The following is a 50,760-nucleotide window of genomic DNA, read 5'->3' on the forward strand; positions in this document are numbered from 1 at the left end:
GCCACGACCGGCGCCAGGTGACGGCCGACATCGGCGGCGCACTCAACGAGCGGGGCACCGTGCTCGGTCGCCTCACCGTGCTCAAGCGCGAGGCCGGTACCCAGTGGGACGCGCTGCGCAACGACCGCACCTACATCGCCCCGGCCATCACCCTGCAGGGCGACCGCACCACGCTCACGCTGCTGGCGCACCACCAGCAGGATGACACGGGCTACATCATTCCCTACTACCGCAATACGCCCGCCGGCCCGGCCAGCGAGACCATCAACGTCAATGGCCCGGGCTCGGGCCACCACAAGGAGGCCTGGTCGCTCGGCTACCTGCTGGAGCATTCGTTCAGCGACAGCCTGAGCCTGCGCCACAACCTGCGCTACCTTGACGGCAGCAACCACCGCCTGGAGATGCGCAACCGCGGTCTCATGGCCGACCAACGCAGCATGGCGCGCCTGGCCATGGTGCGACCCGACGCCGAGAAGACCCTGGTGATCGACACCCATGTAGAGGCGCGCCTCAAAGGCGGCGATGTTTCGCACCAGCTGTTGGCCGGCATCGACTACTACCACTCCAAGCTCGACTGGCGTATCTACTCGCTCAACCGCGCGGTGGCGCCCATCGACCTGGTCAACCCCGTCTACGTGCAGCCCGACTGGGGCAACAACTTCCTGAGCGACCGGGCCCTGGCGCGCAACACCCAGGTGGGCCTGTACCTGCAGGACCAGATCAAGCTGGGTGAGCGCTGGGTTGTGAGCCTGGGCGGCCGCTACGACACGGCCCGCATCGACACCAAGTACGATGCGCGCCTGACCGGCGACACGCCTTTTGCCACCACCCTCGTGGACCGGCGCGACAACGCCTTCACGGGCCGCGTGGGCGCCATCTACCTGGCACCCAACGGCCTGGCGCCCTACGTGAGCTTCAACACCGCCTTCCAGCCGCCGCTGACCACCGTGACGGCCGTGGACGCCAACGGTACACCGTACGAGCCCGAAACCGCCAAACAGGCCGAGGTGGGCCTGCGCTACGCACCGCAGGGCGCCGGCTACACGCTGAGCGCCGCCGTGTTCGACCTGCGCAAGCGCAATGTGCGCACGCCGTCCACCATCAATCCGCGCTTCGACGTGCAGACCGGCGAGGTGCGCAGCCGCGGGCTGGAGCTGCAGGGTACGGGCGAGGTGGGCGGGGGCTTCTCGGTCATCGGCGCCTACACCTACCTCAACGCCAAGGTCACGCGCAGCAACAATGCACTCGAAGTGGGCGAGCGCCCCGGCGCCACGCCCGAGCATGTGGCATCGCTCTGGGGCAAGTACCAGCGCGGCCCGCTGGAGCTGGGCCTGGGCATGCGCCACATCAGCGCCACGGTGGGCGAGCTGCGCGTCGGCACCGGCCCCATTCCCACCAACGACGGCTACACCCTGTTCGACGCCATGGCCGCCTACGACGTAGGCGCCTGGCGCCTGTCGCTCAACGTGACCAACCTCGGCGACAAGCGCTACCGCACGCAGTGCAACACCTTCCGCGGCGGGGCGGAGTTCTGCGCGCTGGGCTTTGGGCGCGAAGTCAAGGTCGCCGCTGCATACCGGTTCTGACGGTTGTGGTGACGGCGCAGCCTTCGCTGTGAAGTACTGCTGCATCATGGGCGTGTGCAGGTAAGCAGGCCGTGCGCAAGCTGTTGGTACTGCTGCACCGCTGGGCCGGCCTGTTCATGGCCGTGTTCCTCGCCGTGGCCGGGCTCACGGGCTCCGTGATCGCGTGGGAGCATGAGCTCGACCGCTGGCTCAACCCGGGCTTCCACTATGCGGTGCCGACGGATGCGCCGCTGCTGCCTGCCACGGAGGTCGCGCGCCGTGTGGAGGCGGCGCACCCCGCCTTGCAGGTCAGCTTCATGCCGCTGGCGGCGGCACCCGGCCAGACCCTGGTGATGATGGTTGTGCCGCGCATGGACCCTGCCACCGGCCGGCCCCATGTGCTGGGCTTCGACCAGATCGCCGTGCACCCCGCCACGGCCGAGGTGCAGGGCACGCGCACCTGGGGCCAGGCCTCGCTGGCGCGACTGGACCTCGTGCCCTTCCTATACAAGCTGCACCACACCCTGTTCCTGCCGCGCGCCTGGGGGGTGGACTGGGCCGTATGGTTCCTGGGCGCGGTGGCCATGCTTTGGGTGGTCGACTGCTTCATCGCACTGTGGCTGGCCTTTCCGCGCTGGCGTGCCTGGCGCAAATCATTGGCCTTCCGCTGGTCGCGCGGCGCGCGCACCGTCAATTTCGACCTGCACCGCTCGGGCGGCGTATGGACCTGGGTGCTCATGCTCGTGCTGGCCGTCACCTCGGTGGCCATGAACCTGCATGACGAGGTCATGGAGCCCGTGGTCAACGTCTTCTCGCGCACCAGCCCGAGCCCCTTCGATGAGCGCCCGCGCCGCTCGCCCGCCGAGCAGGTGGCGCCACCCCTGGTCGGCCGGGCCGACATCGTCGAGCGCGCCCGTGCCGAAGGCCTGCGCCGCGGCTGGCCCGATCCGCCGGGCTTTCTCACCTACCGCCCGGCCTTCGACCTCTATGGCGTGGACTTCTACGTGCCCGGCACCAGCCGCCCCGGCCTGGGCCCGCCGCGCCTGTACTTCGACGGTGCCACCGGCGCCCTGGCCGGCCAGCGTGTGCCGGGCGAGGGCACATCCGGCGATCTGTTCATGCGCCTGCAGTTCCCCCTGCACTCGGGCCGCATCGCGGGCGTGCCGGGGCGCATCCTGGTCACCGTGCTGGGCCTGGCCGTGGCCGTGCTCAGTGTGACCGGGGTGGTGATCTGGTGGGGAAGAAGGACGGCGCGAACGACCTCGACGGCCGGCGCCGTGGCGGCGCGGTGATGGAAGGGAGCAGGCCCTAACCGGCTTCCTGCCCAACTGCTTATAGGCCCAAACTTTGCCCCGGGCGGCTGCCGGGAGGTTGTTATTACAACAGTGCGGCAAAAACGTATCCGTCTGTCAAATTTCTCTTAGCTTATGCGGCATGTTGTTGTAGGCTTTTTCCTACACGGTGGCGGAAAAATGGCTTACAGGCGACTGGTCATTTACCGGTGAGCCTATAGGGCGACAGAGGGGAGAGAGCGTAACGGCGCGCCGCCATCCATGCATGGAAAGGCGCGCGCGGGCACGGCCCGGAGATACGCGCCATTTCCGCGATTCCAATAAAGAGCGGCTGACAAACTCAACCAGGCGTTTCTGCCCAGGCGCTGTGCCGAATGCACCACCGGCAGTGCGGCCAGACGCAGCAAAGAAGCGAAAAGAGTTTGGTGAGCCGCTCCAGACAAAGAGGTGCTGGCAACATGGGTTCAGGCGGGCAGGGGGACGAGAACGCTATGTCGGGGGGGCAGGCCGCCGCCGGCACAGGTGTCGCCGGCACCAGCATTGCGCACCTATTGGCCGAAAGCAGTCCCCAGCATGCGGCGGCGGCCGGCATCGTCATCGCGCGGCTGGATGCACGGGCCGGCATCTGGCAATACTCGGTGGACAACGGTGCCAACTGGCGCGATGTGCGCACCGACCTCATCAACCGGCCCGGCACCATGGGCCTGGCGCTGGACCGTGAGGCGCGTCTGCGGCTGCTGCCTCGCCTCGGCGAGCGGGTGATGCAGATCCACATGGTCGTGCATGTGGTGCACCACAGCCTGCATGCCCGCAACGGCAGCCACAGCGCCTACGTGCCGGACCCCAGCGAGGGTGATTCGAGCGCGGTCAACCTGCTGCTGGACATCAACCACATCAATGGCATGCCGCCCCAGGTGCATGTGCCCCGGCTGCGCAACAAGCGGGCCATGGCCAGTGCGGCAGCACAGGCGAAATCTCAGTCCCGGCCCGGTGAAGCGCCTGATGCAGCGCCCCCCAAGCCGGGCGGCGATGGCAACTGACGGCAGCCCACCGGCTGCCAGGCTCGTTTGCCAGTACAGATGTCCATCTCCATGGGAATGATAAGCATTCATTGTGTTATGGAATGAAATGATGGTCGTTACGGCCCGTGTCGTATTGCCAGCCAGCTTGGCTCTGGCCGTTGTGGACCCGCGCGCAAACCGCAGAGGCCCCCGCCGGTGGCAACACCACCAACCTGCCACCGGTCACCGTGCGTGCCCAGCAGGACCGCACCAGCACCGAAGGCACCGAGCGCTACAACAGCACCCAGGCCACGGTGGGCAAGGCCGCGGCCGAGCTCAAGGAGATTCCCCAGTCCATCAGCGTGGTCACCCAGCAGCGCATGGAAGACCAGAACATGCGCAACGTCGAAGAAGTGCTGGAGCAGACGGTCGGCTACGTCTCCGAGCGTTTCGACAGCGAGTCGGCGTCGTACTCGTCGCGCGGGTTTGCCATCAACAACTACATGATCGACGGTGTGCCTGCCCCCGGCACCGCCGCCGCGTGGGACTCCGTGCTGTTCGACCGCGTGGAACTGCTGCGCGGCCCCTCGGCGCTGTTCAGCGGCGTCTCCAGCTCGGGCGGCGCCGTCAACCTGGTGCGCAAGCGCCCGCAGGACACTTTCCAGGCGCGCGGGGCGGTGCAGCTGGGCTCGTGGTCCACCAAGCGGGCCGAGGTCGACGTGACCGGCCCGCTCAACCAGTCCGGCACCATCCTGGGCCGCCTGTCGGCGGCCAAGCAGGAGGGCGGCACCTACCAGAGCGGCGCCCAGCGCGACCGCCATGCGATTGCCGGCGCGCTCGACTGCAAGCTCGCGCCCACCGCCAGCCTGCAGGTCGGCGCGCATGCGCAAATGGTCGATGGCTGGCTCACCGTCGGTCTGCCTTCGTACACCACCGGCGCGCTGCGACGTGACCCGCTCCACCTGGCTGGGTGCGGACTGGAACCGCTCGGAGCAGGACGAGAAATACCTCTACGCCGAGCTGACCCACCGCTTCAACGACGACTGGCGCGCCAAGCTCCACTGGAGCGGCTACCGCAACGACCAGGCCACCAACCACCTGTACCTGCCCAATGGCCAGGTCACGCCCACCAACGGCCGCGCCAGCCTGATGCTGTGGTTCAACCAGACCCGCATCGAGCAGAACGCGCTGGACGCCAACCTCACCGGCAGCTTCAACGCCCTGGGCCGCAAGCACGACGTGGTGGTCGGTGTCGACTGGCGCCGCAACACCAGCGCCGCCACCTCGGGCCGCTATGCCAACTACTACGTGCAGGACGTGTACGCGCCCGACCACTCCGCCGTGCCGTGCCCGGATCGCCCGGCCACGGCGCGCTCGCAGTCCGAAACCTCGCAGTACGGCCTGTACGGCCAGACGCGCCTGCGCATCACCGACCCGCTCACCGTGGTGCTGGGCGCCCGCGTGAGCTGGTACGACACACAAAGCCGCAACCTGCTGCCCACCACCGGCGCCTGGACCACCAACCAGGTGGACCAGAAGCACCGCCCCTATGCGGGCCTGACCTACGCTTTCACGCCCCAGGTCTCGGGCTCTGTGAGCTACAGCGACGCCTTCACGCCGCAGACGCAGCTGGCCTTTGGCGGCGGTGTGATCGACCCCATCGTCGGCAAGCAGCTTGAAGTCTGCGTCAAGGGCGAGTTCTTCGACCGGGCGCTGACCACCAACGCCGCCGTCTACCGCATCCGCGAGGTCAACCGTGCCCAGGCCGATCCGGTCAACACCGGCTTCTCCATCGCCCAGGGCGAGGTGGAGAGCAAGGGCGTGGAGCTCGAAGTCTCGGGCCGCCTCACCAAGCAGTGGAACCTGTACGCCAGCTATGCCTACAACGAGAACCGCTACGTGCGCGACGCATCGAGCGGCGGCCTGCCGCTCAACGCGCTCACGCCGCACCACAGCGTCAAGCTGTGGTCGCAGTACCGCTTCAACAACGGCCTGCTCGATGGGCTGAGCGTCGGCGCGGGCGTCAATGCCTACAGCAGCGCCAGCTGCGGCAACGCCACCACCAACACGCACCGCCCCGGCTTCGGCATTGTCAACCTGGCCGTCAGCTACCGCATCGACCCGCACTGGACCGTGGCGCTCAACGTCAACAACCTGACCGACAAGGTCTACTGGCAGCGCGTGTACACCACGGGCCGCAGCAACTTCTTCGGTGAGCCACGCAATGCCAGCGTGACGCTGCGGGCGAGCTACTGACCGCCGCCGGTATCACACGGCAGAGCAGCTGAAGCTCTCCGCTTTGGCAGGGTCGCCCTTGCCGTCGTAGCGCGGGAACTTCGGGTACTCGCACACCGGCCGCTGCAGCACCGGGGTCTGCTTGCCGGCGCGCGGGTCGGCGGGTTCGTAGCGGGTGGCCACCAGGCGGTCGGGCGCGGTGCCGCGCTCCACCCAGGCGTCCATGGCGGCCAGCAGGTCGATGCTCACCGGGTCGGTGCCCGGGCCATCGAGGTTGTGGCCGATGGAGGGCGAGGTCAGCATGCGCGCAAAGCCTTGCACCTTGCTGGCACCCATGCGCTGGCGCACGCTGTCCAGGTACTCGGCCGTGCGGTACACCGACACGCAGGCATCGCCCATGCCGTACCAGATGAGCAGCTTGCCGCCGTTGTCGGCAAAGGCCGAGAGGTCGGGGTTGGTCGCATCGATCTGGTGGGCCAGGCGCAGGTACTGGGCCTGGTACCGCGTGGGATCGTGGGCCAGCAGGTCGGCGCTCGGGTTGCCTTCGACCAGGCGCGCGGCAGCCAGCGCGGCCATGTAGTTGAACGAGTCGCGCGCCGCGAAGCTGGGGCCGAACACATAGGCCTCCCAGTCGGACGTGGCCGCGCCGCCGCGGCCAAAGCCCGGGTAGCCGCGCGCGCCCTGCGACAGGGTCACGGGCACGTCCTTGTTCGCGTAGATCAGGCGCACCGATTCGATCTGCCCGGCGGTCAGGCAGCTGTCGTTGTCGCCCCCTTTGCACAGCAGCTCGGTCGGCACATAGTTGCAGGCGGCCACGTTGCCGATGATGCCGTCCGCCAGGCCGTCCAGTGCGTCGCAGGCCGCAGTCTCGGCCTTGGCGTACAAGGCGATCTTGGCCGGGCTCAGCCAGTTCTCGGGTTTCGAGAACACATGGCGCAGCAGCGTGGGCCCCAGGTTGGTCTGGTGCGCTTGCTGGCTGATGGCCGGCTCCATGGCCACCACGCCGTCATAGTCCTTGGGGTAGTTCTGCGTGGCGGCCAGGGCCGAGCGCCCGCCGTTGGAATGGCCGATGTGGTAGCGGCGCGTGGGCCGCTTGCCGTAGAAGTCGGCGGCAATGGCCGTGCCCACCTCCAGCACGAAGTGGTTGGCGTCGAAGGCATGGTTGCGCAGCGCCACGTCGCTGGCGCCCCAGGCAAAGCCCGGTGCCAGGTGGCCCGAGTCGGAACTCATCTTCACGTAGCTGTGGGCCGATGCGCCGATGATGTGCTGGTACCACGGGTCGTCGGTGGGGATGAAGCCGTCGAACGCGCCGCCGCCCACCGTCAGCGTCTTGCCGTTCCACACCGTGCCTGCGGGCAGCTCCACCGCCCAGTGGATGGTGGATTGGGGCGAGGAGACGATCTCGCCGCGCACGATGCACACCTCGGGCAGCAGGCCCTCGGCCGCGCGCAGCTCCGTGCGGGTGATAGTGGCGCCATGGGGCAGGGTGGCCGTGCGGTAGCCAGGGCAGGCCTGGGCCAGTGGCTGACTGGCGGCGGGCTCCTTGTCGCTGCCGCCGCAGGCGGTGAGGGCCAGTGCGGCCAGGGTGGCCACGAGCAGCGCAGGGCGGCCGCTGGCCATGCCGGCGGTCGGTGAGTTTGAAAACATGGAAAGCGTCTCCTGTTGTTGCTTGGGTCTTGCGAAGCCTTTTGGCTCCGGGCGCAACAATAGGGACGGGTCCGTGTTTTGACGCCTCTGCAAATGCAGAGGGACAGGGAAAACACCCAGCCAGAGCCGTCCAGGCTACTGCCGGCGCAGTGCGGCCACCAGCTCCACCTTGTTCCTCACCCCCAGCTGCGCATAGGCGCTGCGCAGGTAGGTGCGCACCGTGGCTGGCGTCAGACCCAGCGTGGCGGCAATGTCCTTGTACGACTGGCCGTGTGCGTACAGCGTGGCCGCGCTCAGCTCGCGCGGGGCCAGCGGCGGCTTGCTGTTGTGCGGTGCGGGGATGCTGATCGCCAGCAGTGGCCCACACGCTTCCAGCCGCAGCCGGCAGGCGCGGCCCAGCACCAGGCTGCCCGGCAGCTTGGCGGGCAGGGCGCCGATCAGCGCGGCAGGCAGGGCGGTGCCCGACCAGTCCGGGTACGCGGCCTGCAGCGCCCGCCCCACGCGCAGGCCCACGAAGAGCAGTTGGCCGGCGCCATCGGCCAGCGCATAGCTGTCCCACGGGCTGTTGCCTGCGGGCGCCGTCTGCAACTGCTCCAGCCGGTGCTGCCAGTGGCCCAGCAGGTGGGGCACGAACTCGCCGAACAGCGCCGCCTCCTGGTCCGTGAAGTTGGGCCGGCTCGGGCCCCGGTACAGGCTCACAAAGAACATCAGCCCGCTGCGCGGCATCGCCACCGTGGTCGCCATGCAGTGGTACAGGCCGTGGCGTCGGCAGAAGGCATCGATATCGGGCGGTATCGCCATGCCCGGCAGGGCAGGCAGGTCATCGGCGCTCTCGCGCACCACCACGCCCAGTTGGTCCATGGACTGCTGCGCGAAGACATCGGCCATGGCCAGGGCATTCCACTCCGCCGCAAAGTTTTTGGCCAGGCCGATGCTGCCGTGCAGCCAGTTGCGCGGCGGCGCATCGCCCTGGCTGGCCGACACCTCGCCCCACCAGGCGGTGTCGAAGTCCACCAGCGTGCTGCGCATCATTTCAAGCGCCTGCAGCAGCATGGCCTCTGGCGGTGCGGCGCGGGCCAGCGCGGCCAACTGCAGCAGGCTGGCGCTCAGCGCGCGCAGGGGCGCAAAGGCCGGCGCGGCAGCTACGGCGCTGCCCGCAACCTGGGTTGTCGTGGTGGGGTGGGCCGGCATGGTGGCGCCTGTCTCCTGGGTTGTCGTTGCGTTCGCTTGATCGGCTCTTTGGCAGGCCGCATGGTACGCAGATTCGCCCCGCAGAGGTCGAGGGGCACGGCCAGAATCCGGTTTGCGGGGTCATGCCCTGGTGGTAGGCTGGCCCAGTCATCGGACTGGTGCCTGGCCCGTCCTATTGCCAATCAGTTCGCCCATGGAACCCGACATCCACTTCCACACCCGGCTCTTCGACGTCTCGCTGGAGCCCGAGAACCCCATCAACCCCATGCGGGGCCATTCGCTGCTCGAATGGCTGCGGGAGCGCGTGCCGGCCCAGCTCGACATGACCGACCCCGACGCCGAAGACTGGGGGTGGTACGCGCACGTGAACTGGGAGGGCCGCACTTACATGGTCGGCGCCGCCGCCAACGAGAGCGAGGACGGCAACCATGAATGGGTGCTGTCGCTGACCAAGCACCGCTCGCTCAAGGAGCGGGTGCTGGGCAAGGCGAGGATGCTGGGCGATGATCCGTGCCTGGTGTTCTTCCGAAGGCTCATCGCGGGGGAGCCGGATTTTCAGCAGGTGTCTTTGCAGGGGCTCAGCTGAGGCCACGCGCCTGAAGCTGTATCCCCGCTCTGCTGGGCCCGCCGGGCTGGCTACCATCGGCCCATGTCCCGCTCCGAACGCCTTCTCGCCCTGCTGCAGGTCCTGCGCCGCCACAGCCGCCCCATGAGCGGCCAGGCGCTGGCCGCGGCCCTGGACATCAGCCTGCGCACGCTGTACCGCGACATCGCCACCCTGCAGGCTTAGTCCACTGAAGCTGAGAAATCGGCTGTGCGTGAGGGCCTGGCAGGGCCGCAATCTAGGCGGCGGGCGCAGCCGGGTAGGACACCCGGCGAGCCCGGCAACGACGAGTGCGGCCCTGCCAGGCCCTCACCCTTGGCTGCAGCCCGCGCCTTGCGCTGCATCCCGCTGCCACCCCGGCGCACAGCCGATTTCTCAGTTTCAGTGGACTATGGCGCCATGATCGAGGGCGCGCCGGGCGTGGGCTATGTGATGCAGCCCGGCTACATGCTGCCACCGCTGATGTTCACGCCCGAAGAGATCGAGGCCCTGGCCCTGGGCCTGCGCTGGGTGGCCGACCGGGGCGACGTGGGCCTGGCCGGTGGCGCCCGCGATGCCGTGGCCAAGATCGGTGCCGTGCTGCCCGCCCCCTTGCGCCGGGAGTTGGAAGCCTCTGCCGTGCTGGTGGGCGCACGCACCAAGCCTGCGCCCGCCACGGCAGTCGCGCAGGACCGCCTGCGTGCCGCCATCCGGGCCGAGCACAAGCTGCGCATCGTGTACCGCAACCCGCAGGGTGCCCAGTCAGAGCGCGTGACCTGGCCGTTCGCGCTGGTGTACTTCGAGGAGTCGCGTGTTCTGTCGGCCTGGTGCGAGCTGCGCGGCGATTTCCGCAACTTCCGCTGTGATCGGATCGCAGAGGCCGAGATGCTCGACGCACGCTATCCCCAGCGCCGCCAGGCATTGCTCAAGACCTGGCACCAGCGTATACGCGACAGCGGCCGAACGATACTGCCAGAATTTGGCAGCATGTCCCCATAACCTCGCTCCTTTCTTTTCCAACCCAGGAGCTTGTTGTCATGAAGTTTGCATCCGTCCGCCTCGTCACCCAGCAGTTCGAAGCGCTGCTCTCTTTCTATTCCCTGCTGTCTGGCACCGCCGCCACCCGCCTGGCCGATGGCTTTGCCGAGGTGCGCCTGGAAGGCGTCACGCTGGCCATCTCCGAAGAGCGGCTCGTAAAGCTGTTCAACCAGGGCGCCGCCACGGCAGCGTCGAACCGCTCTGCGATCCTGGAGTTCGAGGTGGCCGATGTGGATGGCACCCTGGCGCGCATGCGCGACGAGGGCCGCGCCGAGGTCGTCATGCCCGCCACGGTGATGCCCTGGGGCAACCGTTCGGCGCTGCTGCGCGATCCTGATGGCAGCCTGGTGAATGTGTTTTCCAGGCCTGTGGCACCCCCTGCACAGGCTGCGTGACCACCTTGCGGGCGGGTGAGCGGGCTGGTTCCGCTCAGGGAGTGTCCGGGAACCGCTCCACATGCACCTCGCCCCTGCGGCCGAAGTAGCTCACATGCCGCCCGGCGATCCACACCATGTAACCCACGCAGCCGGCTGCACGAGAGAGCTTCAGGAACTCGGGGTACATCACCTCGCCCCGCTGCGCACCGCGGATGGCTGCTTGCACCTGGGCCGCGCCAAAGTCCTGAGCGATAGGCGTGGCGGGCGGTTGCAGGGGGACCTGATGGGTTTCCCCGCTGGGCAGGTAGTAGGTGGTGGCATTGCTGCGGTAGTCAGCGAAATAGGCTTCCACGCCGGCCTCGATGAGGGCCTGCACGATGGCGCCGAAATGGGCCGTGCCGTCCTTGGAGGCCTGGGCGCAGCGTTCGATGGTGGCGATGGTGGTTTCGTTCATGGGCATGGTTTCGTGATGGGGTTTGGGATCAGCTGCGCGGCACTTCCTGCCACTGGTGCCGGCGCACCATCTCCTGCAGCAGGCGCGCCAGGCGCTGGCGTTCGGCCGCCGACAGGTGGCCGAAGAACTTCTCGTCGTTGGCATCGGCCTTGGCGGCCAGCTCTGGCACCAGGGCGCGGCCGGCGGGTGTGAGCGACAGGGTGTGGCTGCGCGCGTCCGTCGGCGCGCCCGCGCGTGCAACCAGGCCCTTGGCCTCCAGCCGGGCCACGACCTTGGAGACGGCACCCTTGGTCATCCCCAGGGCCTGTGTCAGCGTGGCATGCGTGGCGGTGCTTTCCTCGCTACCCTCTGCGTCGAACAGCGTGCGCAGCGCCACCCAGTCGGTGACGGACACGCCCGAGGCCTCCACCGCCTGCTGGAACTCGGCCGACACCTGGTTGGAGACAAAGCGCATCCAGTAGCCCAGATGGGCGTCGAGGGGGCTGGGCTGCCTGGTGTTTTTCATATGTTGTTTCTTTGGAAACTATCTGGATTGGCAGTGTAGTTTCCTTGGAAACTTATTGCAAGTCCGGGTCTCGTGTAGCCTGCCATCCCATGGATTCCCTCATCACCGCCGCCGCCCGTGCGCTTGCATCAGGCGATGCGCTGGGCGCGCTGCAGCGCGTGGCCCTGCGCGACGATCCGCCTGCGCTGGCGCTGCGCGGCATTGCCATGGCGCAACTGGGCGAGCACCCCCGGGCGCGCGAGCTGCTACGCCGCGCCGCCAAGGGGTTTGGCGCGCACGAGGAGCTGGCCCGCGCCCGCTGCGTGGTAGCCGAGGCCGAGGTCGCCCTGGCCCAGCGCGACCTGAATGGCCCGCCGCACGCGCTGGTAGCTGCCGCTGATGCATTGTCCGAGCGGGGCGACCGCGCCAACGCGCTGCAGGCCCGGCTCATCGCCGCACGCCAGTGGCTGCTGATGGGCCGGCTCGGGGAGGCCGGCGCAGTGCTCGCACCCGTCAACGTGGAGGAAGAGGGCATGCCACCCGCGCTGGCTGCCGTGGCGGGCCTCACCCTGGCCGAGTTGGCACAGCGCTCTTTGCGCGTGGATGCCGCACGACAGGCATTGCTCGGAGCGCGACGGGCCGCAGCGCGCGCCCGTGTGCCTGCGCTGGCGGCCGAGGTCGCCGAGGCCCTGGCCGCATTGCAGCGCCCTGCGGCACGGCGCCTGCTGCCGGGCGATGGCAGGCCCGCGCGAGAGCAGCTGCTGCGCCTGGACGAAGTGGCCGCGCTGCTGGCCTCGGACATGCTGGTGCTCGATGCCTGCCGGCACCGGCTGGGCTCGGGGGCGGTGGGAGAGGGGAGCGATGCGGCCCCCGCCTGGCTGTCGCTTGCGCGCCGCCCCATCCTGTTTGCGCTGGCCCGTGCCCTCGCCAAGTCCTGGCCCGGTGACGCCGAGCGCGATGCGTTGATCGCCACCACCTTTCGCACCCACCAGCCCGACGAGACCCACCGCGCCCGCCTGCGCGTGGAGCTGGGCCGTCTGCGTGCGCTGATGAAGCCGTGGGCGCGCATCGAGGCCACGGCACGCGGCTTTGTGCTGCGCCCGCTGGCCGGGCGCGCGGTGGCCGTGCTGGCCCCGCCCATCGATGGCGAGCAGGCCTCGCTGCAGGCCCTGCTGGCCGATGGCGCCGCATGGTCCACCTCGGCCCTGGCCCTGGCGCTGGGCGACAGCCAGCGCACGGTGCAGCGCGCGCTGGCCGAGCTGCAGCAGCAAGGCCGCGTGCGCTCCATCGGTCAGGGCCGCACGCAGCGCTGGCTGGCCCCGCCCCTGGCCGGATTCACGACAATCTTGTTACTCCCCGCTGCGCTGCCGATTGACTAGAGTGGACCCATGCCTTTCCACAAGGCACCCACCAAAGGAGTCCTTCATGTCCTGCAACACCGACTGCCATCCCGGCAGCACCACCCCACTGGCACCGGCCGGCGTTCCGACGCGCTTCGCCGAGATCGTGCGCGAGTACGGCCCCTTCAACGGATCGGAGCGCGTGCACGGCGTCACGCACGACGGCCAGCGCGTCTGGGCTGCCACCGATGCCGGCCTGGTCGCCTTCGACCCCGCCAACGGCGCCACCGAGCGCATGCTGAACCTGCCCTGCGATGCAGGAACGGCATTCGACGGCACGCACCTGTACCAGATCGCCGAGTCGCGCATCGACAAGATCGACCCGGCCACGGGCGCCGTGGTGGCCTCCATCCCCGCGCCCGGCAAGGGCGCCGACTCGGGCCTCACCTGGGCCGAGGGCAGTCTGTGGGTGGGCCAGTACCGCGACCGCAAGATCCACCAGATCGACCCCGCCACCGGCGCCATCCGCCGCACCATCGAATCCAACGCCTTCGTGACCGGCGTGACCTGGGTCGATGGCGAGCTGTGGCACGGCACCTGGGAGGGCGATGCCAGCGACATCCGCCGCATCGACCCGCAAAGCGGCGCCGTCATCGAGCGCCTGCAGATGCCCGCCGGCACAGGCGTGAGCGGGCTCGAATCCGATGGCGCCGACCTGTTCTATGCCGGTGGCGGCGGAGCCGGCAAGGTGCGCGCCGTGCGCCGGCCCAAGGCCAGCAGCAACTGAAAAAGCCCTTGTGGCGTCGTTGCTGCGTCTTGCCGTACTGAACGTACTGTCTGCGACGCAGCGCCTGGCCACAACCGCTTCGCTGGGCTTTTTCAGCCACTCCTGACCTTGGGCGCGAGGTGGGCATTCACCACCCGCGAACCACCACTCCCAATCCACACCATGCGCAGCAGCCGAACCACGACCGACGGAGCCGCTGCATGGGCGCCTCAGCCTCAACTACCCAAAGGAGCACCGCATGACCGCTACGCACCACCACCCCATCGTTCCACGCAGCCAATGGCTGGCCGCGCGCCAGGCCCTGCTGGCGCGCGAAAAGGAACTCTCGCGCCAGCAGGACCAACTGGCCGCCGAGCGCCGCGCGCTGCCCTGGGTGCGGGTGGACAAGCCCTACACCTTCGACACCACCGCCGGCCCGCGCACCCTGGCCCAGCTGTTCGACGGCCGGCGCCAGTTGCTGGTTCAGCACTTCATGTTCGGCCCCGGGTGGGAGCAGGGCTGCCCCAGCTGTTCCTACATGGCCGACCACATCGACGGCATGAACATCCACCTGGCGAATCGCGACATCACCCTGGTGGTGGTGTCCCGCGCGCCACTCGATCAGATCGAGCGCTTTCGCCAGCGCATGGGCTGGCGCTTCCAGTGGGTGTCGTCTCTCGGCAGCGACTTCAACCACGACTATGGCGTGAGCTTCACCACCGAGCAGGTGGCGCGTGGCGAGGTGCCCTACAACTACACGGTGCAGCGCTTTCCGGCCGAAGAGGCGCCGGGCATCAGCGTGTTCCACAAGGAGCCGGGCGAGGTGAGCGAGGTGTTCCACACCTACTCCACCTACGGCCGCGGGGTGGAGGTGATGATGGGCACCTATCCCCTGATCGACCTGACCCCCGTGGGCCGCAACGAGCCCAACCCCGAGTACACCATGGACTGGGTGCGCCACCACGACCGCTACGAAGGCGCGGCACCCTTCCAGCCCGCGCCATCGCCGCTGGTGGCACCCGCACAGGCTTCGGGAGCCACGGCGGGCGGCTGCTGCCACGCCAAGGCCTGACGGCGGCGTCGCCATGGACGCACTGTGGCCCTGGCTTGCCATGGCGGGCATGGGCGCCCTGCATGGGTGCCTCGCCGCCACGCGCGGGGTGCATGCCCATGCCTTGCAGATGCTGCTGCCCCTGGCGGCCGGGCATGCGGCCGCCGTGGCCTGGATGCTGGCAGGCGCGCTGGGCGGGCTGGCGCTGCCGCATGCCCTGGCCTGGGCGCTGTGCCTTGCCTTCATCGGGCTGGCGGCACGGCCATGGTGGCGACGGCATGCCAGCCTGGCGCTGGGCTGCTTTCTCGTCTCGCTCCTGCACGGTGCGGGGCTCGTGCTGGTACCCGCGCTGGCGCCCTTGTGCCTGAGCGGCCCGGTACCGGGGCAGGGTGCTGCGTTGTCGGCCAGCCCCGTGCTGCTGGATGTGCTGGCTGCGATGGCTGCGCACCTGGCAGCCATGCTGGCGGTGGCGACGGCGGCTGGCACCGTGGCGGGCCTGGCCCGCCGGGGCGCGAGAGTCCGTGTGCGCACGATCTGCAGCGAGACCATGCACGGGCGCTGAGGGTCAGTGACCGCGCTCTGCGGCCCACAGCGCCTCGGGCGCCCGCATCGCCTCCGCCAGGTAGCCCACCATCGAGGCGATGCGGCCCGACACGGCCGACTGCTTGTAGTACACGGCGTTCACCGGCTTGGTCTTGAGAATGGTCACCTGGGGCAGCACCTGCACCAGCCGGCCCTCGGCAATGTCTTGCGCGGTCATGAAGTCCGACAGGCAGGCGATGCCCATGCCGTTGATGGCCAGTTCTCGGATCGTCTCGCCATTGCACGCCATCAGCGTCGGATCGATGTGCAAGGGCTCGCCGTTGCCGGCCAGCACGGGCCAGACGTTCAGGGTCTCGGGCTGGGTGAAGCCGATGGTCTCGTGCCGGCGCAGGGCCTCGGCGTCCTCGGGCACCCCCTGGCGGGTGAGGTAGCGCGGGCTGGCCACCAGGCGCACACGGGTGTGCCCCAGCAGCCGGCTGTGCAGGGTGGAATCCTTGAGCTCACCGATGCGGATGGCCAGGTCCACCCGGCGCTCCAGCAGGTCGATGAAGCCCTCGTTGCTGTGCAGCACCAGTTCCACCTCGGGGTGCTGCGCGCGGTAGCCCGGCATCAGCGGCGCCAGCACATGCAGCATGAAGGGCGAGGCCGCGTCCACATGCAAGGGGCCGGACGCGCGGCCGCGCCGCTCCATGAGCCGGTCTTCGGCGATGCGCACCGATTCCAGGATGCGCCGGGCGTCCTTGGCATAACCACAGCCCTCGTCCGTGAGGTGCAGGCGGCGCGTCGTGCGCTGCAGCAGGGTGGTCTGCAGCTTGTCTTCCAGCCGGGCCAGCAGCCGGCTGGTGGTGGACACCGGCTGGCCCAGGTGCTCGGCGGCTGAGGTCAGCGACCCCGTGTCCACCACCGCGAGGAACACCTCCACCTCTTCGAGCGTTGCCTTCATATTCCTGAAATTGCGAAAAGTATTTTCTTGATTATCCACTTTACTGCAAAAGAGTGTTTTTCCACAATCGCCCCATACGGGAAAACCCGCAAACCTCAAGACACCCATGCACATCCAGCCATCCTCCGCCGCCGAGCCCACGCCAGGCACATCACCCACATCCTCCGCCTGGCCGCTGGCCGCGCTTTCCATCGGCGCCTTCGGCATCGGCACCACCGAGTTCGGCCCCATGGGCATGCTGCTCGACATCGCCAAGGGCGTGGAGGTGTCCATCCCCTCTGCCGGCCTGTTGGTGTCCGCCTACGCCATCGGCGTGACCCTGGGCGCTCCGTTCATGACGCTGCTGCTCGGCCGCTGGCCGCGGCGCCGGGCACTGGTTCTGCTCATGGCCATCTTCACGCTGGGCAATTTGCTGTCGGCCATGGCGCCCGGCTATGCCAGCCTGATGGTGGCGCGCGTGGTCACCAGCCTCACGCACGGGGCCTTCTTCGGCATCGGTGCCGTGGTGGCGGCCAGCCTGGTGCCGCGCGAGAAGCAGGCGAGTGCGGTGGCCACCATGTTCCTGGGGCTCACCCTGGCCAACATCGGCGGCGTGCCGGCGGCCACCTGGCTGTCCGACAGCCTGGGCTGGCGCGCATCGTTTGCGGTGATCGCCACGCTGGGCGTGCTGGCCATGGCCGCGGTGCGGATGGCCCTGCCGCCTGGCCAGACCCTGCAGGCGCCCATCGACATCCGCGGCGAGCTGCGCGTGCTGCGCCGGCCGGTCGTCGTCTACGGGCTGCTGACCACGGTGCTCAGCTCGGCCGCGATGTTCGCGCTGTACACCTACATCAACCCCGTGCTCAAGACTTTCGCTGGCGCCACGCCGGGCGAGATCACGGGCCTGCTCGCCCTGGTCGGCGTGGGCTTCACGGTCGGTAACACCGTGGGCGGCAAGCTGGCGGACCGCTCGGTGGACAAGACCCTGGTGGGCTTTCTGCTGCTGGTGGCCGCCAGCATGGTGGCCTTCCCGTGGCTGGCGACCAGCAAGCTGGGCGCGGCCATCGGCCTGGTGGTCTGGGGCACGGCCGCCTTCGCCCTGGTGCCCCCGGTGCAGATGAAGGTGATGCGCTCCGCGGCCGAGGCGCCGGCCCTGGCCTCGTCGATCAACATCGGCGCCTTCAACCTGGGCAATGCCATCGGGGCGGCTGCGGGCGCCATCGTGCTGAGCAGCGGCCTGGGTTACCAGAGCGTGATGCTGGCGGGGGCCGGCCTGGCCGCCCTGGCGCTGGCCCTGGTGGTGTGGTCGGCGCGCAGCCCGGCGGCCGCGCCCCGGCCGGTTGCCGAATGCGCTTGAGCTAACCCAGCCGGCGTTCTTGCCGCAGCTGCGTACCGATGCGTCGGATCTCCGCCTCGCCCTGCGCCAGCGCGGCCTGGCTGGTATGCACCGAGTAGCGGCCCATCACCAGATCGTGCGGGTGCTTCGCGGCCGAACCCAGTACGAAGTGCGTATCGCCCCGGGCCGTGAAGTCGATGGCGCCTGCCGATTCCTCGAACATGGCGAATTCTTCGGCAACCACGGCACCGCCCGGCGCATCCAGCGCGCCCGTCGCCACCGCCACCCAGGCCACGGTGTGGCCGGCGGGCGGCACATAGCGCCAACGCTCGCCATCGCGCAGTTGCACCGCCAGGTAGGCCATGGGAGAGGGCGCCTCGATGGGGCTGGTCGCGCCCCCGTGGCTGCCCAGCAGCACGCGAGCCGGGCCGGCCTGCGGCACCTCGTCTGCCGCCAGGTACTGGCTCAGCGCGGGCGCGTTCTCCAGCGCAGGGGGCAACGCCACCCACAGCTGAAAGCCCAGCGACGGTGCATTGCCCACCGGCGCGCCGGTGTGCCACACGCCATTGCCCGCGCGCATCCATTCCACGCTGCCGGCGTGCAGCTCGCCGCTTTTGCCGGTGGTGTCTTCGTACGACAAGTCGCCCGCGATCAGGTAGGTCAGCGTGGCAATGCCAGAATGCGGGTGCATGCCAAAGCCGCGGAACGCATCGGGCGAGTCCGACGCGAACAGGTCCAGAAAGATGAAGGGCTTGATCCACTCGCCCACATCGCCTGGGCTCACCAGCCGGGTGATGGGCCCGTGCATGCTGCCGCGCGTGCGGTAGGCAATGGCACGGCTTGCATTGGTGACGGGTGCTTCGGCCAGTGCGGTGTTCATGCTGCCTCCCTGGCGGTCTTGAGGGCCTTGGCCCACCAGGCCATGTCGTCCAGCAGGCCCTTGGCCGACTGGGCCAGGTGCGGGTAATTGGCAAAGGCCTTGCCCTCGCGCCACAGGCCCAGAAACTCCACCATGCCGATGTGCACCGCATTGCGCACGGGCGCCATCTGTACCTCCGTGGCCACCAGGCGCAGCTGCTCCACGGCGCGCGCCGCACCCACGCCGCCATAGCCCACAAAGCCGATGGGCTTGCGCGCGAACTCCTTGTACGCATAGTCGAACGCATTCTTGAGCACGGCCGTGGGGCCGTGGTTGTATTCGGCGGTGATCACCACCAGGCCGTCGAGCGTGGTCAGCTTGGCCGCCCAGCGCTGCGCAGCCTCGTTCTTCACCGGCGCCCAGGCGGGCGACAGCGGTTCGTCGAAGAAGGGCATGGGGTAGTCGCGCAGGTCCACCAGCTCGGCCGTGAGGTCGGTGCGCTCGCCAGCGATGCCGTGGAACCACTGCGCGGGCTTGTCGGCAAAGCGACCCTCGCGCGTGGAGCCGATCACTATGCCGATATGGGGCAATTTCGAAATTGTCATGGGTGCTTTCCTTCCTGATGGGTTCGTTACAGGCGCTCTGCGCCCCGATGCCATGAAGATTAGGGCGCACCCCATTGATTGACTAGATGGCACAATTTGATTTCACTCGTCCATATTTATGGTGAATTCATGGCATCGGACACCACCACCGCTTCAGCCGCGCTCGACCTCAACGACATCGCCCTTTTCGTGCAGGTGGTGCGCAGCGGCAGCTTTGCCGAGGCTGCGCGCCGCCTGGGCCAGCCGCCCAACACGGTGAGCCGGCGCGTGCAGCAGCTGGAGGCGCAATTGGGCACGCGGCTCTTGCAGCGCTCCACGCGCAAGCTCACCCTCACCAGCGTGGGCGAGGCCTTCCACGGGCGCTGTGCGGGCGCGGTCGACGGCCTGCAGGAGGCCGGGCAGGAGCTGCGCCTGGGCAGCGGCGAGCCCACCGGCTCCGTGCGCGTGGCGGTGCCGGCGGATTTCTTCGACTTCTTTCCCATGGAATGGATCGCCGGCTTCCTGGCCGCGCACCCGCGTGTGCGGCTCGACTTCGTGCTCAGCGACGCCCGATCGGACCTGATCGCCGAGCGCATCGACGTGGCGTTTCGCGGCGGGGATGTGGGCGACTCGGGCTACGTGGGCCGCCAGCTCTTTGCGGCCCGGGGCGACTGCCTGGTGGCCAGCCCGGCCTACCTTGCCGCACGCGGCATGCCCACCTCGCTGGCCGATCTGGCCGGACACGACGCCATCGTGGCCAGCCACGCGGGCAGCAACAGCGCGTGGCGCCTGGTGGGGCCCGATGGTGCCGTGCACGAGGTGCCGCACACCACCGGCCGCTTTGGCGCCAACACCGCCCAGGCCCTGCGCCGCGCTGCCGTGGCCGGCTTGGGCATTGCGCTGCTGCCTGCCGGCATGTCCCGGCTCGATGTACAGGCCGGCGTGCTCGTGCCTGTGCTGCCCCAGTACCAGCGCAAGGGCCAGAGGCTCACCGTGCTGTACCCCAGCCGCAGGCACCTGCCGCTGGCGGTGTCGGCCTTCATCGCGCTGGTGGTGGACAAGCTCAGTGAGTTGGAGAAGACGCCGGAAGGCCGGTGCTGAAGCGCAAGGCCTTTACCAAGCCGTTACCAAGCCGTTACCAGGCCGTTGGCACGTACCTGGTGCGCGCCGCCTTGTAGCGCTCGACTGCTTCCTGCAGCTGCGCCTGCTGCGTGCAGCCGCTGACCCCACATCCGCTGCCCAGTGTGACCAGGCGTGCCTGTGCCTTGTCGAGCTCGCCCTTCGTCAGGTACAGCTCGCCCGAGTACGCGAGCGCGTTGCGGTGGCGTGGATCAGATGTTCACGTAAGCCTCTTGCAGCACGTCGTCTGCCCAGTTCTCATTGCCCAAAGTCCGCAAGGCCACCGCAAACAGACTCCCGCAGGTGGCCTGGTACAGGGATTTGAAGGCCGCGCGGTCCTGCAGCGCGACGCGCGCCATCAGCTCGGGCAAGTTGGCGTCTGTGGCAATGGGTGGGGCGGTCGGGTGTGCTGAAGCGCAGTGGTCCGTGCGCAGAATTCCAGCGCGGCCGAAGGGAGCAAACTGGGTGGCATCGGCCTGGAAGCGGGGCGGCCCGCCATCGCCCAGGCGTAAAAAAACCCGCACTCCGCAGGGGAGTGCGGGATCAATGGCGCTGTGTCTCTGCCCTCCCACCAGTCAGGGCAGCAGCAGGTGCGATGCCATCAGAAGTTGTGGCGCACCCCCATGGCAAAGGAGCTGAAGTCGTTGCCCGCGGCCGATACGCCGTAGTTGGCGGCCCGGTTGTTGTTGATGCGGGTGTAGTAGGTGTAGATCTTGGTGCGCTTGCTCAGGTGGTAGTTGTAGCCCAGCGTGTATTGGGTGGCAGCGCTGTCGTTCACGCGGGAGTAGTCGCCCGCGCGGCCCACGTTCACGTGAAACTCGGACACGTCCACGATGTAGGCCGCCGACAGGCGCACGTTGGTGCGGTTGCCACCGTTGGCGATGTACGCGTTCTTGTCCCGTTGCACGTAGGCGCCCAGCACGAACGGGCCGGTCGAGTACGAGGCGCGCACGGCAAACTGGCTCTGGTCATCGAGCTTGGAGTAGCCGGCGCCCAGGCCCAGTGCGCCGATGGCGTAGTTGGCCGCCAGGTCGATGCTGTTCTTGCCGCCCGTGCCGTTGACCCTCTCATGCATGGCCCAGCCAGCTTCGAACGTGGCGCCGCCAAAGCTGGGGGTGCGGTAGGCGATCTTGTTCACGTCGCGGGCAGGGTAGGCGTACAGAGCGTCTGCCGACGAGCCGGTGTCGTGGTTGTGGTTGCTGATGAAGTCCGCCGTGGCGTAGTACGACTCCGACGTGAAGTTGCCCAGGCGCACCATGCCGAAGCCGCCCGAGAGGTTCACCTCGCTCTGGCGTGCGAACACACCGCGCGAATCCGTGGCGCCGGTGCTGGAGTCAAAGCCGCTTTCCAGCTGGAAGCCCGCCTTCAGCCCGCCGCCCAGGTCTTCCTGGCCCTTGAAGCCGAAGCGGGAGGAGTTGTTGAACAGGCCGGTCCGGGATGCATCGCCGTCCTTCTGGTGCTCGACCGTGGTGTTGATGCGGCCGTACAAAGTCAGGCTGCTCTGGGCCAGGGCGGCAGAAGTACCCACCAGGGCCAATGCTGCAATAGCGCAGCGGTTCATCGTTTTCATGGGCAAAGATCCCTCCATCAAATTGTGTTTGATAACAAATGGTCACAAGCCGGAGATGGGGGTACCCATTTTCCGACCGTCGCTATAAGCAAATGGTGTGCCTACAGCGTTGTGGCGTTGCACAGCGCAACGGAGGGGGATGCTATGGGGCCAGGGCGCGGGCCGCCACGCGGGTAAATACCGCTGGTCCAAAGGGTTTGTTGCTGAAAACAACAGAAAGCGGGAGTTTTTTGGCCGGATGTGCCGAAGATAGGGCTTTCTCAGGCGCGCGAAGCTGGTGCAGTCTTCGCGTCATGGTGGCGTCATCGATATGTGCGGCCGCCGAAATGGCGCTTTGGCAGGGCAGGCCGGTGGCTGCGCCGGCCGGGCAATCGGCGCAGAGGTCGGGGTGCGGCTCCCCCTGGCCGGGAGCACCTGTCGGCCGGCTGGTGGGCGAGCCTGCCCAGGCTACCAGGTCGTCGGCACGAACTTGTTGCCCGCTGCCTTGTAGCGGTCGATGGCAGCCTGCAGCTGCGCATGCTGCTGGCAGCCCGTGGCGCCACATTCGCCGGACAGGGCGGCCAGGCGCCCCTGTGCCTTGCCGAGCTGGCCCTTCATCAGGTACAGCTCGCCCGAGTACTCCAGTGTGTTGCGGTGGCGCGGGTCGATGCGCAGGGCTTCGTCGTAGTGCTTGCCGGCCGCAACCAGGTCCGGCACCTTGCCGTGGCGCAGCGTGTAGCCCATGAGGTTGTGCCAGTCGGCGCTGCCCGTGGCGTTGACGCGCTTGAGTTCGTCAAGTGCTGCAGACCATTGCAGCGACCGGGTGAGGTAACGCGCCTGGGCCAGCGGATCTGCCACCGGCGCCTGCGCTGCCGGCTGGCTTGCGGGGCGGGTGGGGGCGGGTGCTGGCGGTGGCACCGGAGGCAGGTCGGCCGCCTGGGCGGTGGTGGCGGCCAACTGGATCAACAGGGCCGCGGCGGCGGACAGGGGCATCAGGGTGCGCGTGGTCGGGGTGGTCGTCGTCATGGCGGGTCGTCCCTTGGGTTGTTGGTGCCGCTGCGGTGCAGCGGCGCGCCAGCATGCCCCGCCCCGGGGCTTTGCGCAAGGCCTGAAGCCAGGGCTGCGCGTAACGACCTGTTTGTTCACCCGGGAATGCGGGCGATCACCTTGATCTCGAAGTCAAACCCCGCCAGCCAGTTGACGCCGACCGCCGTCCAGTTGGGGTAGGGCGCGCTCGGGAAGATCTCGTTCTTCACCGCCATCATGGTCTCGAACTGGCTTTGCGGATCGGTGTGGAAGGTGGTCACGTCCACGATGTCGTCCAGAGTGCAGCCGCCGGCCTTGAGGGTGGCCTGCAGGTTGGCGAAGGCCAGGCGCACCTGGGCCTCGAAGCCGGGCTCGGGCGATCCGTCGCCGCGGCTGCCGACCTGGCCGGAGACGAACAGCAGGTCGCCGGACTGGATGGCCGCCGAGTACCTGTGGTTGGCATACAGGTCATGGCGGTCGGCGGGAAAAACGGGTTTGCGTTGGCTCATTGGGGGCTCCATGGGTTGGTTGATGGAGCGACTGTAGTCAGGGATATTGTTTGGATAAAGCGATCATCTCCTGCATCACTGTTTGTAAAATGAGGACAATCAGGAGGATTCCCAGTGGACAGGTTTGACGGCATGCGGGCCTTTGTGCGGGTGGTCGAGTCGGGCAGCTTCACCAAGGCGGCCGACAACCTGGGCTGGAGCCGCACCACAGTGACCCAGCTGGTACAGCAGCTGGAGGCACGCCTGCAAGTCAAGCTTTTGCACCGCACGACGCGCCGGGTCAACGTCACCAACGACGGCGCGGTGTACTACGAGCGCGTGGTGCGCCTGCTGGCCGAGCTCGACGACATCGAAGGCAACCTGCCCGGCGCCCCCATGGTGCCGCGCGGCCTGCTTCGGGTGGACGTGCCCAGCCCGCTGGCCAACATCCTCCTGGTGCCGGCGCTGCCAGCGTTCTACGCGCGCTACCCCGACATCCAGCTCGACATGGGGGCCAGCGACCGCAAGGTCGACCTGATCGGCGACAACGTGGACTGCGTGGTGCGCGGCGGCACCATCAGGGACCAGGGCCTCGTTGCGCGCCATGTGGGTGACCTGCAGTTGGGCGTGTACGCCGCACCCGCCTACCTGGCGCAGGCGGGCACGCCCGCGCACCCCGAGGAACTGCGCGATCCACGCCATCGCATCGTGCGCTACCGCTGGGATGGGGACCTGCCTTACGCCATGCGCAGGGGCCGCGAGACGGCCAAGGTCGGAGGGCGCTACGCGCTCGCCATCGACGACGGCAACGCCTACCTCACTGCCGGGCTGTCAGGCCTGGGCGCGCTCTGGTTGCCCCACTACATGGCCAGGCAGCATGTCGCCAGCGGCGCGCTGGTGCCGCTGTTTACCGACTGGCGCATCGATGCCATGCCGATGTACGTAGCCTACCCGCCCAACCGCTACGTGAGCAAGCAGCTGCGCGTGTTCATCGACTGGATCGTGGAGCTGATGGCGGTGCATGCGCCGCGCCAGCGGGCGCCATCGCCGCTGGCTTGACCGACTGCCGATGCAGGGAGCTTCACCCGCTGCGCGCGGTGCCTGCGGCGCGCTGTTGCTGGCAGATGTTGGTTCCAACCTGGGTCAAATTGAGATGACCCCCAAACCATTCCAGCCATGACAGGTGGACGAGGTCTTCGATGGCTGCATCGGCGATTTCGCTGGCCCGCCTCGCCCGCAAAAGATCGGCAATGAACGGCAGCTCCAGTCGAAGGGCATTTTGTCGGGCCAGTGAAAGCGGCGAATGGGGCATGGATTCTCTCGTCAGTTGCCAATGGAAGAACTGCGTCCGCATTGCGTGGCTGGATTTCCCAGCCACTGGCAGCCATCTTGGCCTACTTCCGTGAATTTGGGGCGTAACCCCAGGAATAATTTCGCTGGCGGGAGATCTTGAACAGGTTCCAAGCTCCTGCAAGGCCTTGGCAGTGGACACTTTGTCCAGCGCTGGCGGGTCCGCGAGGGCTTTCTGCGGGCTAGGGCCTTCTCTTCGGGTTGCCCTGCCTGGGGGCCGTCTGCGGCGTTGCCCGCGCTTGCGAGGCGCAAGCCTTGCTGCGCACGGGCGCCTTGCATCCAGCCCCCAGGCCGGGCAACGCGATCCCCGAAAACAGTGTTAACACGCCCTAGACTTTTGCGGATCTGCAGTAAGGAGAACCTTCTACCGTGACGAAGATGACCGACGCCCCGCCCAGCCCCGAAGAACTTGCCGCACTGGAGGCGCTGTTCAAGGGGGCCGACGCCTACTTCAGCGAGAGCGGCGAGCGCCGCCGTTTCATGCAGACGGCCATTGGACTGAACGAAAGTGACCAGCACCTGCTGCAGTCCGTGCTGGCCGGCAAGCTCGTGCATGGCGAGGCGCTGGCGGGTGCTGAGGCGGCGCACAGCCCTTTGCGCATCGCCAATGCGCTGCTCGAACTCGAAACCAAGGTCAAGAAGAGCAAGGACAAAGTCCTGCTGGACTTCATTTTTGCCCTGTTGCAATCCGGGCGCGTGGCCGAAGGTCTGAACCGGACCTGGTTCTTCGCCTGGGAGCTGTCGCTGGTGCTGAACAAGCACCTCACGCCCGAGCAGGTGCGCTTCATCTGGCTGAGCCGCAAGGACCACTACGCCAAGGAACTGGTGCCGACCTCTGCGCGCGTGCTGATCAAGCACCCCCAATGCCCGCCTGACGTGCTCGAGGCCTTGCTGCCCTTGGACGACGCCATGCTGCGCAAGGGCATCGCCATGCATGCCAACACCTCGCCAGAGATCACCCGCTTCTTTTTGAACAGCCCGCGCAAGTCGGAGCGCCTGAATTTGGCCATGTCGCGCCATGCCGGCAGCGACGTGCTTCTCAGCCTGCTGCAGGACAAGCACGACGAGGTCAGCCGCGCTGCGAAGAAGAATCTGGCCCAGCGCTTTCCGGCGCTGCAGGTCACCGACGCGGCCGTGCAGGCCGCCATCGGCACCCACATCGCCAAGCCCTATGCCAAACCGGCCGTACCCAAGCCTGCCTTCAACCCGAGGGAGGCCGCGAATGCAGGCCACGAGCGCATTCTTGCAATGGACAGCGGCCAGCGCAAACGCGTGGCGGACGCCACCACCGACCCCGAGCTGCTGCGCCTGCTGGCCGCCGACAGCAGCAAGGCCGTGCGCAGGGCGGTGGCAAAAAGGGGGATGACCGGGTTGGATGTACTCAAGACCCTGGCCCAGGACGCGGACACCGAAACCTCGAACAGCGCGCTGAGGGGGTTTTCCAAAGAGGTCCCAGGCGTTGCCGCCGAAGAGTTGCTGGGCGCCGAAATCCTGGATGCAGCCTATCGGGATATCGCCCTGCACGTGGCGCAGAACAGCCATGCCTCCTACGATGAAGAAAAATTCAGTCCGCAACAGAAACTGGAGGTTGCCCGCGCACTGCTGGTGGCCGAGCATACGCACAACCCGTTGATCCAGCGCATGCTGGTCAAGGACCTGGACGCGATTCCCCCTGCCGGCACGGTGCGCTGGGATCTGCTCGCGGCCGCCTCGGCGAACCGGCATCTGTGCGAGGCCGTCAGCCGCCGCATCGTGGTCGATCTCGGGTTCGGCGGCTTCGAGCCCATCGAGCGTTGCAACAGTGCCGCGTTGTTGAGGGAGTGGCTGGTGCCAGGGGCGTTGGAGCCGCACTACCGCTCGACGGCGCAGGCGCGGCTGGTCGAGCTGATGGCGAAGGGCGCGGGCGCGTAGGCGCCGTTCTTCTGCGGCCGAGCCTGTCGATCAGCGGACACTTTGTCCAGCGCGGCTGCAAAAAGATCTTGAACAGGTTCTTACACCGTGATCGACTTGCGTCGCGGTTCAGTGCACTGGACCTCCATGCACCGTCCACCCCTTGGCAGAACACTCCGCATCGAACTGCTTGGCCAGGTCCGCCAATGAAATGGCCGCCAGCCGCGCAATCAGCAGCGCCTCCGCTTGGCGCAGCGCGTCGTCCAGCGCCGCATTGACCACACGCTCCACCGCGCATTCGGGGTTGTCGCTGCCATTGCCGATGGCGAACAGGTGCGGCCCGCCCACGGCATTGTGGATGTCCAGCAGCGTCACCTGGGCCAGGTCGCACGCCATCGTCCAGCCGCCACCATGGCCTTTTTCCGAGCGCACATAGCCCGCCTCGCGCAGGCCCGCCATGGTGCGGCGAACCACCACGGGGTTGGTGCCCAGCATGGTGGCGATCTGCTCGGAGGTGAACGGGGCATCGTGCCGTGCCATGTGCAGCAAGACATGGAGCATGCGCGAGAGTCTGCTGTCGCTTCTCATGAAAGTCTGGTTCCGGTGTGGTCTTGAATCATTGTAAGTTGCATGAAAAGCTGTGCCACGCTATCATGAAACTTCAAAAGTATCATGAATGAAAGGGCTCACACCATGCACTACGACGCCATCGTGATCGGCGGCAGCTATGCCGGCCTGGCCGCTGCCACCCAACTGGCGCGGGCGCGCCGGCGCGTGCTGGTGGTGGATGCCGGCCAGCGCCGCAACCGCTTTGCCGAGCACTCGCACGGCTTTCTCACGCAGGACGGCACGCCCGCGGCCGACATCGCAGCCCAGGGGCGTGCGCAGCTCATGGCCTACCCGACGGCCGATTGGCGCGAGGGCAAGGTGACCGCTGCCGAGCGGGCAGGGCAGGGCTTTCGCATCGAGGTGGATGGGGCGGCATCAACACCCGAGCCGATCGAGGCCCGCCGCCTGGTGCTGGCCACCGGCGTCATCGACCATTTGCCCGAGGTGCCCGGCCTGGCCGAGCGCTGGGGGCGCCACGTCTTCCACTGCCCGTACTGCCACGGCTACGAGCTGAACCAGGGCCGCATCGGCGCCCTGGGCGTGTCGCCGTTTTCCATGCATGTCGCGCTGATGCTGCCCGACTGGGGCCAGGCCACCTTCTTCCTGAACGGCGCCTTCGAGCCCGATGCCGACCAACTGGCGCAGCTGCAGGCACGCGGCGTGGCGCTGGAGCGGGGGCTCATAGCCCGCATCGAAGGCGCCATCGACATCGTGATGCGTGACGGCCGCGTGATCCCGCAAGACGGCCTGTTCACCCTGACCCGTGTGGAGGTGGCCAGCCCCATTGCCCAGGCGCTGGGCTGCGAGTTCGAAGACGGGCCTCTGGGCCGCACCATCAAGACCGACGCCATGAAGGCCACCACCGTGCCTGGCGTGTACGCCTGCGGCGACGCGGCGCGCCAAGGCGGCTCGCTGCCGCTGGTGGTGGGCGACGGCACGCTGGCGGGCGCGGCCACGCACCAGTCGCTGATCTTTGGCGGGCACTGAAAAACGCGCTCATGTATCTGAAAGAAACCAATTGGTCTTAATAAAACTAATTGGTAGAAATAATTACCAAACGGTCATACAATCCGGTCGCGCCCATCTTGGCGTGTGAGTGCATCCCCAAATCGAGGAATGAAATCATGAAGAAGACCCTTGTTGCTCTGGCCCTGACCGCAGGCGCCACCTTCGGCGCAATGGCGCAAGACATCGTCGACACCGCCGTGAAGGCCGGTAACTTCAAGACCCTGGTGGCTGCAGTGCAGGCCGCCGGCCTGGTGGACACGCTCAAGGGCCCCGGCCCGTTCACCGTGTTCGCGCCCACCGATGAAGCCTTTGCCAAGATCCCCAAGGCCACGCTCGACGGCCTGCTCAAGGACAAGGCGGCGCTCACCAAGGTGCTCACCTACCACGTGGTGCCGGGCAAGGTCATGGCCAAGGACGTCAAAGCCGGCAAGGTCAAGACCGTGCAGGGCCAGGAGATCACCGTGTCCACCAACATGGGCGTGATGGTCGACCAGTCCAAGGTCATCGCAACCGACGTCGCCGCCAGCAACGGCGTCATCCATGCCATCGACACGGTGATGATGCCCAAATAAGCATCCAGTTGCGTGCGCGCCTGCCCGTGCATAGCCTGTGCAAAGGCACCGGGCGGCGCAGATTCAAGGGGGCCCGTTCGGAAGGTCCCCTGTCTTTTCATCCACTGTCTGACAGCGAGGAGAGATTCCCATGAATACTGCATTCAACCGCCGTACCGTCCTTCTGGCCGCCGCCCTGGGGGCCAGCACCACCGTGCTCCAGGCCTGCGGGGGCAGCGACGACGAACCCCAGCGCAACATCGTCGAGCTGGCGCAGAACACCCCGGAGCTGAGCATCCTGGTCGAGGCCGTGGTGGCCGCGGGGTTGGCGCCCACGCTGAGCACGGGCAGCCTCACCGTCTTTGCCCCCACCAACGCCGCCTTTGCCGCACTGCTGTCCGAGCTGGGCTTGAGCAAGGAGGCGCTGCTGGCCAACAAGCCCCTGCTCACCGCCGTGCTCACCTACCATGTGCTCGGCAGCCGGGTGGTACGTGCCGATGTGCCTCTGGGCAAGGCCATCACGCCGGTGTCGGGCGGCTTCTTCAAGATCGAGTCTGCCAACGGCCTCAAGATCACCGATGGCCGCAACCGCGTCACCAGCATCACCAGCACCGACATACAGGCCAGCAACGGCGTGGTGCACCTGGTGGACCGCGTGCTGCTGCCGGCGGACAAGGACATCGTTGCCACCGCCATGGCCGTGCCTGACTTCAGCATCCTGGTCGAGGCCGTGGCTGCGGCCGGCCTGGTGGCCACGCTGAAAGGCCCAGGCCCGTTCACCGTGTTCGCGCCCACCAATGCCGCCTTTGCGGCGCTGCTGGCCGAGCTCGGCATGACCAAAGAGGCGCTGCTGGCCAACACCGCCTTGCTGACCCGCGTGCTCACCTACCACGTGGTGCCGGCGCGGGTGCTGAAAGCAGAGGTGCCCGTCAACACGGCCATCGCCACCGTGCAGGGCCAGAGCTTCACGGTCAACCCCAGCCTTGTGATCACCGACCAGAGCCTGCGCACCAGCCGCATCACCGCCACCGATGTGTTTGCCAGCAATGGCGTGGTGCATACGGTGGACCGGGTGCTTTTGCCCAAGTAACCGGCGGCTGGGCAGGTGGGCGCTCGGCACGGCCCACCTGCGCCGCAGGGTGTGGGCATCGCGGTTGGCGTTGGCAGGGCATCGGCACAGGTGATGCAGCTGGTCTGCTGCGGCCCCGCATGTCATGGCTGCATGTTCACCAGATGGCTTGCCATTTCCCACAGGCGATGCGCGTTGGCCGGGTCGACGGCGTAGGGCGCCACCCCGGTGAAGTCCGCAGTGCGCTGGTCCATGACCAGGGCCTCGTTGCAATCCTCGAAGTAGCGGCCACCGATGCCTTGCAGCAACGGTGATGCCGCCAGCAGCACCGACGTAGCGGCTCCTTGCTGCGCTGTCTTGCGGCGCTCGACCGGCGTCTTGAGCCCGCCGGTGTGCTTTTGCAGATTGGTGGCAATGGCACCCGGGTGCAGCGCATTCGCCAGGATGCCCTGGTGCCGCCAGCGGCGCGTCGCTTCCACGGCCATCAGCACGCATGCGGTCTTGGCCTGGGCATAGGCCGCGAGGGGCTCGTACGCGCGAAACCTGAAGTGCAGATCATCGAACACCACAGGCCCCAGCAGTTGCGCGCTGGAGCTGAGCGACACGATGCGCGCCCCCTGGGCTGCCTTGAGCGCTTCATGCAAACCGTTGGCCAGCACGAAATGCCCCAGAAAGTTGGTCGCAAGCTGCAGCTCCCAACCCTGTGCAGTGACTTCCAGGTCAGGGATGGCCATGACGCCCGCGTTGTTCACCAGCATGTGAAGCGGGCCGCTCCACTGCGCAGCGAACCGGTGCACCGAACCCAGCTCGCTCAGGTCCAGTGCCGCGACATGCACGCTGCCCCGGCCGCCCGCGCGCAGGCCGTGCGCAATCTCCTGCACGGCGTCGGGCCGCCTGACGGCCAGCGTCACCTCTGCGCCGGCATTGACCAGCGCCCGGGAGGTCTCCAGTCCAATGCCCGATGCGCCGCCCGTGACGATGGCTCGTTTTCCTGAAAGATCCACGCCCGCGAGTACCTCGCTTGCGGTGGACTGAAAGCTGAAGGGTGTCGTGGTGCGTGCCATGAATGAGCGCCTTGGTGAAAACATGGCGCGAGCTTAGGTGCAGCGCATTGATTTGATAAGTAGCACAATGCTGCATGCTGAAGTGAAATGAATTCATCAATTGCCCGGACTCGTACGGACGTGCGCTGGCTCACATTGGCATCAAGGCACACCAACCTCCATGACACGTACCGAGCTATCCGGCCTGCCGGCCGTAGTCGCCGTGGCCAGGCACCACAACTTCCGGGCTGCCGCAGCCGACCTGGGGCTGTCCGCATCCGCCGTCAGCCACGCCGTTTCTGCGCTGGAGGAGCGCATGGGCGTGCGCCTTTTCAATCGGACCACGCGCAGCGTCGCGCTGTCTGAGGCGGGGCGCGAGTTCCTGGGCCGCATAGCGCCTGCGCTGCGCGAGATCGAGGGGGCCATCGATGCCACCAGTGCCCAGAGCCCACGGCCCACCGGCACGCTGCGCATCAACAGTTCCGAGGCGGCCGCACACCAATTGTTCACCTCCTACCTGCCCGCTTACCTCAAGCGCTACCCCGAGATGCAGGTGGATCTGGTCACGGAAGGGCGGCTCGTCGACATCGTGGCCGACGGGTTCGATGCAGGGGTGCGCTTGGCCGACTCTGTGCCCCAGGACATGGTGGCCGCGCAGTTCGGTCCCGAGCAGGGCTTTGCCGTGGTCGGTGCGCCAGCGTATTTCAAGGGCAGGGCCATTCCCGCCACCCCGCACGAGCTCAGCGCCCATCGCTGTGTCCGCAATCGCCTGGCCAGCGGCGCCATCTGGCGTTGGGACTTCAGCAGGCAAGGCCAGGCCATGTCGCTGGACGTGCAGGGGCCCGTGGCACTCGACAGCAACAGCCTGCGGCTGGAGGCAGCGCTCTCAGGCGTGGGCTTGGTCTACATGAACGAGTGGTCCGCCCGCAGGCAGATCAATGCCGGGCGCCTGCTGCGGGTGCTGCACGACTGGACCCCGTCCATCGGGCGGCTGAGCCTCTACTACCCCGGCCACCGGCATGTGCCGGCTGGACTGAGGGCATTGGTCGATCTGATGCGCGAGCTGGATGCAAAGGCGGTCAAGACCCCGCAGCTGTGAAGCCCCCGGTAGAGAGCTGCCTGACCGCTGGCCATCGGTATTTGATATACCATTCAGTATGTTTTGTGACTGATTGGTTTTATGGCCTCCCAATTCCCCTGGCTACGCCGCGCCGCACTCGCTCTGCTTGCCTCCATGGCATTGGCTCTGGCCGCCTGCTCATCCACCGCCCCGCCGCCGGGCATCACCCCTGTCACGCCGTTTGACCTGGCGCGCTACGAGGGCCGCTGGTACGAGGTGGCGCGGCTCGACCACTCCTTCGAGCGCGGCATGACGGACGTGAGCGCCACGTACCAGCGCCAGGCGGACGGCAGCGTGCGTGTGCTCAACCGGGGCTTTGACACCACCAAGGGCAGCCAGCGCGGCGAATGGCGCCAGGCCGTGGGCAAGGCGCTGTTCACGGGCGATGCGCAGACCGCCTCGCTCAAGGTGTCTTTCTTCGGGCCGTTCTACGGCGGCTACCACGTCGCTGCGCTCGATGCCGACTACGGCTGGGCCCTGGTGGTGGGACCCGACCGCAGCTACTGCTGGATCCTGTCGCGCAGCAAGCAGCTGGAGCCGGGCGTGCGCGAGCAGCTCATCGCCCGCGCCAGCGCGCTGGGCATCGACACCCAGGCGCTGATCTGGGTAAGCCAGCAACGCACCGACCCGCAGCCATGACTGCAGCAACCCGCACCCGCCTGCAGATTGCCGTGGTCGGTGCCGGCCTGGCCGGCCTGTCGTGCGCGCAGGCACTGCTGCAGGTCGGCCACGCCGTGCATCTGCTGGACAAGAGCCGGGGCCCCTCGGGCCGCATGGCCACCCGGCGGGCCCAAGACGATGCCACCGCTGCCTGGCAATGCGACCATGGCGCCCAGTATTTCACCGCGCGCGACCCTGCCTTTCGCGCCGAGGTGGCACGCTGGCAGGCAGCCGGCGTGGCTGCGCCATGGCCTGCACGCCTGGCCAGCTTTGACGGCATGGCCTGGACCACGCCGCACACCCCGCTGGAGCGCTTTGTGGGCACGCCGCGCATGACCGCGCCGGCCGCCTGGCTGGTGCAGGGCTTTGGTCACCACGCGGCCACGCAGTGGCAGACCACCGTGCAGCGGCTGCAGCGCACCGGCGATGGCTGGGCCATCGCCTCGGCAGAGCAGGGCCTGCGCGCGGCGCGCTATGACCGCGTGGTGCTGGCCATGCCGGCGCCGCAAGCTGCGGCCTTGCTCGCACCGGTGGCGCCCGATGGCGCTGCCCTGGCCGCCAGCGCCCGCATGCGCGGCAGTTGGGCGGTGATGCTGCGCTATGCCGCGCCCGTGGCCATGCCCTGGGATGGCGCCTTCGTCAACGCCGGCCCGCTGCGCTGGGTGGCCCGCGACAGCAGCAAGCCCGGTCGCACCGGGCCCGAGACCTGGCTGCTGCACGCCAGCCCCGAGTGGAGCGAGGCGCACATCGAAGACAGCGCCGAGTCGGTCACCGCAGCCCTGCTGGCTGCATTCACCGCACTGGGCGGGACGCCGCCCGTGGCCGCCACGGCCCACCGCTGGCGCTATGCCGACACCGAGCCCGCACTGCAGCAAGGCTGCTGGTGGAGCAGCACCCTGGGCCTGGGTGTTTGCGGCGACTGGCTGCACGGCGGCAAGGTCGAAGGCGCCTGGCTCAGCGGCCGCGCGCTGGCGCACCAGATGCTGCAGCCCGCCTGAACCATAGACCCCCTCCATCGAGCCCGCCATGCGCATGCGCAAGAAGCACGACCTGCCGCAGAAAACCTGCCTGCACTGCGGCCTGCCCTTCACCTGGCGCAAGAAGTGGGAGAAGGTGTGGGACGAGGTCAAATACTGCTCCGACCGCTGCCGCAACGAGCGCAAGCGCGCCGGGGGCACGCCATGACCACCCCCTGCACCGCGATCTTCTGGTTTCGCAGCGACCTGCGCCTGCACGACCAGCGCGCACTGGCCGCTGCCCTGGGCAGCGGCGCCACCCACCTGGTGCCCGTGCACTGCCAGCCCCCGGCCGACGAGGCCACGCCCTGGGGCTTTGCCCGCAAGGGCCCGCACCGCCTTGCCTTCAAGGGCGCTGCGCTGCGCGACCTTGCGGTCGGCATGGCCCGGCTGGGCAACCCCTTGCTGCAGTGCCAGGGCCAGCCCGCTGCCGTGCTGCCCGCGCTGGCCCGCGCCGTGGGCGCCACCACCGTGGTGTGTGAAGAGATTGCCGCCCCCCATGAGCAGGCCGAGGTGGCCGCCCTGCGCGCAGCCGGCCTGCAGGTGCAGACCGTGTGGCACAGCAGCCTGCTGCAGCCCTGCGATCTGCCCTGGCCCGTGGGCGACCTGCCTGGCGTGTTCACCACCTTTCGGCAGGCGGTGGAGCAGGCCGGCATCCAGCCACCGCAGCCGCTGCCGGCGCCTGCGGCCTTGCTGCCGCCGCCCGCCGCGCTGACCGATGCGGTGTGGCAAGAGGTCGTGCACACGGCCGGTGCCGTGGGTGCGGCGCAAGGGCAGGGCGGGCCCGGTGGCGGAGTCGGGGTGGGCGAGGGCGCAGGCTGCGACATGCGCTCTTCCTTCCCCTATGGCACGCCCGCCTGCGATGGGGGTGAAACCGCCGCGCTGGCCCATGTGCAGCAGTACCTTGCCAGCGGGCAAGCCCACACCTACAAGGCCACCCGCAACGGGCTCACGGGCTTGGGCTACTCCAGCAAGTTCTCGCCCTGGCTGGCCACGGGCGCGCTCTCGGCCCGGCATGCCATGGCCGCGCTGCGCCGGTTCGAGGCCGCGCACGGCGCCAACGAGGGCACCTACTGGCTCTGGTTCGAGCTGCTGTGGCGCGACTATTTTCGGCTGCTGCACCTGCAGCACGGGCGCACCCTGTACCGTGCGCGCGGCCTCTCGGCCCAGCCGCTGGCGCCCCACAACGCAGCCGGGTTCGCGCGCTGGTGCGCTGGCGATACGGGCGAGCCGCTGGTGGACGCAGCCCTGCGCGAGCTGGCCGCCACCGGATACCTGAGCAACCGCCTGCGCCAGGTGGCCGCCAGCTACCTAATCCACGAGCTGCAGGGCGACTGGCGCGCGGGCGCCGCCTGGTTCGAATCGCAACTGGTGGACTACGACCCCTACAGCAACCAAGGCAACTGGCTGTACATCGCCGGGCGCGGCACCGACCCGCGTGGTGGCCGCCGCTTCAACCCCGCCAGGCAGGCGCAAGAGCACGATGCCGACGGCAGCTACCGCCGCATGTGGGGCACGGCGTGAGCATTGCACAAGCCCACACCCTGCGCCTGGTGCTGGGCGACCAGCTCAACCCGCAGCACAGCTGGTTTGCCACGCGCGATGCCGGCGTGGTCTATGTGCTGATGGAGGTGCGGCAAGAGACCGATTACGTGCTGCACCATGCGCAAAAGATCCTCGCCATCTTTGCCGCCATGCGCGATCTGGCGCGCCACCTGCGCAGCGACGGGCACCGTGTGCGCTACGTGGCCATCGACGACGCCAGCAACCGCCAGTCCGTGCCCGGCAACCTGGCCGCCCTCATGGCGCACTATGGCGCCCAGCGGCTGGAGTACCAGCACCCCGATGAGTGGCGGCTCGATGCGCAACTGCACCAGTGGTGCGCAGAGCAGCCCTTTGCCACGCAGGCGGTTGGCAGCGAGCACTTCTACACCAGCCGCAGCGAGGTGGCCGAGGTGTTTGCGGGCCGCAAGCAGTGGCTCATGGAGCACTTCTACCGCCGCATGCGCCAACAGCATGGCGTGCTGATCGACGAGGCCGGCGAGCCCGAGGGCGGCCAGTGGAACTACGACCACGACAACCGCAAGCCCTGGCCCGGTACCCCGGCCACGCCGCCCGATGCGCGGCCCGTGCACGACCACAGCGCCCTGTGGGCCACCATCGTGGCCGCCGGCGTGCAGAGCTTTGGTAACCCGCAGGCCGCGCAGCTGCGCTGGCCGCTGAACCGGGCCGAGGCCCTGGCCGCGCTCGACCACTTCATTGCCACCACCTTGCCGCACTTTGGCGAGTACGAAGACGCCATGAGCACGCGCAGCCCGCACCTGTTCCACTCGCTGCTGTCGTTCGCCCTCAACACCAAGATGCTGCACCCGCGCGAGGTGGTGCAGCGCGCCCAGGCCGCATGGCAGGCAGGCACCGCGCCACTGGCGGCGGTGGAAGGCTTCATCCGCCAGATCCTGGGTTGGCGCGAGTACGTGCGCGGCATCTACTGGGCCCACATGCCCGGCTACGACGGGCGCAACGCCCTGGGCCACAGCACCCCACTGCCACAGTGGTTCTGGAGCGGCGACACCCGCATGCGCTGCCTGCAGCATGCCGTGGGGCAATCGCTCGATGGTGCCTACGCCCACCATATCCAGCGCCTCATGGTCATCGGCAACTTTGCCCTGCTGGCCGGGCTGGACCCTGCAGCCGTGCACCGCTGGTACCTCGGGGTCTACATCGACGCCTTCGAGTGGGTGGAGCTACCGAACACGGTAGGCATGAGCCAGTTTGCCGACGGCGGCCTGCTGGCCACCAAGCCCTATGTCAGCAGCGCCGCCTACATCGACCGCATGGGCGACTACTGCAAGGGCTGCCACTACGACAAGAAGCTGAAGGTGGGCGAGCGCGCCTGCCCCTACAACGCCTTGTACTGGGACTTCTTTGCCCGCCACGAAGCCAACTTGGGCAGCAACTTTCGCCTGGGCATGGTGTACCGCCAGTTGCAGAAGATGCAGGGCCCGCAGTTGCAGGCCCTGCGTGCGCATGCCAGCCAATTGCGCGCGGATCTGGACGCGCTGTGAACGTGCAGTGTGGTGCGACCGGCCAGTGCTATGTCCCGTAAACAGATGCCATCCATAAAACCGATGGATTTCGCGCCAGGGAGAGGCGCAAACCGCAGCGATCGCCATAGACGGCCTTGAGCAAGCACTCGGCGCACATGGATTTCCAGTCAGCGACGACCCTGGGCCGTCACCAGACGAAGCTCCAGCTCACGCTCCACATAGTCCCACTCATGCGTGGACCGAAGGCGACGGAGCAATTCGTCGAAAGCACTTTCTTGATCCGGTGCAAACTCAAACCAAGTCAGAAAATCGAAAGGCTGCTCGCCAGGGAGGTCGCGGCAGTGATGAAGTCGGCGCGCAACCGCTGGAAGGTACTCCATGCCGATCGCGATGTGCCGCGAGTCTTCTTCGATGATGGCCCGGCGCTGGTCTTGCGCCAAGGACCACCACTTCGCAGACTTGCGAATGGGGATGAGCACGGCATGGGATGCGCCGGCACGACCGAGTGGCGCCTGCCGTGCAGCAAGCCCGACCCGCTCCTCTTCGGTCACATATCGCTCGTTGCTGACCACACCACGAAGCTGCCAGGAGGTCTGCGCTGCGACAACGGTGTCATCCACCCTGACATCCAGGTAATTGGCCTTTGCAAGCTGCTCGCCACGCACTGGCACCATCCGTTCAATCCGCCAGTTGCCTTGCGCGCCCCCATTGAAGATGTAATGCCGGTTCAAGGATTCCTCTTGCCTGAAGTTGCTCCATAGCCAAGCAAAATTCGAGCCATTGCCCCTGCAGGGAGGCTGTCGGACTTGGAAATCGTCGGCTGCAAATCGGCCGCAGCGGTCCATTTTTCACCGTCTTTTTGCCCCATAGCCTGGCTATGGGGCTGCAAATCCGGCAAAAACTGTCCTCGCTGGGGCCGATTTTCGCTTTCGACGCTCCAAGTCCGACAGCCTCCTAGAGGGCAACTCCTCCTCATCTGCGATCACTTCGCGCAGAGGGTCGACCACAGCGACGACCTTGCTTGGGTTCTGCGGCTAGACCGCATGAGGGTTCCCCAAGAGGCAAAGCGGGCTCAATGGTCCGCCGCGTCAGCCCCCTCGCGACCCGGCCACGCCTGCATCGCCGTGGCGGCCACGCGCAGCAGTTTCTCGCGCGGCGCGCCGTCGCGTGCCAGCGTCGATATGCCCTGTATCACCGCCATCACATGCCCGGCCAGGGCATTGGCGTCGGCGCTGCGCGGGAGTTCGCCGCTGGCGATGGCCTTGGCGATGCGCTGCTCCAGCATGGCCTCGATGCCACGGCGCATGCCGGCGAGGGTTTCCTTGACCTCGCTGGCCGCATCGGAGCAACTGATGGCCGAGCTGGCCAGCAGGCAGCCGGCCGGCGTGTCCGCCCCCCTGGAGCCGATGGCCGCCGCCTGCAGCCGGCCCCAGGCGGCATCGCGCGCCGTGGCCGCGCCGTCGATGATGCCCTGCGAGGTGACCGGGCCGCCGGACACATAGCGCTCCACGGCCGCCAGAAACAGCCCCTTTTTGTCGCCAAACACCGTGTAGATGCTGGACGGCGTGACCCCCAGCGCAGTGGTCAGGTCGTTGAGCGAGGTGGCATAGTAGACATGCTGCCAGACCAGCTGCATGGCTTGGTTCAGCGCCACGTCCCGGTCGAACGACAGGGGGCGGCCTTTGCGGCGCCGGGCCGTGGGTTCCTTTATTTTCATAGTGAGCACTATGAAATCGATTGCCCGGTTTGGCAAGGGCTGTTATATTTTCCTATCAACCACTAGGAAATTCATCCATGTCCCTCACCGACTACCGAACGCTGGGCCGTTCGGGCCTGGCCGTCAGCCCCCTGGCGCTGGGCACCATGACCTTTGGCGCGCCGCGCTGGGGTTCGGGCGAGGACGCCTCGCGCAGGGTGTTCGACGCCTATGTGGAGGCCGGCGGCAACTTTGTGGACACGGCCGACGTGTACTCCAGCGGTGCCAGCGAGGAGATGCTGGGCGGCTTCATCGCCGGGCGCGGCCTGCGCGAGCGCATCGTCATCGCCACCAAGGCGGGCTTTTCGGCAGGGCAGGGGCCGCATGCCGGAGGCAACGGCGCCAAGCACGTGCATGCCGCGCTGCACGGCTCGCTGCGCCGCCTGCAGACCGACCATGTGGACCTGTACTGGGTGCATGTGTGGGACTCGGCCACGCCGGCCGAGGAACTGCTGGAGACCATGGCCGCCCTGGTGCGCAGCGGCAAGGTGCGTTATTGGGGCGTCTCCAACGCACCTGCCTGGTACGCCGCCCAGTTGGCCACGCTGGCTGCCGTGCGGGGCCTGCCCCGGCCCATCGGCCTGCAGTATTTCTACTCGCTGGCCAACCGCGACATCGAAGCCGAGCACGTGCCCCTGGCCGGCGAATTCGGCATGGGCATCGTGCCCTGGAGCCCGCTGGCCTTCGGCTTTCTGGCGGGCAAGTACGACCGGGCCACGGTGGAGGCCGGCACACCCCGCGCAGGCGGCCTGCCGCGCGAAGTGGCTGCGGCCAGTGAAGAGCGCCCGGCCGGCGACAAGCGGTTGGACGGCGCCAACCCGTTCGGCGATTCCCTCTTCACCGAGCGCAACTGGGCCATTGTCGATGTGCTGCGCCGCGTGGCCGCCGAAGCCGGGCAAACCCCCGCGCGCGTGGCCCTGGCCTGGGTCACCGGGCGGCCTGGAATCACCTCCACCCTCACGGGCGTGAGCCGGGTGGAGCAGGTGGCCGACAACATGGCCGCGCTGGATGTGGTGCTGTCGCCAGAGCACCGCGCGGCGCTCGACGAGGTGAGCGCATCGCCGCCGCGCATGCTCTACCACCTGTTCACCCCGGCGGCGCGCCAGCAACTGGTGTCGGGCGGCAATATGGTCGCGCCCTGGCGCCCTTGAGCCGCAGCGCGCCGGCTCGCTACGCTGCGCAGACCTCCTGCACCAGCCCCCGCAACCACTGGTGCACCGGGTCCGCATGCAGGCGCGGGTGCCACAGCAGCGACACGGTGATGGGCGGCACCGCCACCGGCAGGGCAAAGGTGTGCAGGCCCGCGCGCAGGCCGGCGGTGTGCCGCTCGGGCACGGTGGCGATCAAATCCGTGGCGCGGGCCAGCGCCAGTGCGGTGGCAAATCCGCTCACGATGGTGGCGATGTCGCGCTCCAGGCCCAGCGGGCCCATCACCTGCTCGATGGGCCCTTGCTCCAGCCCGCGGCGTGATACGGCGATGTGCCGGCCGGCCGCGTAGCGCTTCGTGGTCACCTTGCCCTTGCCCAGCGGGTGCCCTGCGCGCACCACGCCCACGAAGCGGTCACGCAGCAGCGCCTGCACCCGCACCTCGGGCCCCATGGCGGGGCCGAGCACGCCGGTCTCCAGGTCCACCTCGCCATCGCGCAGCGGGGTGCTGTCCTTGTCGGGCTTTTGCACGAAGCGCAGGCGCACACCGGGGGCCTCGGCCGCCACGCGCGCGAGCAGCGCAGGGCCGAAGGTTTCCACAAAGCCATCGCTGGCGCGCAGGGTGAAGGTGCGCGCGATCTGCGCCAGGTCTGGCGCCTCGATGGGGCGCAGCACGGCCTCGGCGTCGTGCACCAGTTGGGCGACACGCTCGCGCAGTTCCAGCGCCCGGGGCGTGGGCACCAGGCCGCGGCCGGCGCGCACCAGCAGCGGATCGCCGACCGTTTCGCGCAGGCGCGCCAGCGCCCGGCTCATTGCCGATGGGCTCAGGTGCAGGCGCCTGGCGGCGCGTGCCACATTGCCTTCGGCCAGCAGCACATCCAGGGTGACGAGCAGGTTCAGGTCGGGGCGGGTCATGCACCCATTGTCTGATTTTGGCATGGCGTCTGGTGCACTGATGCAATGCAAATGCTGCGCCTTCCGCCATGGCTGGCAAATGCCTACGCTCGGTGTACCGATCCGATGTCTGCCACCGCACCATGACCACCGCCACAGCCAAGCCCCTTGCTTCTCCCGCTGTACCGCGCGGCGTACTGGCCGCCCTGGGCCTGGCCACGCTGCTGGCCTCGCTGGGCACCAGCATCGCCAATGTGGGGCTGCCCACGCTGGCGCAGGCCTTTGGCGCCAGCTTCCAGCAGGTGCAGTGGGTGGTGCTGGCCTACCTGCTCGCGACCACCACGGCCGTGGTCGGCGTGGGGCGGCTGGGCGATGTGCTGGGGCGCCGGCGCCTGCTGCTGGCGGGGCTGGCGTTGTTCACCGGCGCATCGCTGCTGTGCGCGCTGGCGCCATCGCTGCCCTGGCTGGTGGCTGCGCGCGCCCTGCAGGGCCTGGGCGCCGCGGCGATGATGGCACTCAGCATGGCCCTGGTGGCCGATGCCGTTCCGCCAGAGCGCACGGGCCGCGCCATGGGCCTCTTGGGCACCTTGTCGGCCGTGGGCACGGCGCTGGGGCCCACGCTGGGCGGGGCGCTGATTGCGGGCTGGGGCTGGCCAGGGCTGTTTGCCGTGAACCTGCCGCTGGGGGCCGCGGCCTGGTGGCTGGCGCGCCGCACACTGCCTGCAGACCGCATCGGCGCAGGCACACAGCGCCCTCGCTTCGACATCGCGGGCATGATGCTGCTGGCGGCCACGCTGGCCGCCTATGCCCTGGCCATGACGCTGGGGCACGGCCGCTTCGGCATGCTCAATGGCGCATTGCTGGCGGGGGCCTTGCTGGGCCTGGTGCTGTTCATCCATCTGCAGCGCGGGGCAGGGCGGCGCGGTGTGGCAGCCATGGTTCCGCTGGCCCTGTTCCAGGGGCCGGCAGTGGGCGCGGGCTTTGCCATGAGCGCGCTGATCACCACCGTGGTCATGGCCACGCTGGTGGTGGGCCCGTTCTACCTGGCAGGGGCTCTGGGGCTGGCCCCGGCCCAGGTGGGGCTGGCCATGTCGTGCGGGCCCCTGGTCTCGGCCCTGGCGGGTGTCCCGGCGGGCCGGCTGGTGGATCGGTTGGGTACGCAGAGTACCGTGGTGGCGGGGATCCTGGCAATGGCCGCGGGGGCGGTGCTGATGGTGCTGCTGCCCGGAGTGTGGCCGGCACTCGGTGTCTCGGGCTATGTGGCGCCGCTGGTGGTCCTTACCGCCGGGTATGCGCTGTTCCAGGCGGCCAACAACACAGCGGTCATGGCCGGTGTCGGTGCACCGCGCGGCGTGGCGTCCGGCCTGCTCAACCTCTCGCGCAACCTGGGGCTGGTCACTGGCGCCTCGGCCATGGGGGCCGTGTTCGCCTGGGGGGCTGGTGTGCAGGCCGGGCAGGGCGCTGCCATGGCGCAGCCCGGTGCGGTACTGGCCGGGCTGCAAGCCACCTTCGGCATGGCCGCGGTGCTGGTGATGGGGGCGCTGGCGATTGCGCTGGTGGCGGCCCGTTCGCAGCGGGAGCCTCGCGCCGTGCGATGAGTCTGTGCATGCACTGGCTCTTCAAAATCCTTTCGTGACATCCATACAGCGCCTTCCTGTGATCGCCTTCATGGCCCTGGCCTGCGATTACGCCATGGCGGCCGACAAGCTCTCAGGCTGCCTGGCCGTGGGGCCCGGCCGGTTCGACCTGCGCACCGCGCCGGACCAGATCTACTTCGTCGAAGTCGACCGCGCGGTGATGGACCAGATCAAGGCCTTGCAGGGCGAGGTGCCGCTGTGGGTGACGCCCGTGCAGGTCAAGGCATCCCCGCGCAAGCACCCCCAGGCCGGCCCCGCCGGCAAGTACGGTGCCATCGCCAAGGTCACGGAACTGGCGGTATTGAGCGACCAAAGCTTGTGCCGATAAGGGGGTATTGACCGCTTGGTCCATGGCCCGGGTGTGCGGTATGCTTTTGCGCATGACCGCAATGCTCACGCTCTGCTCCCTGGCCGCCGCTGCGGCGCTGCTGTGCTGCCTGCCGGTGGCCGCCCTGGCCCAGACGACGGCCGCCGCAGCAACAGCGGACCCCGCCACCGTTTACACCCATGGCGAGTTCCGCGCCGTCTCACAGGAGTCGGGCAGCCGCGACACCTTTGCCCACATCAAGGTAGCGCCGGGCGTCAAGATCCCGTTTTCCACCATCACCTACCGCGTGCGCGACGCGGCGCTGCTCAAGGGTTTGCGGCCCGGCACACGCGTGGAGTTCCGCGCCGAGCGGGTGGAGGGCGAGAACGTGCTGGTGGCTATCCGGCCGCGCCAACCGTAGGCGGTCTTTCTGTCGCCCGATAGCAATGGTCCGTAAACGGCGCAGAGAAGCAGGCAGTCAGGAGAGAACGGCTTCGTCCCTGCAGAGGCTCGTTGCACGCATTCCACCGGGTTGGCTGGTGGCGATGGTCTTCTGTGGCTTGATCGGTTCCTTCGTGCTGGTCATGGGTTTGCTCAGGGGGCTTGCCCCAGGGCCATTCAGCCAGGTCGAGGAATGCCGCCAGCGCTGCCAGCCCTGGGCCGGCATCCTCCGGGACGACAAGGACTATCCCATGTCCACCAGAGGCCAGTACCGCCAGATCTGCCAATGCAGCTGATGCCGGCATACGGTTTCCCGGCCTCGTCATGGGTCCGAGGAAGGAGGGTATGTCCGACGTGACGGCGACCGGCGCTCGCCAATAATCCGGTATCTCCACCGCCAGCCCTCCCCACGCCATGGACCTTGCGCTTGCTCCCCCGCCGGACGATGTCAGCATCCACACCGCGCTGGCCGACCCGCGGCGCCTGGCTGCCGTGCAGCGCACGGGCCTGCTCGACAGCGCGCCCGAGGAGACCTTTGACCGACTCACCCGCCTGGCCTCGCGGCTCACCGGCGCGCCGGTGGTGTTCGTCTCGCTGCTCGACCGGGGGCGCGACTTCCACATGAGCACAGCCCTGGGCCCCGGCGTGGCCGCGCCCGGCGGCAGCCGCGACCAGATGGGGCGCACCTTTTGCCACTATGTGGCGGTCTCCAAGGTACCGCTGGTGATCGAAGACGCCACCTTGCTGCCCGTGTTCCGCGACCTGCCCGGCGTGAAGGCAGGGCGCGTGCGCGCCTACGCCGGCATACCGCTGCTCACGGAAGACGGCGATGCCCTGGGCACCTTTTGCGCGCTCGACTTCGCGCCCCGGCACTGGACCGAGCAGGACCTGGACGTGCTCACCGAACTGGGCCAGTCCGCCCTGCGCGAGATCCGCCTGCGCATCGCCCTGCAGCAGGCTGCCAGCATCAACCTGCAACTGGTCGAACAGATTCAGCGCGTGGACGAGCTGAACATGCGGCTCGAAGACCTGGCCACCACCGACCCCCTCACGGGCCTGCGCAACCGCCGCGCGTTCGACGCCCTCATGGCCCAGGAACTGGCCGTGGTGCAGCGCCGCGGCACACCGCTGAGCCTGCTCATGCTCGACGTGGACCACTTCAAGCGCGTCAACGACACCATCGGCCACGATGGCGGCGACCGCGTGCTGCAGGCCATTGCCGGCCACATGAAGGCCTGCGCCCGCACGGTGGACGTGGTAGCCCGCGTTGGCGGCGAAGAGTTCGCCGTCATCCTGCCCAGCACCGGCGAGGCTGGCGCGCTGGAGGTGGGCGAGCGCATCCGCAAGATGGTGGAGGCCGGCCCCTGGCCCGAGATGCCTGTGACCATCAGCGTGGGCGCCGCCACCCTGGTGGAAGGCGAGAACGCCGAGCGCATTTACGGGCGTGCCGACGCGGCCTTGTACGCAGCCAAGCAGGCGGGACGCAACCGGGTGCAGCAGGGCTGATGGCGGGGGGCGCAGCGCCGCCGCTGCCCGCACAGGGCACGGATTTCCCGTTCTACGACGGCCGTCCCTTGGCACTGGGCGCCCGCCAGTGGCTCGCCGTGCTCCTGGTCGCCATGGCAGCCTATGGTGCGCTGCACATCCCCTCCGTGGCGGCCATGCGCGTCTTGGGCGGCTGGCCGGCGCTGATTCCGGCGCTGGCCTTCCCGGCGCTGCCGCTGCTGGCCCTGCGCGCGGTGGCGGGACCGCAGTGGCAGCAGCTGTTTCGGCCCGTGGGTTGGCGCGATGTGCGGCTGGCGGTGGGCCTGGTGCTGCTCAACATCGTGGTGACGGTGGCCGTGGCGCTGCTGGTTTCTCAATTGTTCGGCGCCGTGCCCAACCCCGTGGTCAAGGCGCTGGCCGCCATGGGCACGGCCGAGAAAATTGTGTTCCTGGCATGCACCATCCCGCATCTCATCGGCGAGGAAATCCTCACGGTGCTGCCCTTCCTGGCCCGGCTCACCTGGCTGGCGGGCCCGCTGGCCTGGCCCCGGCGCCGGGCCATCGTGGGGGCGTGGGTGGTGTCGGCGGTGCTGTTCGGGGCCTTGCACTTGCCGACCTACGGCTGGAATGTGGCGCAGAGCCTGGTCATCATCAGCGTATCGCGCATGGTGCTCTGGCTGGCCTACCTGCGCACCAAAAACCTGTCGGTGGCATCGCTGGCGCACATCCTCAACGATGGATTGTTGTTGGGGCTGGCCTTTCTGCTGGGCGCCCTTATCAACTGAGCACGGTGCTCAGCGTGGCCGGGCCGTTCGTGCCACGCACCACGTAGCCAGCCACGACGACAGCGCAGACGCCACGCCCACGCCCACCAGCAGGCTGGCAGGTCGCAGGTGGTGCGAGCCACCCAGCAGGTACAGCAGCGCCAGGGCGCAGATGGCCATGGCGGCGATGCACGCCGCTGCCTTCCTGTCCGCGGGCGGTGCCACGGCGGCGCACAACAGTACGGGCAGGGCGGCCGTGACGGCGGCACCACCCATGTCCTTGGCCAGGTAGACCGGCAGTGGCCAGCTGCATTTCTTGTCGCCACTTGCCAGGCCGTACCAGACCAGGTCTGCAGGGCAGTGGGCGAGCGAAATGTCGCCGATGCTCAGCCACAGCCGGACACCCAGATAGACGGCGGCGATGAAGGCAAAGGGCAGGGCGGCTTGGCGGATCTGGCTGTGAAAGGCTGTCATCTGTTCTTGGGGGCATGCCCAGGGCAACGTGCGCAGCAGTGTCGCCCGCCAGCGTGAGGCCTGTGTGAAGAGCCCGCAGTCCCTGGTGGCCGCATTCGTTGCACCAGCGGGGTGGACAACTTGTCCAGCAGACCGCGCTCCAGCCTCGCCACAATCGGGCAATGGCCGCTGTGGCCGATTCAGCCCTGTTGTATTCCATGTCAGAAAACCGTTTGCGCTACACCCTGTACTTCCAGTCGCGCGCCGAGGCCCGCCGCTGGGTCGACGAAGCCGAGGCCACGGAGCGCCTGCCGCTGGATGCCCAGGCCCAGGCGCTGGAGGCGTTGCTTGGCCTGCCCGAAGGCTCGGGAGCCAGCTTCGAGTTTGCCAACTGCGTGGGCCTGCTGGCCGAACTGGCCGTGCTCGGCCCCTGGTCCCTGCTGCCGGGCGATGGCTGGCCTGCCGGCCTTGCGGAGCGAGGCGGCAAGCTCTTTGGCTGCGAGTGGGACGATGGCGCAGGCGACGGCCAACTCCAGGGCCTGTGGTTCAACGGCCCGGGCAGGGAGGTGAGCAAGAAGCAGTTCGAGGCCGCCGCGCGCAAGATGGACCCGATGGAAGAGGTGCGCCAGTTGCTCGCCGGCAATGACCACGAGGCCCTGCTCGACCTGGTGCGCCACCATGGGCTGGACTCCAACAGCCTGGTGGGCCACTGGCCGCTGATGGTGCACCTGTTCACCGTCAAGGATGGACGCAACGACACGCTCTTGCCCACCGACGCCATCATCGCGCTGCTGCAAGCCGGCGCGCGCCCCGACCCGGTGGCCCTGGTCACGCGCATGCCCGAGTACTCCACGATGCCGGTGTTCCCCTTGCTGCGCGCAGCCCATGCCTTCGACAGCCGGCTGATGCAGGCCTTGCTCGACGCCGGTGCCGAGGTCAACGGCATCGATGACGAGGGCGCTACCGCCCTGCATGCGCTGGTCAGCTCATCCGAGCACCTGAGCGAGCCGCCCGAGCGCTGCCTGCAGGCCGCGCAGCTGCTGCTGGATGCGGGTGCCGATGTCAATGCCTACAGCCCGATCCACGGCTCGCCTCTGGCCCATGGATGCCACCAGCGTGTGCGCGAACTCCTCATGGCGCGTGGCGCCCGCATCGCCTGGCCCGAGTCCACCCTGCAGGGCGAGATGAAGTTGCGCCAGACCCATGCCGTGTGGGCGCATGACCATGCCTGGCTCGATACCCTGCTGGAGCAGGCGCCACCCGACGAGGAGACGCGCCGCAGCCTGCTGGTACATGCCCTCAAGGACGGCAACCACCATGCACTGGACCGGCTGTGGCGCGAGGGTGTCGACCATGCCCTGGTGCTGGTGCCCGGGGTTTTTCCGAACCTGCTGGTGGAGTCGGTCACCGACCAGCCGGAGATGGATGCCGCGATGCTGAACGACCTGGTGGCCCGCAGTGCCGGCAAGCCCGTGCCCGGGCAGGACGATCCGCAGTGGGCCGATGCCGCAGCCTCCACGCTGCGCCACTGGGTGCGCCGCGACAAGCTGCGGCCGCCCCTGGCGTTGCTGCAGCAACTGCTGGACCTGGGCCTGCCCGCGACTGCGCCGCCCGGCCGTTCCTGCGCACTGGCTGCGGCCATCGCCGCCAAACGGACCGATGCCGTGGCCCTGCTGCTGGCCCATGGTGCCGACCCCAACCACACCATGCACGACGGCGGCAACGCCCTGCATGAAGCCCTGTACTGGAAGGCCACCGACTGCATCCCCCTGCTGCTGCAGGCCGGTGTGGACCGCGACCGGCGTGACCAGCAGGGAAGAACGGCCATGGAGCGTGCAGTCACCAAGCGCAACAAGGCTGCGCAGAAGTACCTGGCGGGGTAAGTTCAGTGCCGCCTGCAGCGAAAGCCTGGCCGGATTAACATCCGGGCGCCGCAGTGATGGCGCAGACACTGGAGATGCGCGCTGCGGCTGACAAGGAAAACCAGGCGATGAGCGGCTATGACTATGATTTGTTCGTGATCGGTGGCGGGTCGGGCGGGGTACGCGCGGGGCGCGTCGCGGCCTCGCTGGGCAAGCGCGTGGCGGTGGCCGAGGAACACCGCTTTGGTGGCACCTGCGTGATCCGCGGCTGCGTGCCCAAGAAGCTGTTCGTCTATGCCTCGCAGTTCCATGAACACTTCGAAGACGCCGCGGGCTATGGCTGGACGGTGGGTACGCCCACGTTCGACTGGAAGGCGCTGATCGCAGCCAAGGACAAGGAGATCGCCCGCCTGGAGGGCCTGTACCGCCGCGGCCTGGAGACCAACCAGGCCGAAGTGATCGACAGCCGCGCCGAGCTGGTCGACGCGCACACCGTGCGCATCATGGCCACCGGCAAGACGGTGACGGCCGAGCGCATCGTCATCGCCACGGGCGGCGCGCCCAACCCGCATGCTGCGCTGCCGGGGCACGAGCTGTGCATCAGCTCCAACGAGGCCTTCGACCTGCCTGAGCTGCCGCGCTCCATCCTGATCGCCGGCGGCGGCTACATCGCGGTCGAATTCGCCAATGTGTTCCACGGCCTGGGCGTCCAGGTCACACTGATCTACCGCGGCAAGGAAATCCTCTCGCGCTTCGACCACGACATGCGCCAGGGCCTGCACAAGGCCATGGTGGACAAGGGCATCCGCATCCTGCTCACGGACGTGATCGAGAACGTAGCCCAGGTGGAAGGTGAGGGCGGCGGGCTCATTGCCTCCACCAAGAACGGCGAGACCATCGCCGTCGACACCATCATGCTGGCACTGGGCCGCGACCCCAACACCAGGGGCCTGGGTCTGGAGGCAGCCGGTGTGGCCCTGGACGAACGCGGCGCCATCGTCGTGGACGCGTACTCGCGCACCAGCGTGCCCAGCATCTGGGCACTGGGCGACGTGACCAACCGCGTGCAGCTCACGCCCGTGGCCATCCACGAGGCCATGTGCTTCATCGACACCGAGTACCGGGGCCAACCCACCGTGCCCGACCACGACCTGATCGCCACCGCCGTGTTCTCGCAGCCCGAGATCGGCACCGTGGGCCTGTCGGAGGAGGACGCCGCAAAGCGCTATGCCGAGCTGGAGGTCTACCGCGCCGAGTTCCGCCCCATGAAGGCCACGCTGTCGGGCCGTGCGGAAAAGATGGTCCTGAAGCTCATCGTCGATGCCGCCAGCCGCAAGGTGCTGGGCGCCCACGTGCTGGGCCACGATGCGGGCGAGATGGTGCAATTGCTGGGCATCTCCCTCAAGGCCGGTGCCACCAAGGACGATTTCGACCGCACCATGGCCGTGCACCCCACCGCGGCGGAAGAGTTCGTGACCATGTACCAGCCGAGCTACCGCATCAGGGATGGGCAGCGCGTGTGATCGATTGGCAACCGCTTTCCCGGTATTACACCGTGTCTCCGACAATCCGTGCCAGTTCGTCCAGCAGGTCTGCGTCATCAAGCGGTTCAGCTTCACTGAGCAGTCCTACTGCAGTCTGACCCTGGCGCATCAGTTCAACAATCTCGTCCGTGGAGTGCATGTCGATGGCATTCGGGTTCATGAACATGGTGGGGCTCATCTCGTTTTGAATGAGCAGCTTGTTCATGAGCAGGAACGCCACCGTTCTGATGTTCCCGTCCGAGAAGAGGTGGTGTTGATCCAGGTCCTTGCAGCACTTGGCGATGGCGCGAAGTATGGCGGTCTCGCGCTGGGGGTTGTCTTGCGGGGCGGCTTCAACCTCGCGGTGGTACTGCGCGATGATCTGGCCTGCCTTCGCCTTGCATTGCTCTGGCGTATGGACAGCGGTGCGCAATCCGGGAACAGGCCCCGATGGTCCCGTTTTGAATTCTTTCCTGTAAATGCACCATTGTTCCTGGCGCTGAGGCGAGCGCGCAAACTCCAGCAGGCCCGCTCGACTCATGTTGGAGCCTTCGACCAAACCAAATCCTACGGAGCCGTCTCGAAAACCCTGCTTCATCAGACCAGCGGGACCCACGTGGTTTCGTTCGTGGACGCCACCGACCGCGATGTCGTGCAGCTCGCCATAGCTTTCCGCTGTCACCGGGTCTTGTACGTGTGCCAGCATGTGATTCAAGGCCTTCAGCATGCCGTGCATGTAACCGCATTCGTTCTCAAAATGGACGATGCCTGTCAATTCTCCGTGGGCACTTCCATCCATCACCAGCTTCCAGCACTCATCCGGGAGCGCCATGTTCCGCAGTTCTGGACTTGGCGAGTTCGCGATGTCTCGTTCGAAAATGGCCTGCTCACGCGCCATTCCCGTGTAGGCGATAAAGCGATCCTTGACCGCTTCTCCCACCACGGGGGCTGTCCTGATTTCATCCAACATCGCATCCAGCACCACCAGCCTGTCGGCAGGTGTCACTGCATCGGCAGCCAGCAAGCGGTCGCCCAAATGCGTTTGAAAGTCAAAATAGGCCTCCAGGCCCTCCACTTCGCGTGGCGAAAGATTGATGGAGTTGGCCGCAACGTCCCACTTGTCGCACAGTTGGGCTGCGGACTGTTCAACCATGTGCATCGCCATCTGCACCAGCCGGCCCGTCAGGGGCAGACCAGCGTCGAGATGGCTTTCCAACAGCTCGCGAACCGCAGGTGCGGCTTCGGGAGAGCTTCCGTGGATCGAAGTGAACAGGTTGTCAAACGCAGCCTGGTTCTCTTCGGTGGAGTTCCCGCCCAGCGGAAGCAGGCTCGCGTTCTGCGCCTGGCTCTGTTCGTTCAGGGTGATGCGGGTTGCGTCGCCCGCCATTTCACGCCATGCGGCAAGGCCGGCAGGATTGGGGGCGGTCGTACTCAGCGGCGGCATGGTTACCAGGGCGTGTCATCCATCATTTCGCACCCGCGAAAGCCTGCAGCGCGGTGCAGTGCAAGGCGCCCTGAGTGCCGCGTAGCACGGCTACGCAAGCGAAGGGCAACGCCGCAATGCGCCGCGCTGCAGGCTTTCCCTTCGGGCTGGCCGCGGCATGCGGCGTCTGCTTTGTCGCACGGTTTGCCAATAGCTGTGCTATTGGCTGCGCCGTGCTTCGCGCATCCATCCGAAT

52 protein-coding genes and 2 pseudogenes are annotated in these 50,760 nt (G+C 67.9%); 34 read left to right on the top strand and 20 right to left on the bottom strand.

Going from position 1 to position 50,760, the window contains the following annotated elements:
• The 5 genes and pseudogenes from ACK59X_RS14070 to ACK59X_RS14090 all read left to right on the top strand — a co-directional run.
• A partial coding sequence (locus ACK59X_RS14070) for a TonB-dependent receptor (protein ID WP_409957977.1) occupies nucleotides 1-1,586 on the top strand: 1,586 nt, incomplete at its 5' end.
• Nucleotides 1,587-1,657: 71 nt separating this feature from the next.
• Nucleotides 1,658-2,857: a PepSY-associated TM helix domain-containing protein gene (locus tag ACK59X_RS14075; protein WP_409957979.1), complete on the top strand. Its 1,200-nt coding sequence runs from the start codon at nucleotides 1,658-1,660 to the stop codon at nucleotides 2,855-2,857.
• A 491-nt stretch (nucleotides 2,858-3,348) separates the two neighbouring features.
• Complete coding sequence (locus tag ACK59X_RS14080) at nucleotides 3,349-3,897, top strand: hypothetical protein (RefSeq protein ID WP_409957981.1); 549 nt, start codon at nucleotides 3,349-3,351, stop codon at nucleotides 3,895-3,897.
• A gap of 356 nt (nucleotides 3,898-4,253) precedes the next feature.
• Nucleotides 4,254-4,424, top strand: a pseudogene (locus ACK59X_RS14085) (TonB-dependent receptor plug domain-containing protein); the annotation flags it as partial.
• 382 nt (nucleotides 4,425-4,806) lie between these two features.
• Nucleotides 4,807-6,114 (top strand): TonB-dependent siderophore receptor, encoded by a 1,308-nt coding sequence (locus ACK59X_RS14090; RefSeq protein WP_409957983.1) that lies wholly within the window; start codon nucleotides 4,807-4,809, stop codon nucleotides 6,112-6,114.
• A gap of 12 nt (nucleotides 6,115-6,126) precedes the next feature.
• Here ACK59X_RS14090 and ACK59X_RS14095 read toward each other — a convergent pair whose 3' ends face one another.
• Nucleotides 6,127-7,740: a tannase/feruloyl esterase family alpha/beta hydrolase gene (locus tag ACK59X_RS14095; protein WP_409957985.1), complete on the bottom strand. Its 1,614-nt coding sequence runs from the start codon at nucleotides 7,738-7,740 to the stop codon at nucleotides 6,127-6,129.
• A 135-nt stretch (nucleotides 7,741-7,875) separates the two neighbouring features.
• Nucleotides 7,876-8,931, bottom strand: a complete 1,056-nt coding sequence (locus tag ACK59X_RS14100; RefSeq protein WP_409957987.1) for a response regulator transcription factor — start codon at nucleotides 8,929-8,931, stop codon at nucleotides 7,876-7,878.
• Between the two features lie 193 nt (nucleotides 8,932-9,124).
• On the opposite strand from ACK59X_RS14100, the gene ACK59X_RS14105 reads away from it, so the two are divergent.
• The 4 genes and pseudogenes from ACK59X_RS14105 to ACK59X_RS14120 all read left to right on the top strand — a co-directional run bounded on the left by ACK59X_RS14105 (nucleotide 9,125) and on the right by ACK59X_RS14120 (nucleotide 10,947).
• On the top strand, nucleotides 9,125-9,517 hold the full coding sequence (locus tag ACK59X_RS14105; protein ID WP_409957989.1) for a hypothetical protein: 393 nt from the start codon (nucleotides 9,125-9,127) through the stop codon (nucleotides 9,515-9,517).
• 63 nt (nucleotides 9,518-9,580) lie between these two features.
• Nucleotides 9,581-9,718 (top strand): annotated as a pseudogene (locus tag ACK59X_RS14110) (HTH domain-containing protein); the annotation flags it as partial.
• Nucleotides 9,719-9,850: 132 nt separating this feature from the next.
• Nucleotides 9,851-10,513, top strand: coding sequence for a helix-turn-helix transcriptional regulator (locus ACK59X_RS14115; RefSeq protein ID WP_409957991.1), 663 nt, complete (start codon nucleotides 9,851-9,853; stop codon nucleotides 10,511-10,513).
• Between the two features lie 38 nt (nucleotides 10,514-10,551).
• Nucleotides 10,552-10,947 carry a VOC family protein gene (locus ACK59X_RS14120; RefSeq protein WP_409957993.1) on the top strand — a complete coding sequence of 132 codons (396 nt, stop codon included), beginning with the start codon at nucleotides 10,552-10,554 and terminating at the stop codon, nucleotides 10,945-10,947.
• A gap of 34 nt (nucleotides 10,948-10,981) precedes the next feature.
• Here the strand turns inward: ACK59X_RS14120 and ACK59X_RS14125 are convergent, their stop codons facing one another.
• Both ACK59X_RS14125 and ACK59X_RS14130 read right to left on the bottom strand, forming a co-directional pair.
• Entirely contained in the window at nucleotides 10,982-11,383 is a 402-nt protein-coding gene (locus ACK59X_RS14125) for a DUF1398 domain-containing protein (RefSeq protein ID WP_409957995.1), read from the bottom strand.
• A 28-nt stretch (nucleotides 11,384-11,411) separates the two neighbouring features.
• Nucleotides 11,412-11,888 (bottom strand): MarR family winged helix-turn-helix transcriptional regulator, encoded by a 477-nt coding sequence (locus ACK59X_RS14130; RefSeq protein WP_409957997.1) that lies wholly within the window; start codon nucleotides 11,886-11,888, stop codon nucleotides 11,412-11,414.
• 89 nt (nucleotides 11,889-11,977) lie between these two features.
• On the opposite strand from ACK59X_RS14130, the gene ACK59X_RS14135 reads away from it, so the two are divergent.
• From ACK59X_RS14135 to ACK59X_RS14150, 4 genes are all read left to right on the top strand, one after another.
• Nucleotides 11,978-13,246, top strand: coding sequence for a helix-turn-helix domain-containing protein (locus ACK59X_RS14135; protein WP_409957999.1), 1,269 nt, complete (start codon nucleotides 11,978-11,980; stop codon nucleotides 13,244-13,246).
• Between the two features lie 46 nt (nucleotides 13,247-13,292).
• Entirely contained in the window at nucleotides 13,293-13,994 is a 702-nt protein-coding gene (locus ACK59X_RS14140; RefSeq protein WP_409958001.1) for a hypothetical protein, read from the top strand.
• A 238-nt stretch (nucleotides 13,995-14,232) separates the two neighbouring features.
• On the top strand, nucleotides 14,233-15,045 hold the full coding sequence (locus ACK59X_RS14145; RefSeq protein ID WP_409958003.1) for a DUF899 domain-containing protein: 813 nt from the start codon (nucleotides 14,233-14,235) through the stop codon (nucleotides 15,043-15,045).
• 13 nt (nucleotides 15,046-15,058) lie between these two features.
• Nucleotides 15,059-15,586 (top strand): hypothetical protein, encoded by a 528-nt coding sequence (locus ACK59X_RS14150; protein ID WP_409958005.1) that lies wholly within the window; start codon nucleotides 15,059-15,061, stop codon nucleotides 15,584-15,586.
• Between the two features lie 3 nt (nucleotides 15,587-15,589).
• Here ACK59X_RS14150 and ACK59X_RS14155 read toward each other — a convergent pair whose 3' ends face one another.
• Entirely contained in the window at nucleotides 15,590-16,510 is a 921-nt protein-coding gene (locus ACK59X_RS14155; protein WP_409958007.1) for a LysR substrate-binding domain-containing protein, read from the bottom strand.
• A 106-nt stretch (nucleotides 16,511-16,616) separates the two neighbouring features.
• Between ACK59X_RS14155 and ACK59X_RS14160 the strand changes: the two genes are divergently transcribed.
• The gene (locus tag ACK59X_RS14160; RefSeq protein WP_409958009.1) at nucleotides 16,617-17,846 is read left to right on the top strand and encodes an MFS transporter; all 1,230 of its coding nucleotides are present in this window, start codon (nucleotides 16,617-16,619) and stop codon (nucleotides 17,844-17,846) included.
• Between the two features lies 1 nt (nucleotide 17,847).
• Here the strand turns inward: ACK59X_RS14160 and ACK59X_RS14165 are convergent, their stop codons facing one another.
• On the bottom strand, nucleotides 17,848-18,705 hold the full coding sequence (locus ACK59X_RS14165) for a pirin family protein (RefSeq protein ID WP_409958011.1): 858 nt from the start codon (nucleotides 18,703-18,705) through the stop codon (nucleotides 17,848-17,850).
• Nucleotides 18,702-19,289, bottom strand: coding sequence for an NADPH-dependent FMN reductase (locus ACK59X_RS14170; protein ID WP_409958013.1), 588 nt, complete (start codon nucleotides 19,287-19,289; stop codon nucleotides 18,702-18,704). The genes ACK59X_RS14165 and ACK59X_RS14170 overlap by 4 nt, the downstream gene beginning before the upstream one ends.
• A 129-nt stretch (nucleotides 19,290-19,418) precedes the next feature.
• Between ACK59X_RS14170 and ACK59X_RS14175 the strand changes: the two genes are divergently transcribed.
• A complete protein-coding gene (locus ACK59X_RS14175) occupies nucleotides 19,419-20,369 on the top strand; it encodes a LysR substrate-binding domain-containing protein (protein ID WP_409958015.1) in 951 nt (316 codons plus the stop codon).
• 230 nt (nucleotides 20,370-20,599) lie between these two features.
• Here ACK59X_RS14175 and ACK59X_RS14180 read toward each other — a convergent pair whose 3' ends face one another.
• The 4 genes from ACK59X_RS14180 to ACK59X_RS14195 form a co-directional block, all read right to left on the bottom strand.
• The gene (locus ACK59X_RS14180) at nucleotides 20,600-20,758 is read right to left on the bottom strand and encodes a hypothetical protein (RefSeq protein WP_409958017.1); all 159 of its coding nucleotides are present in this window, start codon (nucleotides 20,756-20,758) and stop codon (nucleotides 20,600-20,602) included.
• Nucleotides 20,759-20,988: 230 nt separating this feature from the next.
• Nucleotides 20,989-21,957, bottom strand: a complete 969-nt coding sequence (locus ACK59X_RS14185) for a porin (protein ID WP_409958019.1) — start codon at nucleotides 21,955-21,957, stop codon at nucleotides 20,989-20,991.
• 447 nt (nucleotides 21,958-22,404) lie between these two features.
• The gene (locus ACK59X_RS14190; RefSeq protein WP_409958021.1) at nucleotides 22,405-22,962 is read right to left on the bottom strand and encodes a tetratricopeptide repeat protein; all 558 of its coding nucleotides are present in this window, start codon (nucleotides 22,960-22,962) and stop codon (nucleotides 22,405-22,407) included.
• A gap of 116 nt (nucleotides 22,963-23,078) precedes the next feature.
• Nucleotides 23,079-23,471 (bottom strand): RidA family protein, encoded by a 393-nt coding sequence (locus ACK59X_RS14195; protein ID WP_409958023.1) that lies wholly within the window; start codon nucleotides 23,469-23,471, stop codon nucleotides 23,079-23,081.
• Nucleotides 23,472-23,585: 114 nt separating this feature from the next.
• Here ACK59X_RS14195 and ACK59X_RS14200 point away from each other — a divergent pair, with 114 nt between their 5' ends.
• Complete coding sequence (locus ACK59X_RS14200) at nucleotides 23,586-24,509, top strand: LysR substrate-binding domain-containing protein (protein ID WP_409958025.1); 924 nt, start codon at nucleotides 23,586-23,588, stop codon at nucleotides 24,507-24,509.
• A 22-nt stretch (nucleotides 24,510-24,531) separates the two neighbouring features.
• On the opposite strand, the gene ACK59X_RS14205 is transcribed toward ACK59X_RS14200, so the two are convergent.
• Entirely contained in the window at nucleotides 24,532-24,762 is a 231-nt protein-coding gene (locus tag ACK59X_RS14205; protein WP_409958027.1) for a hypothetical protein, read from the bottom strand.
• 407 nt (nucleotides 24,763-25,169) lie between these two features.
• Between ACK59X_RS14205 and ACK59X_RS14210 the strand changes: the two genes are divergently transcribed.
• On the top strand, nucleotides 25,170-26,711 hold the full coding sequence (locus ACK59X_RS14210) for a hypothetical protein (protein WP_409958029.1): 1,542 nt from the start codon (nucleotides 25,170-25,172) through the stop codon (nucleotides 26,709-26,711).
• Between the two features lie 108 nt (nucleotides 26,712-26,819).
• On the opposite strand, the gene ACK59X_RS14215 is transcribed toward ACK59X_RS14210, so the two are convergent.
• Nucleotides 26,820-27,278, bottom strand: a complete 459-nt coding sequence (locus tag ACK59X_RS14215; protein ID WP_409958031.1) for an Rrf2 family transcriptional regulator — start codon at nucleotides 27,276-27,278, stop codon at nucleotides 26,820-26,822.
• Nucleotides 27,279-27,383: 105 nt separating this feature from the next.
• On the opposite strand from ACK59X_RS14215, the gene ACK59X_RS14220 reads away from it, so the two are divergent.
• The 3 genes from ACK59X_RS14220 (at nucleotide 27,384) to ACK59X_RS14230 (ending at nucleotide 29,948) form a co-directional block, all read left to right on the top strand.
• A complete protein-coding gene (locus ACK59X_RS14220) occupies nucleotides 27,384-28,286 on the top strand; it encodes an NAD(P)/FAD-dependent oxidoreductase (RefSeq protein WP_409958033.1) in 903 nt (300 codons plus the stop codon).
• Between the two features lie 137 nt (nucleotides 28,287-28,423).
• Nucleotides 28,424-28,879 (top strand): fasciclin domain-containing protein, encoded by a 456-nt coding sequence (locus ACK59X_RS14225; protein ID WP_409958035.1) that lies wholly within the window; start codon nucleotides 28,424-28,426, stop codon nucleotides 28,877-28,879.
• Between the two features lie 130 nt (nucleotides 28,880-29,009).
• Nucleotides 29,010-29,948, top strand: coding sequence for a fasciclin domain-containing protein (locus tag ACK59X_RS14230; RefSeq protein WP_409958037.1), 939 nt, complete (start codon nucleotides 29,010-29,012; stop codon nucleotides 29,946-29,948).
• Between the two features lie 122 nt (nucleotides 29,949-30,070).
• On the opposite strand, the gene ACK59X_RS14235 is transcribed toward ACK59X_RS14230, so the two are convergent.
• A complete protein-coding gene (locus ACK59X_RS14235; protein ID WP_409958039.1) occupies nucleotides 30,071-30,991 on the bottom strand; it encodes an SDR family NAD(P)-dependent oxidoreductase in 921 nt (306 codons plus the stop codon).
• A 160-nt stretch (nucleotides 30,992-31,151) separates the two neighbouring features.
• Between ACK59X_RS14235 and ACK59X_RS14240 the strand changes: the two genes are divergently transcribed.
• From ACK59X_RS14240 to ACK59X_RS14265, 6 genes are all read left to right on the top strand, one after another.
• A complete protein-coding gene (locus ACK59X_RS14240; RefSeq protein WP_409958041.1) occupies nucleotides 31,152-32,069 on the top strand; it encodes a LysR family transcriptional regulator in 918 nt (305 codons plus the stop codon).
• Nucleotides 32,070-32,150: 81 nt separating this feature from the next.
• Nucleotides 32,151-32,729 carry a lipocalin family protein gene (locus ACK59X_RS14245; RefSeq protein WP_409958043.1) on the top strand — a complete coding sequence of 193 codons (579 nt, stop codon included), beginning with the start codon at nucleotides 32,151-32,153 and terminating at the stop codon, nucleotides 32,727-32,729.
• Nucleotides 32,726-33,748: an NAD(P)/FAD-dependent oxidoreductase gene (locus ACK59X_RS14250; protein WP_409958045.1), complete on the top strand. Its 1,023-nt coding sequence runs from the start codon at nucleotides 32,726-32,728 to the stop codon at nucleotides 33,746-33,748. The genes ACK59X_RS14245 and ACK59X_RS14250 overlap by 4 nt, the downstream gene beginning before the upstream one ends.
• Before the next feature lie 28 nt (nucleotides 33,749-33,776).
• Entirely contained in the window at nucleotides 33,777-33,935 is a 159-nt protein-coding gene (locus ACK59X_RS14255; RefSeq protein WP_305743180.1) for a DUF2256 domain-containing protein, read from the top strand.
• Nucleotides 33,932-35,290, top strand: a complete 1,359-nt coding sequence (locus tag ACK59X_RS14260; RefSeq protein ID WP_409958047.1) for a DASH family cryptochrome — start codon at nucleotides 33,932-33,934, stop codon at nucleotides 35,288-35,290. Before ACK59X_RS14255 ends, ACK59X_RS14260 begins: the two co-directional genes overlap by 4 nt.
• A gap of 2 nt (nucleotides 35,291-35,292) precedes the next feature.
• Nucleotides 35,293-36,831 carry a cryptochrome/photolyase family protein gene (locus ACK59X_RS14265; protein WP_409958075.1) on the top strand — a complete coding sequence of 513 codons (1,539 nt, stop codon included), beginning with the start codon at nucleotides 35,293-35,295 and terminating at the stop codon, nucleotides 36,829-36,831.
• A 149-nt stretch (nucleotides 36,832-36,980) separates the two neighbouring features.
• Here ACK59X_RS14265 and ACK59X_RS14270 read toward each other — a convergent pair whose 3' ends face one another.
• Entirely contained in the window at nucleotides 36,981-37,544 is a 564-nt protein-coding gene (locus ACK59X_RS14270; RefSeq protein ID WP_409958049.1) for a chlorite dismutase family protein, read from the bottom strand.
• Nucleotides 37,545-37,885: 341 nt separating this feature from the next.
• Complete coding sequence (locus ACK59X_RS14275; protein ID WP_409958051.1) at nucleotides 37,886-38,530, bottom strand: TetR/AcrR family transcriptional regulator; 645 nt, start codon at nucleotides 38,528-38,530, stop codon at nucleotides 37,886-37,888.
• A 77-nt stretch (nucleotides 38,531-38,607) separates the two neighbouring features.
• Here ACK59X_RS14275 and ACK59X_RS14280 point away from each other — a divergent pair, with 77 nt between their 5' ends.
• The gene (locus ACK59X_RS14280; RefSeq protein WP_409958053.1) at nucleotides 38,608-39,720 is read left to right on the top strand and encodes an aldo/keto reductase; all 1,113 of its coding nucleotides are present in this window, start codon (nucleotides 38,608-38,610) and stop codon (nucleotides 39,718-39,720) included.
• Nucleotides 39,721-39,739: 19 nt separating this feature from the next.
• Here the strand turns inward: ACK59X_RS14280 and ACK59X_RS14285 are convergent, their stop codons facing one another.
• Complete coding sequence (locus ACK59X_RS14285) at nucleotides 39,740-40,630, bottom strand: LysR family transcriptional regulator (RefSeq protein WP_409958055.1); 891 nt, start codon at nucleotides 40,628-40,630, stop codon at nucleotides 39,740-39,742.
• Between the two features lie 122 nt (nucleotides 40,631-40,752).
• On the opposite strand from ACK59X_RS14285, the gene ACK59X_RS14290 reads away from it, so the two are divergent.
• From ACK59X_RS14290 to ACK59X_RS14310, 5 genes are all read left to right on the top strand, one after another.
• Nucleotides 40,753-42,207, top strand: a complete 1,455-nt coding sequence (locus tag ACK59X_RS14290) for an MFS transporter (RefSeq protein WP_409958057.1) — start codon at nucleotides 40,753-40,755, stop codon at nucleotides 42,205-42,207.
• Between the two features lie 34 nt (nucleotides 42,208-42,241).
• Nucleotides 42,242-42,574 (top strand): hypothetical protein, encoded by a 333-nt coding sequence (locus ACK59X_RS14295; protein WP_409958059.1) that lies wholly within the window; start codon nucleotides 42,242-42,244, stop codon nucleotides 42,572-42,574.
• A gap of 52 nt (nucleotides 42,575-42,626) precedes the next feature.
• The gene (locus tag ACK59X_RS14300; protein WP_409958062.1) at nucleotides 42,627-42,974 is read left to right on the top strand and encodes a copper-binding protein; all 348 of its coding nucleotides are present in this window, start codon (nucleotides 42,627-42,629) and stop codon (nucleotides 42,972-42,974) included.
• Between the two features lie 434 nt (nucleotides 42,975-43,408).
• Nucleotides 43,409-44,500 (top strand): diguanylate cyclase, encoded by a 1,092-nt coding sequence (locus ACK59X_RS14305; RefSeq protein ID WP_409958064.1) that lies wholly within the window; start codon nucleotides 43,409-43,411, stop codon nucleotides 44,498-44,500.
• Nucleotides 44,500-45,264, top strand: a complete 765-nt coding sequence (locus ACK59X_RS14310) for a CPBP family intramembrane glutamic endopeptidase (RefSeq protein WP_409958066.1) — start codon at nucleotides 44,500-44,502, stop codon at nucleotides 45,262-45,264. Before ACK59X_RS14305 ends, ACK59X_RS14310 begins: the two co-directional genes overlap by 1 nt.
• Before the next feature lie 9 nt (nucleotides 45,265-45,273).
• On the opposite strand, the gene ACK59X_RS14315 is transcribed toward ACK59X_RS14310, so the two are convergent.
• Complete coding sequence (locus ACK59X_RS14315) at nucleotides 45,274-45,717, bottom strand: hypothetical protein (RefSeq protein ID WP_409958068.1); 444 nt, start codon at nucleotides 45,715-45,717, stop codon at nucleotides 45,274-45,276.
• A gap of 197 nt (nucleotides 45,718-45,914) precedes the next feature.
• On the opposite strand from ACK59X_RS14315, the gene ACK59X_RS14320 reads away from it, so the two are divergent.
• A complete protein-coding gene (locus ACK59X_RS14320; RefSeq protein ID WP_409958069.1) occupies nucleotides 45,915-47,579 on the top strand; it encodes an ankyrin repeat domain-containing protein in 1,665 nt (554 codons plus the stop codon).
• A gap of 107 nt (nucleotides 47,580-47,686) precedes the next feature.
• On the top strand, nucleotides 47,687-49,081 hold the full coding sequence (gene gor, locus ACK59X_RS14325) for a glutathione-disulfide reductase (protein WP_409958077.1): 1,395 nt from the start codon (nucleotides 47,687-47,689) through the stop codon (nucleotides 49,079-49,081).
• Nucleotides 49,082-49,106: 25 nt separating this feature from the next.
• Here gor and ACK59X_RS14330 read toward each other — a convergent pair whose 3' ends face one another.
• Entirely contained in the window at nucleotides 49,107-50,525 is a 1,419-nt protein-coding gene (locus tag ACK59X_RS14330; RefSeq protein WP_409958071.1) for a hypothetical protein, read from the bottom strand.
• A 22-nt stretch (nucleotides 50,526-50,547) separates the two neighbouring features.
• Nucleotides 50,548-50,760 (bottom strand): hypothetical protein (locus ACK59X_RS14335; protein ID WP_409958073.1); only part of this gene is annotated, 213 nt, incomplete at its 5' end.

The organism is Acidovorax sp. (assembly GCF_046339755.1).
Classification (GTDB): Bacteria; Pseudomonadota; Gammaproteobacteria; order Burkholderiales; family Burkholderiaceae_C; genus Acidovorax.

What these genes read in the sequence shown, in the direction of transcription:
- ACK59X_RS14080 (WP_409957981.1), top strand. Translation starts at nt 3,349, where the DNA reads ATGTCGGGGGGGCAGGCCGCCGCCGGCACAGGTGTCGCCGGCACCAGC.
- ACK59X_RS14095 (WP_409957985.1), bottom strand. Translation starts at nt 7,740, where the DNA reads ATGTTTTCAAACTCACCGACCGCCGGCATGGCCAGCGGCCGCCCTGCG.
- ACK59X_RS14100 (WP_409957987.1), bottom strand. Translation starts at nt 8,931, where the DNA reads ATGCCGGCCCACCCCACCACGACAACCCAGGTTGCGGGCAGCGCCGTA.
- ACK59X_RS14105 (WP_409957989.1), top strand. Translation starts at nt 9,125, where the DNA reads ATGGAACCCGACATCCACTTCCACACCCGGCTCTTCGACGTCTCGCTG.
- ACK59X_RS14120 (WP_409957993.1), top strand. Translation starts at nt 10,552, where the DNA reads ATGAAGTTTGCATCCGTCCGCCTCGTCACCCAGCAGTTCGAAGCGCTG.
- ACK59X_RS14125 (WP_409957995.1), bottom strand. Translation starts at nt 11,383, where the DNA reads ATGAACGAAACCACCATCGCCACCATCGAACGCTGCGCCCAGGCCTCC.
- ACK59X_RS14130 (WP_409957997.1), bottom strand. Translation starts at nt 11,888, where the DNA reads ATGAAAAACACCAGGCAGCCCAGCCCCCTCGACGCCCATCTGGGCTAC.
- ACK59X_RS14135 (WP_409957999.1), top strand. Translation starts at nt 11,978, where the DNA reads ATGGATTCCCTCATCACCGCCGCCGCCCGTGCGCTTGCATCAGGCGAT.
- ACK59X_RS14140 (WP_409958001.1), top strand. Translation starts at nt 13,293, where the DNA reads ATGTCCTGCAACACCGACTGCCATCCCGGCAGCACCACCCCACTGGCA.
- ACK59X_RS14145 (WP_409958003.1), top strand. Translation starts at nt 14,233, where the DNA reads ATGACCGCTACGCACCACCACCCCATCGTTCCACGCAGCCAATGGCTG.
- ACK59X_RS14150 (WP_409958005.1), top strand. Translation starts at nt 15,059, where the DNA reads ATGGACGCACTGTGGCCCTGGCTTGCCATGGCGGGCATGGGCGCCCTG.
- ACK59X_RS14155 (WP_409958007.1), bottom strand. Translation starts at nt 16,510, where the DNA reads ATGAAGGCAACGCTCGAAGAGGTGGAGGTGTTCCTCGCGGTGGTGGAC.
- ACK59X_RS14160 (WP_409958009.1), top strand. Translation starts at nt 16,617, where the DNA reads ATGCACATCCAGCCATCCTCCGCCGCCGAGCCCACGCCAGGCACATCA.
- ACK59X_RS14165 (WP_409958011.1), bottom strand. Translation starts at nt 18,705, where the DNA reads ATGAACACCGCACTGGCCGAAGCACCCGTCACCAATGCAAGCCGTGCC.
- ACK59X_RS14170 (WP_409958013.1), bottom strand. Translation starts at nt 19,289, where the DNA reads ATGACAATTTCGAAATTGCCCCATATCGGCATAGTGATCGGCTCCACG.
- ACK59X_RS14175 (WP_409958015.1), top strand. Translation starts at nt 19,419, where the DNA reads ATGGCATCGGACACCACCACCGCTTCAGCCGCGCTCGACCTCAACGAC.
- ACK59X_RS14185 (WP_409958019.1), bottom strand. Translation starts at nt 21,957, where the DNA reads ATGAAAACGATGAACCGCTGCGCTATTGCAGCATTGGCCCTGGTGGGT.
- ACK59X_RS14190 (WP_409958021.1), bottom strand. Translation starts at nt 22,962, where the DNA reads ATGACGACGACCACCCCGACCACGCGCACCCTGATGCCCCTGTCCGCC.
- ACK59X_RS14195 (WP_409958023.1), bottom strand. Translation starts at nt 23,471, where the DNA reads ATGAGCCAACGCAAACCCGTTTTTCCCGCCGACCGCCATGACCTGTAT.
- ACK59X_RS14205 (WP_409958027.1), bottom strand. Translation starts at nt 24,762, where the DNA reads ATGCCCCATTCGCCGCTTTCACTGGCCCGACAAAATGCCCTTCGACTG.
- ACK59X_RS14215 (WP_409958031.1), bottom strand. Translation starts at nt 27,278, where the DNA reads ATGAGAAGCGACAGCAGACTCTCGCGCATGCTCCATGTCTTGCTGCAC.
- ACK59X_RS14220 (WP_409958033.1), top strand. Translation starts at nt 27,384, where the DNA reads ATGCACTACGACGCCATCGTGATCGGCGGCAGCTATGCCGGCCTGGCC.
- ACK59X_RS14225 (WP_409958035.1), top strand. Translation starts at nt 28,424, where the DNA reads ATGAAGAAGACCCTTGTTGCTCTGGCCCTGACCGCAGGCGCCACCTTC.
- ACK59X_RS14230 (WP_409958037.1), top strand. Translation starts at nt 29,010, where the DNA reads ATGAATACTGCATTCAACCGCCGTACCGTCCTTCTGGCCGCCGCCCTG.
- ACK59X_RS14235 (WP_409958039.1), bottom strand. Translation starts at nt 30,991, where the DNA reads ATGGCACGCACCACGACACCCTTCAGCTTTCAGTCCACCGCAAGCGAG.
- ACK59X_RS14240 (WP_409958041.1), top strand. Translation starts at nt 31,152, where the DNA reads ATGACACGTACCGAGCTATCCGGCCTGCCGGCCGTAGTCGCCGTGGCC.
- ACK59X_RS14245 (WP_409958043.1), top strand. Translation starts at nt 32,151, where the DNA reads ATGGCCTCCCAATTCCCCTGGCTACGCCGCGCCGCACTCGCTCTGCTT.
- ACK59X_RS14250 (WP_409958045.1), top strand. Translation starts at nt 32,726, where the DNA reads ATGACTGCAGCAACCCGCACCCGCCTGCAGATTGCCGTGGTCGGTGCC.
- ACK59X_RS14255 (WP_305743180.1), top strand. Translation starts at nt 33,777, where the DNA reads ATGCGCATGCGCAAGAAGCACGACCTGCCGCAGAAAACCTGCCTGCAC.
- ACK59X_RS14260 (WP_409958047.1), top strand. Translation starts at nt 33,932, where the DNA reads ATGACCACCCCCTGCACCGCGATCTTCTGGTTTCGCAGCGACCTGCGC.
- ACK59X_RS14275 (WP_409958051.1), bottom strand. Translation starts at nt 38,530, where the DNA reads ATGAAAATAAAGGAACCCACGGCCCGGCGCCGCAAAGGCCGCCCCCTG.
- ACK59X_RS14280 (WP_409958053.1), top strand. Translation starts at nt 38,608, where the DNA reads ATGTCCCTCACCGACTACCGAACGCTGGGCCGTTCGGGCCTGGCCGTC.
- ACK59X_RS14285 (WP_409958055.1), bottom strand. Translation starts at nt 40,630, where the DNA reads ATGACCCGCCCCGACCTGAACCTGCTCGTCACCCTGGATGTGCTGCTG.
- ACK59X_RS14290 (WP_409958057.1), top strand. Translation starts at nt 40,753, where the DNA reads ATGACCACCGCCACAGCCAAGCCCCTTGCTTCTCCCGCTGTACCGCGC.
- ACK59X_RS14300 (WP_409958062.1), top strand. Translation starts at nt 42,627, where the DNA reads ATGACCGCAATGCTCACGCTCTGCTCCCTGGCCGCCGCTGCGGCGCTG.
- ACK59X_RS14305 (WP_409958064.1), top strand. Translation starts at nt 43,409, where the DNA reads ATGGACCTTGCGCTTGCTCCCCCGCCGGACGATGTCAGCATCCACACC.
- ACK59X_RS14310 (WP_409958066.1), top strand. Translation starts at nt 44,500, where the DNA reads ATGGCGGGGGGCGCAGCGCCGCCGCTGCCCGCACAGGGCACGGATTTC.
- ACK59X_RS14315 (WP_409958068.1), bottom strand. Translation starts at nt 45,717, where the DNA reads ATGACAGCCTTTCACAGCCAGATCCGCCAAGCCGCCCTGCCCTTTGCC.
- ACK59X_RS14320 (WP_409958069.1), top strand. Translation starts at nt 45,915, where the DNA reads ATGTCAGAAAACCGTTTGCGCTACACCCTGTACTTCCAGTCGCGCGCC.
- gor (WP_409958077.1), top strand. Translation starts at nt 47,687, where the DNA reads ATGAGCGGCTATGACTATGATTTGTTCGTGATCGGTGGCGGGTCGGGC.
- ACK59X_RS14330 (WP_409958071.1), bottom strand. Translation starts at nt 50,525, where the DNA reads ATGCCGCCGCTGAGTACGACCGCCCCCAATCCTGCCGGCCTTGCCGCA.